General features: G+C 30.3%; 63 protein-coding genes, 5 tRNA genes and 1 other RNA gene (2 of these 69 cut by a window edge). 35 read left to right on the top strand and 34 right to left on the bottom strand.

Translation table 11 applies throughout. From position 1 onward, the window contains the following. From rapZ to AS157_RS02460, 10 genes are all read left to right on the top strand, one after another. Positions 1–14: the end of an RNase adapter RapZ gene (gene rapZ / locus AS157_RS02505; RefSeq protein WP_077289807.1), read on the top strand. It extends 826 nt beyond the left edge of the window; the window shows 14 of its 840 coding nt (coding positions 827–840); the start codon falls outside the window, past its left edge; the stop codon is at positions 12–14. Continuing rightward, complete coding sequence (locus tag AS157_RS02500) at positions 14–940, top strand: gluconeogenesis factor YvcK family protein (protein WP_077289808.1); 927 nt, start codon at positions 14–16, stop codon at positions 938–940. Before rapZ ends, AS157_RS02500 begins: the two co-directional genes overlap by 1 nt. Positions 941–944: 4 nt before the next feature. After that, positions 945–1,859 carry a DNA-binding protein WhiA gene (gene whiA / locus AS157_RS02495; RefSeq protein ID WP_077289809.1) on the top strand — a complete coding sequence of 305 codons (915 nt, stop codon included), beginning with the start codon at positions 945–947 and terminating at the stop codon, positions 1,857–1,859. A gap of 5 nt (positions 1,860–1,864) precedes the next feature. Continuing rightward, entirely contained in the window at positions 1,865–2,320 is a 456-nt protein-coding gene (gene nrdR / locus AS157_RS02490) for a transcriptional regulator NrdR (RefSeq protein WP_075666384.1), read from the top strand. 16 nt (positions 2,321–2,336) lie between these two features. Further along, entirely contained in the window at positions 2,337–2,807 is a 471-nt protein-coding gene (gene greA / locus AS157_RS02485) for a transcription elongation factor GreA (RefSeq protein ID WP_075666385.1), read from the top strand. A 12-nt stretch (positions 2,808–2,819) separates the two neighbouring features. Continuing rightward, complete coding sequence (gene lysS / locus AS157_RS02480) at positions 2,820–4,328, top strand: lysine--tRNA ligase (RefSeq protein WP_077289810.1); 1,509 nt, start codon at positions 2,820–2,822, stop codon at positions 4,326–4,328. Beyond that, the gene (locus tag AS157_RS02475) at positions 4,325–5,935 is read left to right on the top strand and encodes a peptidyl-prolyl cis-trans isomerase (RefSeq protein WP_077289811.1); all 1,611 of its coding nucleotides are present in this window, start codon (positions 4,325–4,327) and stop codon (positions 5,933–5,935) included. Before lysS ends, AS157_RS02475 begins: the two co-directional genes overlap by 4 nt. A gap of 100 nt (positions 5,936–6,035) precedes the next feature. Beyond that, a complete protein-coding gene (locus AS157_RS02470) occupies positions 6,036–6,275 on the top strand; it encodes a S4 domain-containing protein (RefSeq protein WP_077289812.1) in 240 nt (79 codons plus the stop codon). Continuing rightward, complete coding sequence (locus tag AS157_RS02465) at positions 6,272–7,180, top strand: GAF domain-containing protein (protein WP_077289813.1); 909 nt, start codon at positions 6,272–6,274, stop codon at positions 7,178–7,180. Before AS157_RS02470 ends, AS157_RS02465 begins: the two co-directional genes overlap by 4 nt. 15 nt (positions 7,181–7,195) lie before the next feature. Continuing rightward, positions 7,196–8,932, top strand: coding sequence for an ABC transporter ATP-binding protein (locus AS157_RS02460; RefSeq protein ID WP_077289814.1), 1,737 nt, complete (start codon positions 7,196–7,198; stop codon positions 8,930–8,932). 6 nt (positions 8,933–8,938) lie between these two features. On the opposite strand, the gene ffs is transcribed toward AS157_RS02460, so the two are convergent. After that, an RNA gene (gene ffs, locus AS157_RS02455) (signal recognition particle sRNA large type) lies at positions 8,939–9,201 on the bottom strand. A gap of 246 nt (positions 9,202–9,447) precedes the next feature. Here ffs and AS157_RS02450 point away from each other — a divergent pair. From AS157_RS02450 to AS157_RS02425, 6 genes are all read left to right on the top strand, one after another. After that, positions 9,448–9,933 (top strand): hypothetical protein, encoded by a 486-nt coding sequence (locus tag AS157_RS02450; protein ID WP_352039418.1) that lies wholly within the window; start codon positions 9,448–9,450, stop codon positions 9,931–9,933. A 19-nt stretch (positions 9,934–9,952) separates the two neighbouring features. Next, positions 9,953–10,963: an ABC transporter ATP-binding protein gene (locus AS157_RS02445; protein WP_077289815.1), complete on the top strand. Its 1,011-nt coding sequence runs from the start codon at positions 9,953–9,955 to the stop codon at positions 10,961–10,963. Beyond that, entirely contained in the window at positions 10,956–11,963 is a 1,008-nt protein-coding gene (locus AS157_RS02440) for an ABC transporter ATP-binding protein (protein ID WP_214494956.1), read from the top strand. The genes AS157_RS02445 and AS157_RS02440 overlap by 8 nt, the downstream gene beginning before the upstream one ends. A gap of 4 nt (positions 11,964–11,967) precedes the next feature. Continuing rightward, positions 11,968–13,707: an ABC transporter substrate-binding protein gene (locus AS157_RS02435; protein ID WP_077289816.1), complete on the top strand. Its 1,740-nt coding sequence runs from the start codon at positions 11,968–11,970 to the stop codon at positions 13,705–13,707. Positions 13,708–13,780: 73 nt separating this feature from the next. Beyond that, positions 13,781–14,746: an ABC transporter permease gene (locus AS157_RS02430; protein ID WP_214494955.1), complete on the top strand. Its 966-nt coding sequence runs from the start codon at positions 13,781–13,783 to the stop codon at positions 14,744–14,746. Between the two features lie 13 nt (positions 14,747–14,759). After that, positions 14,760–16,385 carry an ABC transporter permease gene (locus AS157_RS02425; protein WP_077289817.1) on the top strand — a complete coding sequence of 542 codons (1,626 nt, stop codon included), beginning with the start codon at positions 14,760–14,762 and terminating at the stop codon, positions 16,383–16,385. A 219-nt stretch (positions 16,386–16,604) separates the two neighbouring features. On the opposite strand, the gene AS157_RS02420 is transcribed toward AS157_RS02425, so the two are convergent. The 16 genes from AS157_RS02420 to AS157_RS02345 all read right to left on the bottom strand — a co-directional run bounded on the left by AS157_RS02420 (position 16,605) and on the right by AS157_RS02345 (position 30,569). Next, positions 16,605–16,695, bottom strand: a tRNA-Ser gene (locus tag AS157_RS02420). Positions 16,696–16,703: 8 nt separating this feature from the next. Further along, positions 16,704–17,174, bottom strand: coding sequence for a haloacid dehalogenase (locus AS157_RS02415; protein WP_077289818.1), 471 nt, complete (start codon positions 17,172–17,174; stop codon positions 16,704–16,706). A gap of 12 nt (positions 17,175–17,186) precedes the next feature. Continuing rightward, positions 17,187–17,690 (bottom strand): hypothetical protein, encoded by a 504-nt coding sequence (locus tag AS157_RS02410; RefSeq protein WP_077289819.1) that lies wholly within the window; start codon positions 17,688–17,690, stop codon positions 17,187–17,189. Then, positions 17,687–18,280, bottom strand: a complete 594-nt coding sequence (locus AS157_RS02405; RefSeq protein WP_231450381.1) for a hypothetical protein — start codon at positions 18,278–18,280, stop codon at positions 17,687–17,689. The genes AS157_RS02410 and AS157_RS02405 overlap by 4 nt, the downstream gene beginning before the upstream one ends. Next, on the bottom strand, positions 18,277–19,419 hold the full coding sequence (locus tag AS157_RS02400) for a tetratricopeptide repeat protein (protein WP_077289820.1): 1,143 nt from the start codon (positions 19,417–19,419) through the stop codon (positions 18,277–18,279). Before AS157_RS02400 ends, AS157_RS02405 begins: the two co-directional genes overlap by 4 nt. A 1-nt stretch (position 19,420) precedes the next feature. Then, complete coding sequence (rho, locus tag AS157_RS02395; RefSeq protein ID WP_075666399.1) at positions 19,421–20,692, bottom strand: transcription termination factor Rho; 1,272 nt, start codon at positions 20,690–20,692, stop codon at positions 19,421–19,423. Positions 20,693–20,703: 11 nt separating this feature from the next. Further along, complete coding sequence (upp, locus tag AS157_RS02390) at positions 20,704–21,330, bottom strand: uracil phosphoribosyltransferase (protein ID WP_214494954.1); 627 nt, start codon at positions 21,328–21,330, stop codon at positions 20,704–20,706. Continuing rightward, positions 21,320–22,396, bottom strand: coding sequence for a peptide chain release factor 1 (gene prfA, locus AS157_RS02385; RefSeq protein ID WP_077289821.1), 1,077 nt, complete (start codon positions 22,394–22,396; stop codon positions 21,320–21,322). The genes upp and prfA overlap by 11 nt, the downstream gene beginning before the upstream one ends. Continuing rightward, positions 22,378–23,445, bottom strand: a complete 1,068-nt coding sequence (locus tag AS157_RS02380; RefSeq protein ID WP_077287875.1) for a type IV pilus twitching motility protein PilT — start codon at positions 23,443–23,445, stop codon at positions 22,378–22,380. The genes prfA and AS157_RS02380 overlap by 19 nt, the downstream gene beginning before the upstream one ends. 1 nt (position 23,446) lies before the next feature. Continuing rightward, positions 23,447–24,862: a DNA polymerase III subunit gamma/tau gene (gene dnaX / locus AS157_RS02375; RefSeq protein ID WP_077289822.1), complete on the bottom strand. Its 1,416-nt coding sequence runs from the start codon at positions 24,860–24,862 to the stop codon at positions 23,447–23,449. Positions 24,863–24,864: 2 nt separating this feature from the next. Further along, positions 24,865–25,770, bottom strand: a complete 906-nt coding sequence (gene miaA / locus AS157_RS02370) for a tRNA (adenosine(37)-N6)-dimethylallyltransferase MiaA (protein ID WP_077287879.1) — start codon at positions 25,768–25,770, stop codon at positions 24,865–24,867. 3 nt (positions 25,771–25,773) lie between these two features. Then, on the bottom strand, positions 25,774–26,397 hold the full coding sequence (locus AS157_RS02365) for a hypothetical protein (RefSeq protein WP_077289824.1): 624 nt from the start codon (positions 26,395–26,397) through the stop codon (positions 25,774–25,776). Next, a complete protein-coding gene (locus AS157_RS02360; protein WP_214494953.1) occupies positions 26,394–27,125 on the bottom strand; it encodes a hypothetical protein in 732 nt (243 codons plus the stop codon). The genes AS157_RS02365 and AS157_RS02360 overlap by 4 nt, the downstream gene beginning before the upstream one ends. Further along, positions 27,103–27,897, bottom strand: coding sequence for a patatin-like phospholipase family protein (locus AS157_RS02355; RefSeq protein WP_077287885.1), 795 nt, complete (start codon positions 27,895–27,897; stop codon positions 27,103–27,105). Before AS157_RS02355 ends, AS157_RS02360 begins: the two co-directional genes overlap by 23 nt. Next, a complete protein-coding gene (locus tag AS157_RS02350; protein WP_077289826.1) occupies positions 27,894–28,745 on the bottom strand; it encodes a deoxyribonuclease IV in 852 nt (283 codons plus the stop codon). The genes AS157_RS02355 and AS157_RS02350 overlap by 4 nt, the downstream gene beginning before the upstream one ends. Before the next feature lie 102 nt (positions 28,746–28,847). Beyond that, a complete protein-coding gene (locus tag AS157_RS02345) occupies positions 28,848–30,569 on the bottom strand; it encodes an NAD+ synthase (RefSeq protein WP_077289827.1) in 1,722 nt (573 codons plus the stop codon). A gap of 92 nt (positions 30,570–30,661) precedes the next feature. Here AS157_RS02345 and AS157_RS02340 point away from each other — a divergent pair, with 92 nt between their 5' ends. The 6 genes from AS157_RS02340 to AS157_RS02315 are packed head-to-tail and all read left to right on the top strand — an operon-like array spanning position 30,662 to position 36,474. Continuing rightward, positions 30,662–31,288 (top strand): winged helix-turn-helix transcriptional regulator, encoded by a 627-nt coding sequence (locus tag AS157_RS02340; protein WP_077289828.1) that lies wholly within the window; start codon positions 30,662–30,664, stop codon positions 31,286–31,288. Continuing rightward, complete coding sequence (locus AS157_RS02335; protein ID WP_077287891.1) at positions 31,276–31,878, top strand: Na(+)/H(+) antiporter subunit B; 603 nt, start codon at positions 31,276–31,278, stop codon at positions 31,876–31,878. The genes AS157_RS02340 and AS157_RS02335 overlap by 13 nt, the downstream gene beginning before the upstream one ends. 9 nt (positions 31,879–31,887) lie before the next feature. Next, positions 31,888–33,186, top strand: a complete 1,299-nt coding sequence (locus AS157_RS02330) for a DUF8509 domain-containing protein (protein WP_214494952.1) — start codon at positions 31,888–31,890, stop codon at positions 33,184–33,186. Then, complete coding sequence (lgt, locus tag AS157_RS02325; RefSeq protein WP_077289830.1) at positions 33,183–34,052, top strand: prolipoprotein diacylglyceryl transferase; 870 nt, start codon at positions 33,183–33,185, stop codon at positions 34,050–34,052. The genes AS157_RS02330 and lgt overlap by 4 nt, the downstream gene beginning before the upstream one ends. Then, a complete protein-coding gene (locus tag AS157_RS02320) occupies positions 34,049–35,257 on the top strand; it encodes a 2,3-bisphosphoglycerate-independent phosphoglycerate mutase (protein ID WP_077289831.1) in 1,209 nt (402 codons plus the stop codon). The genes lgt and AS157_RS02320 overlap by 4 nt, the downstream gene beginning before the upstream one ends. A 2-nt stretch (positions 35,258–35,259) precedes the next feature. Next, positions 35,260–36,474 carry a ComEC/Rec2 family competence protein gene (locus tag AS157_RS02315; RefSeq protein WP_077289832.1) on the top strand — a complete coding sequence of 405 codons (1,215 nt, stop codon included), beginning with the start codon at positions 35,260–35,262 and terminating at the stop codon, positions 36,472–36,474. On the opposite strand, the gene AS157_RS02310 is transcribed toward AS157_RS02315, so the two are convergent. The 7 genes from AS157_RS02310 to AS157_RS02280 form a co-directional block, all read right to left on the bottom strand. Next, positions 36,387–36,839: a Fur family transcriptional regulator gene (locus AS157_RS02310; RefSeq protein WP_077289833.1), complete on the bottom strand. Its 453-nt coding sequence runs from the start codon at positions 36,837–36,839 to the stop codon at positions 36,387–36,389. The genes AS157_RS02315 and AS157_RS02310 overlap by 88 nt on opposite strands. A gap of 13 nt (positions 36,840–36,852) precedes the next feature. Next, positions 36,853–37,887 carry a transcription termination factor NusA gene (gene nusA, locus AS157_RS02305; protein WP_077289834.1) on the bottom strand — a complete coding sequence of 345 codons (1,035 nt, stop codon included), beginning with the start codon at positions 37,885–37,887 and terminating at the stop codon, positions 36,853–36,855. Positions 37,888–37,899: 12 nt separating this feature from the next. Beyond that, on the bottom strand, positions 37,900–38,343 hold the full coding sequence (gene rimP, locus AS157_RS02300) for a ribosome maturation factor RimP (protein WP_075666418.1): 444 nt from the start codon (positions 38,341–38,343) through the stop codon (positions 37,900–37,902). 56 nt (positions 38,344–38,399) lie between these two features. Continuing rightward, positions 38,400–38,490 (bottom strand) — tRNA-Ser (locus AS157_RS02295). A gap of 144 nt (positions 38,491–38,634) precedes the next feature. Beyond that, positions 38,635–38,710: transfer RNA gene (locus tag AS157_RS02290), tRNA-Phe, on the bottom strand. Between the two features lie 16 nt (positions 38,711–38,726). After that, a tRNA-Val gene (locus AS157_RS02285) sits at positions 38,727–38,801 on the bottom strand. A gap of 6 nt (positions 38,802–38,807) precedes the next feature. Beyond that, a tRNA-Glu gene (locus AS157_RS02280) sits at positions 38,808–38,883 on the bottom strand. Positions 38,884–39,067: 184 nt separating this feature from the next. Here AS157_RS02280 and flhA point away from each other — a divergent pair. From flhA to AS157_RS02220, 13 genes are read left to right on the top strand one after another with little or no spacing between them, the layout of a single operon-like run. Continuing rightward, positions 39,068–41,116: a flagellar biosynthesis protein FlhA gene (flhA, locus tag AS157_RS02275; protein WP_077289835.1), complete on the top strand. Its 2,049-nt coding sequence runs from the start codon at positions 39,068–39,070 to the stop codon at positions 41,114–41,116. Next, positions 41,113–42,234 (top strand): flagellar biosynthesis GTPase FlhF, encoded by a 1,122-nt coding sequence (flhF, locus tag AS157_RS02270; RefSeq protein ID WP_077289836.1) that lies wholly within the window; start codon positions 41,113–41,115, stop codon positions 42,232–42,234. Before flhA ends, flhF begins: the two co-directional genes overlap by 4 nt. Further along, complete coding sequence (locus AS157_RS02265; RefSeq protein ID WP_077289837.1) at positions 42,218–43,054, top strand: P-loop NTPase; 837 nt, start codon at positions 42,218–42,220, stop codon at positions 43,052–43,054. The genes flhF and AS157_RS02265 overlap by 17 nt, the downstream gene beginning before the upstream one ends. Beyond that, entirely contained in the window at positions 43,051–43,596 is a 546-nt protein-coding gene (locus tag AS157_RS02260; RefSeq protein WP_077289838.1) for a PilZ domain-containing protein, read from the top strand. Before AS157_RS02265 ends, AS157_RS02260 begins: the two co-directional genes overlap by 4 nt. Positions 43,597–43,598: 2 nt before the next feature. Then, positions 43,599–44,261, top strand: coding sequence for a flagellar brake protein (locus AS157_RS02255; RefSeq protein WP_077289839.1), 663 nt, complete (start codon positions 43,599–43,601; stop codon positions 44,259–44,261). A 12-nt stretch (positions 44,262–44,273) separates the two neighbouring features. Continuing rightward, positions 44,274–44,891, top strand: a complete 618-nt coding sequence (gene cheC, locus AS157_RS02250) for a CheY-P phosphatase CheC (RefSeq protein ID WP_075666424.1) — start codon at positions 44,274–44,276, stop codon at positions 44,889–44,891. Next, positions 44,891–45,373 carry a chemoreceptor glutamine deamidase/glutamate methylesterase CheD gene (gene cheD / locus AS157_RS02245; protein WP_077289840.1) on the top strand — a complete coding sequence of 161 codons (483 nt, stop codon included), beginning with the start codon at positions 44,891–44,893 and terminating at the stop codon, positions 45,371–45,373. Before cheC ends, cheD begins: the two co-directional genes overlap by 1 nt. Then, positions 45,370–46,047 (top strand): sigma-70 family RNA polymerase sigma factor, encoded by a 678-nt coding sequence (locus AS157_RS02240; RefSeq protein ID WP_077289841.1) that lies wholly within the window; start codon positions 45,370–45,372, stop codon positions 46,045–46,047. The genes cheD and AS157_RS02240 overlap by 4 nt, the downstream gene beginning before the upstream one ends. Before the next feature lie 3 nt (positions 46,048–46,050). Continuing rightward, complete coding sequence (locus AS157_RS02235; RefSeq protein ID WP_077289842.1) at positions 46,051–46,353, top strand: hypothetical protein; 303 nt, start codon at positions 46,051–46,053, stop codon at positions 46,351–46,353. Continuing rightward, the gene (locus AS157_RS02230) at positions 46,350–46,787 is read left to right on the top strand and encodes a hypothetical protein (protein ID WP_075666428.1); all 438 of its coding nucleotides are present in this window, start codon (positions 46,350–46,352) and stop codon (positions 46,785–46,787) included. The genes AS157_RS02235 and AS157_RS02230 overlap by 4 nt, the downstream gene beginning before the upstream one ends. Further along, complete coding sequence (locus tag AS157_RS02225; RefSeq protein ID WP_077289843.1) at positions 46,775–47,452, top strand: hypothetical protein; 678 nt, start codon at positions 46,775–46,777, stop codon at positions 47,450–47,452. Before AS157_RS02230 ends, AS157_RS02225 begins: the two co-directional genes overlap by 13 nt. Continuing rightward, the gene (locus tag AS157_RS09445) at positions 47,449–47,604 is read left to right on the top strand and encodes a hypothetical protein (RefSeq protein ID WP_231450384.1); all 156 of its coding nucleotides are present in this window, start codon (positions 47,449–47,451) and stop codon (positions 47,602–47,604) included. Before AS157_RS02225 ends, AS157_RS09445 begins: the two co-directional genes overlap by 4 nt. A gap of 17 nt (positions 47,605–47,621) precedes the next feature. Then, positions 47,622–48,365 (top strand): hypothetical protein, encoded by a 744-nt coding sequence (locus AS157_RS02220; protein ID WP_231450385.1) that lies wholly within the window; start codon positions 47,622–47,624, stop codon positions 48,363–48,365. On the opposite strand, the gene AS157_RS02215 is transcribed toward AS157_RS02220, so the two are convergent. The 10 genes in view from AS157_RS02215 to AS157_RS02170 are tightly spaced (at most 10 nt apart) and all read right to left on the bottom strand, a layout consistent with a single transcriptional unit that may run on beyond the window. Further along, positions 48,354–49,502, bottom strand: coding sequence for a TolB-like translocation protein (locus AS157_RS02215; RefSeq protein ID WP_077289844.1), 1,149 nt, complete (start codon positions 49,500–49,502; stop codon positions 48,354–48,356). The two genes, AS157_RS02220 and AS157_RS02215, sit on opposite strands and share 12 nt — an antisense overlap. Next, positions 49,499–52,081, bottom strand: a complete 2,583-nt coding sequence (locus AS157_RS02210) for a CBS domain-containing protein (protein ID WP_077289845.1) — start codon at positions 52,079–52,081, stop codon at positions 49,499–49,501. Before AS157_RS02210 ends, AS157_RS02215 begins: the two co-directional genes overlap by 4 nt. Then, positions 52,078–53,253, bottom strand: a complete 1,176-nt coding sequence (locus AS157_RS02205; RefSeq protein ID WP_077289846.1) for a metallophosphoesterase — start codon at positions 53,251–53,253, stop codon at positions 52,078–52,080. The genes AS157_RS02210 and AS157_RS02205 overlap by 4 nt, the downstream gene beginning before the upstream one ends. Before the next feature lie 10 nt (positions 53,254–53,263). Continuing rightward, entirely contained in the window at positions 53,264–54,100 is an 837-nt protein-coding gene (locus AS157_RS02200; RefSeq protein WP_077289847.1) for an MBL fold metallo-hydrolase, read from the bottom strand. Further along, complete coding sequence (gene rplI / locus AS157_RS02195; protein WP_077289848.1) at positions 54,097–54,552, bottom strand: 50S ribosomal protein L9; 456 nt, start codon at positions 54,550–54,552, stop codon at positions 54,097–54,099. The genes AS157_RS02200 and rplI overlap by 4 nt, the downstream gene beginning before the upstream one ends. A gap of 6 nt (positions 54,553–54,558) precedes the next feature. After that, the gene (gene prmC / locus AS157_RS02190) at positions 54,559–55,344 is read right to left on the bottom strand and encodes a peptide chain release factor N(5)-glutamine methyltransferase (RefSeq protein ID WP_077289849.1); all 786 of its coding nucleotides are present in this window, start codon (positions 55,342–55,344) and stop codon (positions 54,559–54,561) included. Next, complete coding sequence (locus AS157_RS02185) at positions 55,341–55,646, bottom strand: metal-sulfur cluster assembly factor (RefSeq protein ID WP_075666435.1); 306 nt, start codon at positions 55,644–55,646, stop codon at positions 55,341–55,343. The genes prmC and AS157_RS02185 overlap by 4 nt, the downstream gene beginning before the upstream one ends. 5 nt (positions 55,647–55,651) lie before the next feature. Then, positions 55,652–56,941 carry a phosphoglucosamine mutase gene (glmM, locus tag AS157_RS02180; protein WP_250880015.1) on the bottom strand — a complete coding sequence of 430 codons (1,290 nt, stop codon included), beginning with the start codon at positions 56,939–56,941 and terminating at the stop codon, positions 55,652–55,654. Next, on the bottom strand, positions 56,941–57,465 hold the full coding sequence (gene pyrR, locus AS157_RS02175; protein WP_077289851.1) for a bifunctional pyr operon transcriptional regulator/uracil phosphoribosyltransferase PyrR: 525 nt from the start codon (positions 57,463–57,465) through the stop codon (positions 56,941–56,943). Before pyrR ends, glmM begins: the two co-directional genes overlap by 1 nt. Continuing rightward, on the bottom strand, positions 57,466–57,671 hold the end of the coding sequence (locus AS157_RS02170) for a hypothetical protein (RefSeq protein ID WP_077289852.1). The gene runs 571 nt beyond the window's last position; the window shows 206 of its 777 coding nt (coding positions 572–777); its start codon lies beyond the right edge, outside the window; the stop codon is at positions 57,466–57,468.

Below are 57,671 nucleotides of genomic sequence, written 5' to 3'. Positions count from 1 at the left end.
GGGACGTGAAGTAATGAATTTTGTAGTAGTTGGAGGCGGAACAGGAGTTTCAACTTTGTTAAGAGGTCTGAAATACTTTAAGAGTATTGATTTAAAAGCGATTATTACCGTTACAGATGAAGGAGGAAGTTCTGGAGTTTTAAGAAGAGAATACAATATTATACCTCCGGGAGATATTAGAAACAATTTAGTTGCACTTGCAAAAGATGAGGAGATACTGGGAAAGTTATTTTCGTATAGATTTTCAAATGGTTTTTTGTCGGGACATACAGTTGGAAACATAATTTTAACCGCACTTACAAAAATGTTAGGTAGTTTTACAAAAGCTGTAGAGTATATTTCAGAGGTATTAGCTATAAATGGTAAGGTAATTCCAGTATCTGAAGATTTAGTAAGACTTGTTGCATTTTACGAAGATGGAACTGTTGCTCATGGTGAAAGTGAAATAATGAAAGTTGTGAAAAAGAAAATTATCAAAATATCTTTAGATAAAGAAACTTATATTAACAAAGAAGCAGATTGTGCAATAAAAAATGCCGATGTTATTATACTTGGTCCAGGAAGCATTTATACAAGTATTATACCTAATTTACTAGTAAATGGATTTTACGAGAGTTTAAACAAATCAAAGGCAAAAGTTGTATATGTTTCCAATTTAATGACTCAACCATCAGAGTCATATAATTTTACTCTTAGTGACCATGTGACAACAATTGAAAGATATTTAAAAAGAAAAGTTGATTATATTATTGTATCTTATTCTAATATTTGTGAAAGTGTTTTGAGACGGTATTTAGAAAATGGTTCAGTTCCAGTTGAAGTAGATATGAATGATGAAAGAATTATAATAGATGATTTAATTGAAATGAAAGATAATGATGGAAGAATAAGGCATAATCCTTTGAAACTTGCAAGTTTAATTATTGATTTGATCAGGTGATAAAATGCTTTATACTTTTTCAGAAGATGTTAAAGGGGAGCTTTGTCATTTAAAAATAAATAGCGCGGAAGAAGCAATGTCAGAACTTTCAGGATTCTTAAAATCAAAAGGAGTACTTATTAAAACACACGTAGATTTGTTTGTAAAATTAGAGGTTGGCTTTATCCCTGCTGCACGTAGAATAATGAATTTGATGAATCAAGTGGAAATTGATAAAAAAAAGTTAACTTTGATAAAAAATAAATTGAAGAAAAAGAGAGTACAAATTTTTATACCTTTTTCTATAATGGAAAAGCTTGAGATAGATGTTCTGGAAATACCAAGTTATATTTTTGAAGATTTGAGTTATTTTTCCGCATTTTTAAGAGGACTTTTTATTGCAAGTGGTTCGGTTACTGATCCCGTGAAAAGTTATCATTTTGAAATAATTTCACACAATGAAAGTTTATTAAATATTATAAAAAATTTTCTTGTAAAAAATTTGGGTGTTGAAGGAAAGATTTCGAAGTTTAATAATAATTTTAGGTATTATGTAAAAAAATCACGCGAAATTGTTGAATTGCTTAATTTTTTAGGAGCACAAAGAAATGCAGATAAGATGGAAAAGATAGTTAATTCAAGGGAAATAAAAAGTGATTTTAATCGTTCTTTGAATTTTTTAAGTGCGAATGCAAAAAGGGTAGGAGAGAGTAATGCAAAACAAATAAAAATCATAAGAAATTTAATTGAAAAGTATGGGTATGAAGTTTTATCAGAAGAATTAAAAAAATTAGCAATCTTACGACTGGAAAATGAAGATTTAAGCTTATCGGATTTGGGAAAACTTTTTGATCCACCGTTGAGTAAAAGCATGGTTTACAATAGAGTAAGAAAGATTTTTAAAATTTATGAGAATTTGGAAGGTAAAAAAGTGGAGTGATATTTATGAAATGTCCATATTGTGGATATGAAGATACAAAAGTATTGGATTCTCGTGTGGATTCATCTGGTTTAACGGTAAGAAGAAGGAGAGAATGTATAAAGTGCAAGGGAAGGTTTACAACGTATGAAAGATATGAAGTTGGTCCTGTATTTGTCGTTAAAAGAGATGGGAAGAGGGAAAAGTTTGATAGGAATAAGATTTTGAATGGGATAATGAAAGCATGTGAAAAGACAAATGTTACGTTAGATGAAATGGAAAAATTAGTGGATGATGTGGTAAATGAAATACAAAAGTCTGGAAATTTGGAGGTATCAACATTAAAAATAGGAAGATTGGTCATGGAAAAGCTGAAAAAATTAAATGGGGTAGCTTATGTAAGATTTGCATCGGTTTATAAAGATTTTAGAGAAGTTGAACAATTTTTAGAAGTTGTGGAGGAATTGAAAAAAGAAAAATAGTATTGGAGGTGTGTTAATGAAAAAAGAGGTTATTTATTTAACCAAAGAAGGATACGAAAAATTAAAAGCCGAGCTCGATCAATTAAAGCAAAAGCTTATGTTTGAAATTGCTGAAAGGATTAAAGAGGCAAGAGAGTTGGGTGATTTGTCTGAGAATTCGGAATATCAAGAAGCGAAAAACGAACAAGGTAGAATTGCCGCAAGAATTAACGAACTTGAAAATATGCTTTCAAAGGCAGAGGTTATTGAAGGATTAGATACTAACGTAATCAACATTGGAAATTGGGTTATTATTAAAAATATTGAAACTGGTGAAGAAAAGACTATACAAATTGTAACTCCACATGAAGCAGATGTTTTCAGCAATAAAATAAGTATTGAATCTCCTGTGGGAAGAATTCTGGTTGGAAAAAAGGTAGGCGAAATAGTTAAAATCAAATCACCAAAAGGTGTTTTTAAATATCAGATTTTGGGAATAAAAGTTTAGGAGGGATTGAAGTTGTTAAAGGAATTTAGAGAACAAAGAATAAAGGAAATAAATCAATTAAGAACTGAAGGGGTCAATCCATATCCAAATAAGTTTGACAAAACACATACTAGTGAAATGATAAAAAGAGAATTCGAAGATTTAAAACCAGGAGAGGTAAAAGAAAATGCATTTGTATCTACTGCTGGAAGGATAATGTCTTTAAGAAAACATGGAAAAAGTGCGTTTTTCCATATTAAAGATTTTTATGGAAGAATACAAGCATATATTAGAAAAGACATTGTCGGAGACGAATTATATAACTTCTTTACAGAGTATATTTCAATTGGTGATATTGTAGGTGTTAAAGGAAGTGTGTTTAAGAGTAAAACAGGTGAAATTACAATTCTTGTAAAGGAAATAGAGCTTTTGAATAAACCTTTAAGGCCTATGCCTGAAAAGTGGCATGGTATTAAGGATAAAGAGTTATTGTATAGACAAAGATATGTTGATATGATTGCAAATGATGAAACGTTGAATAGATTTAGGATTAGGTTTGAAGTAATAAAATTAATTAGAGAATTTTTGAATTCAAAAGGATTTATTGAAGTTGAAACACCAATTTTGGAATATGTGACTGGTGGTGCATCAGCAAGACCTTTTGTGACACATTTGAATGTTTTTGATATTGATATGTATATGAGAATTGCAACGGAATTGTATTTAAAAAGATTTATTGTAGGTGGATTTGAAAGGATATATGAAATTGGTAAAAATTTCCGTAATGAGGGTTTATCGTATAAACATCATCCTGAGTTTACTTCAATTGAAGTTTATCAGGCTTATGCAGATTATGAAGATATGATGGATCTTACAGAGGAATTATTTGTTTTCATAGTTGAAAGGATATTTGGAACCACAAAGATAAGATATCAAGATATTGAGCTTGATTTTTCCAGACCTTGGAGAAGGGTGAAGATGAGAGATTTTATTAGAGAACATTTAAACGTAGATATATTAGAAGATTCTACAGATAAAATGATTGAAGTTTTAAAAGCACATGAAGTAGAAGTGGAAATAAAAGACAGGGGACATATAATAGAGAAACTTTGGGATCTTGTCGAAGATAAGGTTGTTCAACCTACATTTTTATTGGAACATCCAGTTGAAATTTCACCACTTGCAAAAAAACATAGAGAAGATCCACGTGTTACAGAAAGATTTGAGTTAATAATCTTTGGAAGGGAAATGGCAAATGCATTTAGTGAGTTGAACGATCCAGTTGATCAATATGAAAGATTTTTAAAGCAAGTTGAGTTAAGAGAAGCAGGAGACGAAGAAGCTCAAATGATGGATAAAGATTTTGTAAGGGCACTTGAGTATGGAATGCCACCTACTGGTGGATTGGGAATAGGAATAGACAGACTTGTAATGTTGTTGACTAATTCACCTACAATTAGAGATGTTATAGCTTTCCCACTTGTTAGACCAAAATCTTTTGAAGAAGAAGAGCTAGATATAGAAGGGGGTTCGCAAGAATGAGAAAATGGTTTGAAAAGGCACACGGTGTAATTATTTGGACTATTGCTATTGCTTTTGTGGCTGGTATAGTAATTTGGTCTTTAACCTCTTATTTCTCTGCAAGGAAAAGTAAAATTGAATATTCTTTGAGTGATTCAGTAGCATTTTTAACAAAAGATGGAACAGCTTTAAATTCGGATTATTGGATTTTTCCATGGGATTTAGAAAAGTCATATAGTCAAGCATTATCTTATTACCAATTGACTGATGTTGATCCAGTTTTTGAAGAACCAATGTTAAAAACATCACTTTTGAATGACTTAATAGATACAAAAGTGGTACTTTATTATGCGGAAGTTAACAATATTAGACCAAGTAAAAGCGAAATTAAAGATGAACTTGAAAAACAAGTAAGTAAGATAAAGGAAAATGAAAACCTTTTAAAATATGTTGAACAAAATTTTGGTGGTTTGGAAAATTACAAAAAATCTATAGAACCTGATGTTATTAAGTATTTAACTATTTCAAAAGTTAAAAGTGAAATTGCCAAAATTGATGAAAAACAAATGGAAGAATACTATGAAAGTCACAAAGAGGAATTAATGAATAAGTATGATTCTGCAAATGTTGATTTTGTAAGCTTTTCAACCCAAGCTAGTGCAAATAATTTTATTACAAAAGCACTTATAGATGGTTTTGAAAAGGCTGCAACAGATCTGAATGTTTCTATTCAAAAGTATCCAAACCTTAAGAGGGGAATTTTGGACAAAAAATTTGAAGAAACGATTTTTTCTACACCAAATACTGTAGTAGGCCCAGTTCCTTTGGGGAGTAATTTTTTTGTATTTTATGTAAATGATTTAACTAATGTAGATACATTTGAAAAATTTTCGCTTTCGAAAGGTTATCAAGATGTTTTAAATCAGCTTCAGGGTGAAAAGTTTAGGAATGAGATTGAAAAGTTCAAAAAGGATAATAACGTTGGGTTTGTTATAAATAACGAAGTTTATAGGGTATGGAACGAAGTTTTAACAAAATCAGGAACTGATTTATTGAATGTGTATAAGACTTTAAATGATATGATATTTGATTTTAATTCAAACATGGTAAAAGAAGATGTTCCTGTTGAGATAAAAGCTGCATTTGTGACTTTGGTTGATAAGATGACAAAAGATGCGTCATTTACTAATAATGAAATTATTAATGATGCTAAAAAAGAGTCAGAGATTGTTTTGAATAGTATTTACAAAGATTATCCTGAATCATTTATTGCAACAAAAAAGATGAAAGAACAATATCCAGATAGAAAAGATGTATTGTTTAATTATTATACAAAGTTGTATTCTAAGATTAAACCGTATATAGAATATGGAATGCTTCAAAATGTTATGAATGATTTTATTGATTTATACGGTGGTTTAACAACTTTATCTGAAGCAACGGATATTTCATTAAATCAGAAAGCAGAAGTTCTTTATAATTTGTATGAAATAAATAAGATGCTTAAGGATGCAACAACTGCTAAGCAGTATCTTGAAAAATTAAAAGAAGCAACACCTACATATATGGATTTTGATGCGGCATTTAACGAACTTAACTTTATGAAAAACGCAACAAGCACTAATTAAGTGAAAAGAAATAAAAATCAAGTTCAAGCCCATTAATGGGCTTGAACTTTTTTTAGCACAACGAACTATTTGTGGTATAATTTTTCAAGGGGGTGATATTTTGCGGTTAGATAAATTTTTAAAGGAAGCACGTATAATTAAAAGACGAACAATAGCACAGCAGCTTGCAAAAAATGGAAAGATTATTAGAAATAATATAGCATTAAAACCTGCCTCTGAGATAAGAAGTGGTGATGAACTTGAGCTTTTTTTAAGGGGTAGGTTTTTAAAAATTAAAGTCTTAAGTGAGAAAGAATATGAAGTAATTGAAGAAAAAAAGATATGGGAGGATGAAATATGAGAAATATTGTAGAAAATCACGTAGAAGAAATGCTTGAGTTTTTAAGGTATGATAAGTCTCAATGGGAAAATATATGGGAAAAATTAAAATCCAAATTTTCAATTCTAAGAGAAATTGAAAAGAGTTTAGGTACTCCAAATTTTGATAAATTAGAAAGAAGAAATTTTGATAAATTTTTGTATGATTATAGAGAACTGGTGGGGAAGGATTCAATTGCAAAAAGAATCAGGCAACACTCAGAAGAATTAGATTTAAAAAGAGAAGATTTTATAACATTTCTGGGAGTTTTTCCAAAAAGTGTGGATTGGATTGTTGTAGAAGAAAATGAAAAAAAAGTTATATTTGAAAATTTGTATTCATTATGGGAAAAAGGAGAACTTAATAAAGTTTCCGAAGCTGTGTTTCAATCTATTGTACATTTTAGAAAAGGAGAGGTAATGGGAAATTTTTACAATAAAGAGAAAATTTTCGAAGAAATAAATGAATTTTTGGCAAAAAAAGAAAGAGATAAGAGTTTTATGAAGTGCATTTGCAAAATTTTATATGAAAAAGTTCCATATTATGATTGGGTGGGATTTTATATGATAAATGATGAGGGTGTTTTAGAGTTAGGCGATTTTGTAGGTGAACCTACAGAACATGTAAAAATAAAAATTGGAGAGGGAATATGTGGTCAGGCAGCCGATTTGAAAAAAACATTTATAGTTCAGAATGTTTTAAAAGAGACAAATTATTTGTCATGTAGTCCAAAGGTAAAAAGCGAAATTGTAGTTCCTATATTTAAAGATAAAGAGGTTATTGGTGAAATAGATATAGATAGTCATTATGTTTCACCGTTTGATGAAAGGGATAAAAAATTTTTAGAGGGAATATGTAGTATGGTTTCAGATTATCTTGATAAATAATGGAGGAGAAAATATATGAAGCAGCTTTTAAGGCTCCTAAAATATGCAAAGCCATACATGGCTTTATTTATAATAGCTATTTTGGTTGTTATTTCTCTTACCTTTGTTACTTTATTACCTCCACAAATTGTAAGAAGTGCTGTAAACAACTACATTACAAATGATAGATTACCTACACCAGAAAGGTTTTCTGGTATTTTTAAAATGGCAGTGTATTTTATTATTTCTACATCTTTAATATTTGTTTTTGAATATATTTCAATTTTGATTACCACTTACCTTGGCGGAAAAATAGTTTATGACATAAGACGAGATTTGTTTCGTCATGTTTTAAAACTTCCTATGTCTTTTTTTGACAAACATCCAAGTGGTCAGATTACAACACGAATAGCAAATGATACTCAAAATGTTATGGAATTTTTTACATCTGTGGTTACAAGTGTATTTAATGATTTATTTTTGCTAACTGGAGTAATTATAATGATGTTAAGTGTAAGTAAGAATTTATTTTTAAATATTTCTTTCGTTTTTCCTGTTTTGATAGTTGCAATGCTTTTATTTAGATATTTTGATTTAAAGGCGTATAGAACTGTTAGAACAAGTATATCCAAAGTTAATGCTTATTTGGCAGAACATATTGCGGGGATGCCAGTTGTCAAATTATTTAATGCTGAAGATTTTGAAAGAAAAGAATTTGATAAGGTTAATAAGGATTTGTACAATGCTAGGATAAAACAGATGTATGTTTTTGCTATTTTTAGACCTACCGTTAGTACTTTATATAGGTTGGCAATTGCTGCGATAATTTGGATGGGAGCAAAGTATATTATTTTAAGAACTTTAAATTTTGGTGATTTATACGCGTTTATTGCTTATTTAGAATTGTTTATGAAACCACTTGAAGATTTATCCGAAAAGTACGATATTATTCAAAATACGGTAGCAAGTGCTGAAAAGATATTTACGTTGATGGATGAAGAGGAAGAACATTTTGGCGCTGAGAATGGTAAAAGGGAAATTGAAAAAGGTGTAGTTGAATTTAAAAATGTTTGGTTTAGATACAATGAAGAAAGGTGGATATTAAAAGATATAAATTTAAAATTTGAACCTGGAAAATTAATAGCTGTAGTTGGAGAAACTGGTGCGGGAAAAACTTCAATAATGAACCTAGTTAATGGGATGTATAGACTGCAAAAAGGGAAAATATTAATTGATAATTTAGAACTTGAAAAGTATAATATTCATTATTTACGCAAGAATATTTCTGCGGTTCCACAGGATGTAGTATTGTTTTCGGGGAGTTTACTTGATAATGTGAGACTTTTTCATAAAGAAATATCTGAGGAAGAAGTTATTGAAGCTTTAAAAAAGGTGTATGTCTGGGATTTAATAGAAAGATTACCCAAGGGATTAAAAACAGAAATAATTGAAAGAGGAAAAGGAATTTCTGCGGGTGAAAGACAACTAATTGCACTAGCACGTTCTGTATTGTTTGATGCTAAAATATTTATACTCGATGAAGCAACAAGCAATATTGATGTGCAAACTGAAGAAAGGATACAAAAAGCTGTTAGAAAATTATCGAAAGAAAAAACAGTCGTTATGATCGCGCATAGACTTGCAACAGTTGTAAATGCAGATGTCATATTCGTAATACATGATGGTAAGGTAGTGGAAAAAGGAACTCATAAAGAATTGATGAAAAAGAAGGGAATGTACTATAAACTTTATGAAGTGCAATTCAAAAAATAAAAGGTGCCGTGCACCCCTGCTTCGATTCTCTGAGACCTGAGCGTATCTTCACATCAGACTCAGGTCGAGTACCCCCACGGCACACACTTGCCTGCTTAGGGCTGCTTCCTTCCGGACCTGACCCGGTTCACAGGTAGTTGTTGCGTGGGACTCGGCCTTCAACGTCTTAGTGAAAACCGTTTTCAGACCTCAGATACCTCAACAGGGGAATTAAGCCCCGCTAGGTGGATTTCGGGTTCAGGGGACCACCAACCCCCCGCTTAGCACGGCACCACATGATATTTTAACACTATTATTTATAATTGTCAAAGATTCATCTTTAAGAATATTGATGAAAGTTGAAAAAAAATAATAATGTGGTATTCTAGATATTTGTAAAAAAAGTGATAAATGGAGGGGAAAATATTAGGAGAAATTGGAATGTAATTTTTATAGTGCTTTTGATAGCTGTTTTTGCATTCTTTTTTAATTTTAATTCAGCAAAAAAGATATATATAAAAGGTGATAAATATTATGTGTCAAAATTTCTAGATTTTTTAAATAAAAATGGTTTAAGATATACTTTGGTAGATGAGGAAAATGCAAGCTTTATTATTGATTTAGATAACCTGGAAGTGGTTAATAACGATGGATTAAAATTTAACATAAGGTATAGTGATGAATTAATCAATAAAGTTTTGAAAAAGCTGTTTGAAGATGATTGTAAATATTTAATTTTGAATAACAACTTTTACCGTGAAAATGCGTATTTTTACAAACACTTTACATTTGAAACAACTTGTGGTATAACTGTAATGGTATTACCAGTGGAGTATGGGGGTTTGGAAATATTTGTATTCCGAACTATTTTGAACATTATAAACAGAAATTATGTTTCATTTGAAAATGGATATCTTGTTACAAGTATGAATTTATATAAAGTTAGTAGAGAAAGGAAGCTAATTGGTATATATGATCCGATTTTGGATACTATGGAAATAATAGCCGATGAAAAAAACTAGTTAAGAGAGGTGAAAACTTTTGGAACCTATATTATCCGTTAGAAACCTAAGTACATGGTTTTATATGGAAGAGGGTGTTGTTAAAGCTGTTAACGATGTTTCGTTTGATTTACATGAGGATGAGGTTGTTGGAATTGTTGGAGAAACAGGTTCGGGAAAGAGTGTTACAGTAAAATCTATTATGAGGCTTATCCATAAGCCGGGGAAAATTGTTGGTGGTGAAATTATTTATAGAGGTAGGGGGAAAGAAGAAGATATTTTAAAGTTGTCTGCGGAAGAGATGTCCAAGATTAGAGGAAAAGAGATTAGTATGGTTTTCCAAGATCCACTTACCTCGTTAAATCCTCTTTATACAATAGGTGATCAATTAACAGAAACGATAATTAGGCACCAAAATGTTGACAGAAAGACTGCATGGGAAATCGGAATTGAAATGCTTAAAAAAGTTCAAATTCCCGAAGCAGAGAAGAGAATGGTTGCATATCCATTTGAATTTAGTGGTGGTATGAGGCAACGTGCAATTATTGCTATTGCACTTTCGTGTAATCCAAAAGTTTTAATTGCAGATGAGCCAACAACTGCTTTAGATGTTACAATTCAAGCACAGATTCTTGATTTGATGAAAGATTTGCAAAAGGAATTTAAAACAGGACTGCTGTTTATAACGCACGATTTGGGAGTTATTGCTTCTATGGCTGATAGAATAATTGTTATGTATGGAAGTAGGCAAATGGAAATAGCTTCTGCAGAAGATATTTTCTACAAACCAACACATCCATATACGCATATGTTGTTGCGTGCTATTCCAAGGCTTGATATGAAACAGGATAGATTAGAAGCAATTCCGGGGCAACCTCCGAGAATGATAGATGTACCTAATGTTTGTCCGTTTGCACCAAGGTGTCCAAGGCGTTTGGATAAATGTTCTAAAGAACTTCCAGAACTCACAGAAATTGAACCAGGACACTTTGTGAGGTGTTTCAATCCTGTTCTAGATAGGAAAGAATCGGAGGCGATGAGGAATGAATGAAGCAATAAAAAATGACCCCATAATAAAAGTGGAGAATTTGAAAAAATATTTTCCCATTTCAAAAGGTTTCTTGGTAAAGAAACACGTGGGAGATGTGAAAGCGGTTGATGATGTTTCGTTCGAAGTGAAAAAGAGGGAAACATTTGCGTTAGTGGGAGAATCAGGTTGTGGTAAAACAACCACCGCAAGGACAATGCTTAGATTGATTGATCCAACGGGTGGAAAAATAAAGGTGTTTGGAAAAGATATTTCAAATCTTAGTAGAAAAGAGTTGCTTCCATTTAGAAGAAAAATGCAAATAGTTTTTCAAAACCCAATAGGTTCACTAAATCCAAGAATGACAATAGGGCAAATTTTGACGGAACCCTTATTATTTCACAAGATAGTATCTGATAAAAAAGAAGCCTATGATAGAGCTGTGGAAATCTTAAGAATGGTGGGATTAAAGCCATATCATATGGATAGATATCCTCACCAGTTTAGTGGAGGGCAAAAACAAAGAATAGCTATTGCAAGGGCTTTATCAGTTGATCCGGAAATTATATTTTTAGATGAGCCAACTTCTGCATTAGATGTTTCAGTTCAAGCACAGATAATTAATTTGTTTTTGAAATTCCAGGAAGAGCTTAATCTTACTTATGTTTTTATTTCTCATGATTTATCGCTTGTAAGATTTATAAGCGATAAGGTTGCCGTTATGTATTTGGGGAAAATTGTTGAAATGGGTGATGTTGATGAAGTATTCGAAAATCCAATTCACCCATATACAAAGGCTTTATTATCTGCATCTCCGATACCTGATCCAAAAGTTGAGAAAAATAGAAAAAGGATAATTTTAAGTGGAAATGTCCCAAGTCCGATTGCAAGACCGAGTGGATGTTTCTTCCATCCAAGATGTCCATATAAAACGGAAAAATGTGAAAAAGAATATCCAAATATGTATAAAATTTCTGAAAATCACCAGGTGTCATGTTACCTGGTAGAAAACGAGGGGGTGTGAGTTTATGAAGAAGCTCGCAGTATTTTTGGTGGTATTGGCAGTGGTGTTTTCATTTGCTGCTCAACTTCCTTATATAGGTGCTGATGCAAACGGTAAGCCAGGTGGACAGTTTGTCTTGGGGACACTAAGTGGGCCAAAGACTGTTAATGATGTTACCGCAAAAGAAACAAGTTCTACAGATGTTATTGAGATGTTTATGAGTTATGGTGGAACACTTATTGAAAGACATGGTGTAGATATGAAATTTTATCCTGCAATTGCCGAGAGTTGGGAAGGACCAAGGTTGACAGCAGATGGTGGTATGGAAGTTATTTGGCATATTAGAAAAGGAGTAAAATTTAGCGATGGTCAACCACTTACAGCTGATGATATTGTCTTTACATTAAACGAAATTTATACAAATCCTGATATTCCAAGTTCAATGCAAGATGTTTTGAAAAGTACAAATGGTTATTTGCCAAAAGCAGAAAAAATTGATGATTATACTGTAAGAATGTACTACCCTGAACCATTTAGACTTGCATTTAGATACTTAGGTGGAATGTATATTTTCCCAAAACACATTGCAGAAGAATATGTAAAAAATGGAAACTTCCAAGAATTTTGGACAGTTGATGCAATTAACAAAGGAGAAGTTGTAGGGCTTGGTCCATATATTCCCGTGGAATATGTTCCCGATCAATACATAAAGTTTGTAAAAAATCCATATTACTGGAAAAAGGATGCTAATGGAAATCCTCTTCCATACTTTGATGAGGTAATTTATAAGATAATTTCCAACCAAGATGCAATGAGACTTGCGTTTGAAAATGGTGAAATAGATGTTTATGGACCCAGAGGAACAGAATTTGCAGAATTAAAGGAAAAAGAAAAAGAGCTTAATATAGTAGTAACAACAGCAGGACCAGCATTTGGAACATTGTTTATCACATTTAATTGGAATACACCAGATCCGATCAAGAGAAAATGGTTTAGAAACGAGTACTTCAGAAAAGCAGTAGCATATGCAATAGATAAGGAATCTATAATTGATACTCTTTACAACGGACTTGCTATTCCACAATGGTCACCTGTATCCATGAGTTCTCCATATTACAACGAAGATGTTGTAACAAAATACGAATTTGATCTTGATCTTGCAAGGGCTATGCTTGAAATGGGTGGATTTACATGGGATGAAAATGGTCAACTTATCGACGAGGACGGAAATCCTGTTAAATTCTTGCTTACAACTAATGCAGGAAATAGAGTTAGAGAAGGAGCGGCAAATATAATTCAAGATGCATTGAAAAAATTAGGTATGGATGTTACATTTACACCAATTGATTTCAATACATTGGTACAAAAATTATTAAATACAGGTGATTGGGAGTCAATAATTATAGGATTAACAGGTAATGACGAACCGCAAGGTGGTGCAAATGTATGGAAAGTAGATGCAGGATTGCATTTCTGGAATTACTCACCAGATACTGCAGAATATGTAGATAAAAATGATTATTATTTACCAGATTGGGAACTTGAAATTGATAAGATTTTCAAAGAAAATGTGGCGATTTTGGATGAAAATATTGTAAAGGATTACTTTGCAAGGTTCCAACAATTAGTATCCGAGCATTTACCATTGATTTATACTGTAAACCAATTAAGGATGTACGCATATAGAGCAAACTTGAGAAATGTTAAGATAGGACCACTTGGTGGAACAACTTGGAATATTTATGAAGAGTGGAAAGAACAATAATATTTTATAGCAGCAGGCGCGTCTTGGGCCTGCGCCTGCTTTCTTATTAAAATTCAAAGAGAGGTGACTGAGATTGCTAAGGTATATAGCACGTAGATTGATTATATTGATTCCAGAACTTTTTATAATTTCTTTGTTGGTTTTTTTGATAATGCAAGCAGCACCTGGGGATTTTTTAGATCAATACAGGCTTGATCCGTCTGTGTCTAAAGAATTTATTAAATCTCTCGAGGAACAGTATGGTCTTAATAAGCCTATTTTGACTCAATATTTTTTGTGGTTGAAAGGATTATTTAAAGGAGATTTTGGATATTCATTTTATTATAGAAGACCTGTTATGGATTTGATTGGAGAAAGGGTTTTAGCCACGTTGATATTGTCGTTATATTCTTTTGTTATTTCGTGGATTGTGGGTATTATATTGGGAATTGTTTCAGCTTTAAAGAAATATTCTTTTTGGGATAAGTTTTTGACAATAATAGCATTTACTGGAATTGCGATACCTGGTTTCTTTTTAGCGCTTTTGTTGCTTTATACGGCGGCAAAGACTGGGTGGTTCCCAGTAGCAGGTATGTACGATGTTAATCATGGGAAGATGACTGTTTGGGAAGGTTTTAAAGATATTTTCTGGCATATGCAACTTCCAGCGTTTACCTTAACATTTGGTGGTTTCGCAGGATTAATGAGGTATATGAGGGGTAGTTTACTTGATGTTTTAAACGAGGATTATGTTGAATTTGCAAGGGCGAAAGGTATGCCTGAACGCGTGGTTATCTTTAAACACGCAGTTAGAAATGCAATAAATCCTTTGATAACGATGTTTGGTTTTAGTTTATCTGGACTCCTTGGAGGAGCCGTAATTACTGAAACGATTTTTTCGTGGCCAGGACTTGGAAGATTAGTTTATCAAGCATTGCAACAACAAGATATGTACGTTGTTATGGCAAGTACAGTAATAAGTGTTATTATGTTGATCATAGGTAATTTGGTTGGTGATATTTTATTAGCAGCAGTTGATCCAAGAATTAGGTTGGAATAGGAGGTAGTAGTTAATGGCGAAAAAAGAAGAAATAAAGAAGAAAAATAATAATGAAAATATAGATTTTGAGGAAGTGTATCTTACAAGAGGTCAATTAATGTGGCGAGCTTTTAAAAAGAACAAGCTTGCGATGGTGGGATTATGGACATTAATTGTTTTATATGTTATGATGTTTGCAGCTGATTTCTTGTCACCGTATAATCCTTTTGAGCAAAGTCTGAAACATTCATATGCACCTCCAACAGATGTTTCTTCTGTGTATAAAGTAGGGGATTTTGAAAAAAAAGTAGGTTTATATGTTTTACCGTATATGAGTTATGTTGATAAATTGGATTATACGAGAAAGACTAGAGAATTAATTTTTCCAAGTAGGATAACATTTGAGTATAAAGGTGAGTTAATCACATTGGTGTTAAATAATGCAAAATATTTGCCAAGAGATAATTTTGAAGGTAAAGTTATAAAGGTTAATGATCTAGAATTTACTTTAAAAAGAGAAGAGTATGCGTTTGTAAATGGCGAATGGAAAAAGGTTGCATCCTCAAGTGAAAAAACAGATTATTTTGTAAAAGGTATTAACGATGATGTGTTATTAAAAGGTGAAGCGTTTTTAAAGAACGATAGTTCAACAGCAAAGAGTGTTTTATATGGAAAATATGGGTTTAAATTAGGTGTTTTAAATGAAAAAGAAATTGACAAGGTAGGATTAAAGTACACGATTAATTATATTAAATACGAGGATGAAAATGGAAAAAAACATATATTATTTGGAAAAAATTTAAAAATAAAAGATTATGATTATAAATATTATCCCGTAAAGTGGTTTGTAAAAAGTTGGGGACCGAAGAGAAAAGACTATGGAAGAGTTGGTTATGTCTTTTGGATAATACCGCTGAAATATCATTTATATGGTGTAGATAATTATGATAATAATGAATTTGTAAGATTATATATAATGGGTTCTGATGAATTTGGAAGAGATGTTTGGTCAAGGTTAATTTTCGCATCGAGAATATCACTTTCAATAGGTTTTATAGGACTAGCTATTACGTTGACATTATCCTTATTCTTTGGCGGAATTGCAGGTTATTATGGCGGGGTTGCCGATGAGTTATTGATGAGATTTACAGAAATTATAATGGCAATTCCAGGATTTTATTTATTGATCTTGCTAAGGTCATTGTTGCCAATGGATATACCATCTTCTCAAGTTTACATTTTGCTTGTATTTATTTTGTCGTTTATTGGATGGGCGGGACGTGCAAGGATTATTAGAGGAATGGTATTATCGATAAAGAGAAATGAATTTGTTGAAGCAGCCTATGCACTTGGGTATCCCGATTCAAAGATTTTGTGGAAACATGTTATCCCCAATACAATGACGTATATGATAGTAACTTCGACTCTTGCAATTCCAGGTTATATCTTGGGTGAAGCAGGATTGTCATTCCTTGGACTTGGAATTAGGGAACCGTCTGCATCGTGGGGATTGATGATGGCAAGAGCACAAGATATATACGTATTACAAAATGCCCCATGGCTTTTGATACCAGGTATATTTATATTTGTGACTGTTTTAGCCTTCAATTTTGTTGGTGATGGATTAAGGGATGCGTTTGATCCAAGAGCATTAGGATAAAAAGTTTTTCTTAGTTTTTTAATAAGAAACACCCCCGAAGTGATAAAGTAAACCAACTAGGGGGTGTTTCTTTTTGGAAAAAGAAATAGTGAAAGCTCGATAAAAATGGTGTTTATAAATATTATCGCATTTAAAAGCAAATAACGTGGTATTAGAGGTAAAATCACCTCGAGAAAGTAATAGTAATATAATAAAAGCAGGGAATTTCCCTGCTTTTTATGGCGGAGGCGGTGGGACTCGAACCCACACGGGGGTGTAACCCCCACCGGTTTTCAAGACCGGCCCCTTAGCCAATTCGGAACACGCCTCCACTAAACATTATAACATATGTTTGGAAAAATTCAAGAGTATTTTTTCGAATTTTCTGAGAATTTTTGTTACAAAAAATTCGTGGTCTATATTTATTGGATTTACTTTTATTAAATATGCTTTTATAAAAAGGCCAAATAACATATCGGTAAATATTTGATCACCAATCATTGCAAATTTAAAATTATTTTTCTTTCCATAATTGCTTACTATATACTTTTTAAATTTAAATGGCAAAGGTTTTTTTGCAAGCCATATGGTTTCTATATCGTAATTTAGTGGTCTAGGTTTTCCGTTGGATAAGATTAAGATTTTGGCATTTTTCTTTTTCAAAAATTCAAATATTTCAATAATTTCGTTGGGAATCTCTTTTTCTTTCCAAGTGTTTATTGTGTTATCAAAATCAAATATAAAAAAATTAAATCCTTTATCAAGAAGTTTGTTAAAATCTATGTTGGTAACCTTTTTTAAAATTTCCATTTTAAACCTCCATTAGAAATGTTCTGAAAGACCCAAACCTACAAAAAGCTTTTGTTTAGCGTAGTCAAAAATTATAAATAGATCATCTTTCCACTTTTTTCTTGGATCAGGTGGTGGAACAATATATTTGAATGAAATGTAAAGTGAATTTTCAAGAAAATAGCTATTAGAATTAAAAGGATATGTTAATGATAAGGATATAAGATATCTATTTTGGTTAAATGAAGCTTTTATTCCTCCTTCAATTAAAGGAAAATCAATACTTTTTGTATTATAAATAAATAAAGTAGGTGAAATTGAAAAGTTATTAATGTTTAAAAATAGGGCATCAAGATAAATTTTGTGTACAAAATTTTCTAGAGGATTAAAAATCCAGGTTATGTTAAAAAAATCCTCAGAATATCCGAGCAACATTTGATAGGAATCACCAAAACTCCAGCCAAGCCCGAAATCTATTGAAGTTGATAAAATAAATATTGATGAGAGTATAAAAAGAAAAGTTAAAATTTTTTTCATTTATAATCCCCCTTTAAAATTTCAAATTTTTCAAATTTTAGTGATATACTTTCAGTGCTTTTATCAGTAGTGAAAAGTATTTCTTTTAATTTGTTGTTGTTGAATTTGACTAATATTTTTGTTGGTTCAAGCCCTAAGCGTTTTAAAAAAGTATAACCTGCAGGTATCAAAGACAAGTTATCTCCTTTTTCAAATATAGTAAAAAGTGATGAAGACAAGAAACTTGAAGTAGTCATGATAATTTCGTATACAAGGTTTATGTTGAAGTCAGAAATATTGGAAATTGTATAATTTTTGTATTTATAGTATGTTGCTGAATTTAATGTGTTTGCTTCAATATTTATATCTTTTAAGAACTCAGGAGACTTTATAAGGATATCAAAATGTTCGAGATTGAGTATTGTCGCTTCAAATGATATGTTATTCTTAAAATTTGTTCCATTTTTGTCTATTACATCAAAATTTACAGAAAGATCCACAAAAAAATCTCTAAAGCCCGATGTATTTTCAACAAATTCAAAAATTCCAGAAAAAGATATTGAAATCAAAAAGAAAGTTATTAAAATAGTAATTTTTTTTATATAAATCACCTCATTTCTTCGTGGGATAACATAAGGTCTTTTAATGATTTTGAAATAATCTTTAAATCAAATTCGTCAAATTCCTCTTTATCATCAAGTAATTTTAAACTTTCATCCGATGAAAGTGTAGAAAATTCTTCAAGTCTTTCAATAGGAATTTCATCAGTGGTATTTTCAAATTTCATATTATTTAACTGCTCGATAAGAGAATTTTCAACTATATCTTTGTCTTCATTTGAGTTTGAGACGATTTCTTCGATTTCATCTATTTCTTCGAGTATCTCATTTATCTCTTCTTCAGAGGATTTTTCTTTTTCTTCTTCTTCTTTTACAACTTGTATATAGTCTTTTAATGTCTCATTATTTATTTCAACTTTTTCTTCTTTTTCTTCTTTGATGTTGTTAGATTTTTCAACTTTGTTAACGGTGTTTTTTGATTCTAAGGCGTTTTCAACTAATTTTTCTGGTTCTTTATCTAATTCTTGTTTGGGTGTATCATCGAAGAATTCAGATAAGAATGAAAGATCTTTATTAATCAAATCTTCAAAATTAATTGTAGCCTTTGTATTTTCCGGGAAAAGTTCTTCGGTATTTTCGACAATTATACTTGGAGTCTTCATAGGTTCAGGTTTTATTTCTTCTACAGGTACAGGATAAGTTTTTTTGGCTTTCCATACCCTAATTTCCATGAACAAAAGTATTGTGAAAGATAAAGAGAAGGTTATTAAGAAAAGAATAAGTTTGAAATTACTTTTATTATTTGTAGTATTTGTGGAAACTGGTACTTCTGTTGGATGGTATTTTTTTATCCAGTTACTCCACTCGGAAGTTTCAGTAGATTCTTTTTGTATCGAGTTTAATAATTTACCTATAATAGGGTTATCTTTATAGTTTGAAAGATATGCCTTTGCTTTATCATAGTTTCCAATCATAAATGCACTGATTCCCGTCTTAAATTTCAAAGAATTATCGTATCCTTCTATTGAAGGATCAAGGATAAGAGCTTTTTCAAAGTACTCTAGTGCTTTTTTGTAGTTATCTTGCTGATAGGCATTTAACCCCGCTTGATAATATTCAATTGCTTCTTTTTGAAAACCAAAAATAGCCAATACAAAAAATAAAATGAAAATTGCAGAGATTTTTTTCATTTTAACTCCCCTTTTGAGAATCTATTAAAGCAAGGAAGTCATCATTTGATTTTGTTTCTTTTAGTTTATTGAGTATTAGCTTTAACCCTTCTTCTTCATTCATAGAAGAGAGCATTTTTCTTAAAAGCCATATTTTTTTTATTTGTTCCATTGAGAGCAACAATTCTTCTTTTCTAGTACCAGATAATGTAATGTTTATTGCTGGAAAAATCCGTTTGTTTGCAAGTTGTCTTGAGAGTACAAGTTCCATATTTCCTGTTCCTTTGAATTCTTCAAATATTACTTCATCCATTTTAGACCCAGTTTCTATTAAAGAAGTTGCAATTATTGTCAAACTTCCTCCTTCTTTTATATTCCTGGCAGCACCAAAGAAGTGTTTAGGTTTGTATAGTGCAGCAGGGTCAACACCTCCACTTAATAATTTCCCACTTGGTGGAACGTTAATATTATAAACTCTTGCAAGTCTTGTTAGACTGTCAAGTAATATTACAACATCGTGACCATATTCAACAAGTCTTTTAGCCATTTCAAGTGTTAATTCTGCTTTTTTGATTTGTTTATCAGGTGGCATGTCAAAAGGTGCAGCAATAACTTTTGCGTTTACCGATTCCTTAATATCTGTTACTTCTTCAGGGCGTTCATCAATAAGCAGAACTATTCTAATGGTATCCGGATAATTTCTAGCAATTCCATTTGCGATTTCTTTTAAAATAGTTGTTTTACCAGCTTTAGGTGGTGCTACAATCATTCCCCTTTGACCTTTTCCAATAGGTGAAAAGAGATCAATTATTCTCGTTGAAAGTGTATCTTTATCCGTTTCCAGGATGTATTGGGTATCCGGGTAAGAAGGTGTTAGGTTTTCAAAATTTACTCTTTCATTTGCAAGTTCTGGATCTTTATAATTGATTGCTTCAATTTTAATCATGGCGAAAAATCTTTCATTTTCTTTTGGAGGACGAATAACTCCAGAAATTATATCTCCTGTGTTTAAATTGAATTTTCTTATTTGTGAATTAGAAATATATATATCTTTTGAACTTGGAAGCATACTTTCCATACTCCTTAAAAATCCAAAACCATCGGGGTGTACTTCCAGTACTCCTTCTCCGAAAAAGTAACCTTCAGATTGGGCTCTTGCTTCCAAAATGGCAAATATCAAATCTTGTTTGCGCATTGAGGTATATCTTGCAATATCGTATTCTTTTGCTAACTTATATAATTCTTTAATTGTCATCTTTTCCAAATCTTTTATGTTGAAGGTTTCAACATTCAATTATATCCCTCCTATTTTGTTCTAAAGAGTCTATCTCCTGCGTCGCCAAGTCCTGGGAGTATATAACCTTTAGAATTTAACTTTTGGTCTAAAGAAGCAGTATATATAATGACATCTGGATGTTCCTTATTTATTTTTTCAGTACCTTCTGGTGATGCAATTAATGTGACAAGTATAATGTTTTTGGCGCCGTTTTTCTTTAATATGTCTAATGCTTTTACAGAAGATACACCTGTTGCAAGCATTGGATCAAGTACAAAGACGATAGAATTTTCAGTTATTTTTGGAAATTTGGCGTAATATTCCACGGCCTCTAAGGTTTTTGGATCCCTATATATCCCAATGTGGCCTACTGAAGCATTTGGTAGTAGTTGTAGTATACCATCAGACATACCCAAGCCTGCCCTTAAAATAGGTATTATTATCACATCTTTATCATTAATAAAATATCCTTTAGTTTTTTCAAGTGGTGTTTCTATTTCTGTTTCAAATATTTCTATATGTCTAGTAGCTTCATATGCTATTAGAAGTGTGATTTCTTTTAGAAGTTCTCTAAATTCTTTTGGGCCAGTATCTTTCCTTCTCATGAGAGTTAGTTTATGTTTAATTAATGGATGTTCTACTACGTTAATTTTCATTTTGATTTCCTCCTTTTATTATATTTTCAATTTGTTCTAACATATCTACTCTCATTAGACGTGTTATAAAATCATCTAAATCTCCATCTAGCACTCCTTGTAAATTATAGGATGTAAAATTTATCCTATGGTCAGTTACCCTATTTTGCGGGAAATTATACGTTCTAATTTTTTCACTTCTTTCTCCCGAACCGATTTGTGATTTTCTATTTGAACTTATCTTTCTTGATTGTTCTTCTAGTTTTAATTTATAAAGTCTTGCCCTTAGAATGTTCATTGCTTGTTCTTTATTTTGGAGTTGAGAACGTTCTGATTGGCAAGTTACCACGATGCCGGTAGGTATATGTGTAATTCTTACAGCGGATTCAGTTTTGTTTACATATTGTCCTCCTGCACCTGATGCTCTATAGGTGTCAATTCTTAAGTCGGTGGGATTTATCTCTATTTCTACATTTGAGACTTCTGGAAGAACGGCAACTGTAGCAGTAGAAGTATGTATCCTTCCGCCTGATTCCGTGGAAGGGACCCTTTGAACTCTATGTACACCACTTTCGTATTTTAATAAATTTCCAACATTTTTTCCTTTTATTTTAACAATGACTTCTTTATATCCACCTAAATCTGTTTGGTTTTCATCAATTATTTCCGCTTTAAATCCCTTTTTTTCAACGTACCTTAGATACATTCTAAGTAAATCAGCCGCAAAAAGTGCAGCTTCATCTCCACCAGTTCCAGCTCTAATTTCTAAAAATACATTTTTACCTGTGTATTCATTTTTTGGAAGTACTAATGTTATTAATTCTTGCATTATTTTTTCTTGGTCTTTGCCCAATTTTGCAATCTCAAGATCATACCCTTCAGGCATTTCTTCTTTCCATAGTTCTTTTTCTTCTTCAAACTCTATATATTTTTTTGAAAGTTCGACAATTTCTTTCATTTTAGAATATTTTTCCGAATACTCTTTGATTTCTTCCGGTGAAAGTTGTGAACTTAGTTTTTCTTCAAGATTTTTGAGTGTTTTCGTACTCCATTCATTAATTTGTTTTACTATCTCAATGTTCTCCATCCTAGCTTTTTAGACACCTCCTCAACATTACGAGCATTTTCAAAAACAGTTTCTTTTGTAATTAATCCTTTTAAGAAAGCTTGAATAAGTGCATCATCAAATAAAATATTACCTTGTTTTTGGCTTGTTTGCATTATACCTTCGATTTGATGGAGTTTGTTTTCCCTGATAAGATTTTTGATGGCTGGTGTTGCAATCATTATTTCATCAATAGCAACTACACCAAAGTCTTTTTTTGGAACGAGCCTTTGAAATACAGTTGCTATTAGTGTATTTGCAAGTTGAAGCGCAATTTGTTTTTGTTGATGTGCGGGAAAAACGTCTATTATTCTTTCTGGAGCTGCAGCAGCTGAATTTGTGTGTATAGTTGCAAAGACAAGATGCCCTGTTTCTGCAGCGGTGAGTGCTAGTGAAATGGTTTCTAAATCTCTCATTTCTCCAACTAGTATTACATCAGGATCCTGTCGCAGTGCGTATTTTAAACCATTTGTAAAACTTTCTGTGTCTGTTCCCACTTCCCTTTGATGTATTAATGATCTTTTTGATTCGAAAACATATTCTACAGGATCTTCTATTGTGATTATGTGATAAGCATATCTTGTGTTTATATGTTCTACCATAGCAGCTAGTGTTGTTGATTTTCCACTTCCTGTTGGTCCAGCGACAAGAACAAGTCCGTGGTCCTTTTCAGAAAAATCCTTTAGGATTTCTGGTAATCCAAGTTCGTCAATTGTCCTTATTTTTTTTGTAATGAGTCTCAATGCAAGAGTTGGATTTTTTCTTTCAAAATAAAAGTTTGCTCTAATTCTTAAATCATGCATTGAAAAAGAAAAATCTATTTCTTTTTTATTTATTTTTATTCCCAAGTCTAAAAAAATGTTATCAACTGTGTTTTTGATTTCTTCTGCTGTTGGAATGGGAAATGTTTTTAAGGAAATTAATTTTCCATCTACCCTTGCCATGATGGGTAGTCCAGAAGTTATGTGTACATCAGATGCCCTTAATTCTTTTGCTTTTAGAATTACTTCATCTAAGTTTAACCCCATCATATTAATCCCCCTCTATTTTGTAGTTTTTTCCAAATAAAAATGATAGTTTTTTTAGAGTTTCGTCCTCAGTAGAATTTGACAGAATTACCTCAATTTCCTTAGTTATACCAAATTTTCTTTGAATATATTGTTCAAGAAAACTTTTTTTGTCTTTAATTAGTTCAAAATGTAGTTTTTTGCTGTAAGGAAATATCAGTTTGATTTTGTCTGATCCTTCTTGGATTTTTGCAAATGAAAGCCCAATATACAACGAAAGATCACCGTTTATCTTAAGGTCTTCTAGAACTTCATCAAATTTGGGTATGTCTTTTTCCATAATTTCAGTTTTTTCTGATTCGATATTTTCTTCTATTTTTTTATTTTCTTTTTTGATATTTTCTATTACTTTGTTTGTAGTTTTGTTGTTGTTGTTTTCTTTAAAATTTATAAGATTTAAAAATCCGAGTTTTACAAGAATAATCTTTTCTTCAGAATATTTTATATCTTTTAAGATATCGGATAAAGGTTTTAGAAGATTAATAAATTCAGTGTTGTTATTTTCTTCAATTAACAATAGTATTTTTTCAATTGTTTGAAATAAGAATGTTTCAAAATCTTTTCCGCTATAGTATACTTCATCTATTATTTTTAAAATATTAATAATATTACCTTCTTTGATGTTTTTTAATAAATTATCTATAAGTTCTTCTGAAACTAAACCTAATGTATTTCTTACATCATTTATGTCAATATTATTTTTCGACGATTTAGCTACTTGTTCTAAGATTGTGAGTGCATCTCTGAGTCCACCGTTTGCGCGTTTTGCTATCTCTATAAGGGCATCTTTTGTGGCATTGAATTTTTCTTTTTGGCATACAAATTCCAATCTATCTACTATATCTTTTAATGGTATATTTTTGAAATCTATAACTTGACATCTCGAAATAATTGTTTGTGGTATTTTTTCAGGATTTGTTGTTGCAAGTATGAAAACAACATTTAATGGAGGTTCTTCCAGGGTCTTTAGAAGGGCGTTAAATGCTTCCCTTGTGAGCATGTGTGCCTCATCTATGATATATACTTTATATTTTCCTTGAGCAGTGTGATATCCTACTGTTTCTCTTATTTTTCTAATTTCATCTATTCCTCTATTTGAAGCCGCATCAATTTCAAGAACATCCATAAAATTTCCTTTATCTATTGAAATGCAAGAGTTACATACATTACAAGGTTCTGCATCTTTTCTATTTTCACAATTTAAAGATTTTGATAAAATTCTTGCGATGGTTGTTTTACCAGTGCCTCGTGGGCCTGCAAATATATATGCATGTGAAACATTGTTATTTTTTATGGAATTAATAAATAGTGTTTTAACGTGGTCTTGGCCAACTATTTCCGAAAATTTTTTTGGTCTGTATTTTCTGTAAAGAGTTTCCATATTTACACCTCGTTTATGAATTTTTCTATTTTTTCTAGCGCTTCTTTTCTCGAAAGCTCGGATAGATTTATCCACAAGGCATTTTTATATCGTCTCAACCATATTATTTGTCTTCTGGCAAAATGTCTAGTGTTTCTTTTAATCAAATGTATAGCGGTTTTAATATCGTATTTTTTTTCAAAGAAATTTATTAGTTCTTTGTACCCAATTGTTTGAAAGGCATTAATATCTTTGGAGTATTTTTCGGTTAACATTTTTACTTCGTCGATTAATCCATTTTTTATCATTAAATCAACTCTATAGTTTATTCTTTCATATAATTCATCTCTGTTTCTCGTTAATATTAGTATTTTGTAATCACTTGAAATTTTATCTTGTTTGTGCAAATCCGAGATTTTCTTTCCTGTTTTGAAAAAAACCTCAAGTGCTCTAATGGTACGTTTCAAATCACAAGGATGAATTTTTGCTGCATATTCAGGATCGTATTTTAGAAGCATTGTCCTCAAAATACCGGGTTCATTTTTTTCAAGTTCATTTAATTTTTTTCTTATATTTTCATCTCTTGGTGCTCCTTCAAAGAATCCCTTTACTAGTGCGTCGATATATAATCCTGTACCACCTACAAATAATGGCAGAATACCTTTTTCTTCTAATTTATTTTTGATTTCCAGAGCTTCCTGTCTAAAATAAAATGCATTATAATATTCATCTGGATAGATATGGTCTATTAAATGGTGTTTTACTTTTTGCTGTTCTTCTTTAGAAGGTTTTGCTGTTCCGATATCCATTAATTTGTAAATTTGTCTAGAATCAAGGGAAATAATGTGGGCACCTAATCTTGTGGAAATTTCGATTAACAAATCTGTTTTTCCAACAGCGGTTGGACCTGTAATTATGCTATATTTCATATCTCACTCCACCAATATCTCAATTTTAACATCTTCACCTTTCATGTTATTTGTTTCTGTAAATATCACAACTTTTTTTGCTAAAAGTTTTATTTTCTTTTTACTGTCTTTTAAATCAACACTTTTTTCCAGAGTAATTTCGCCTTTAGTTCTATTATAGTAGAACTTAAAAGCTTTTGCAACAATACTACCTTTACTGATGAATATTTTATCGTTTTTTCCTGTTCCACGGAAATCTTTTTCTTTTAGATTAAATTCAAGGTTTTCACATTTTATTGAAATAGTTTCCGTACTTTTAGAATCGTGGATTGTTAATGAAGCATCTTTAAGTGTTCCGACTTGTGTTTCAACATTGTAATTCAAATTTGTTCCTTCGATTATTCCATTTTCAAATTCTATCTTTACGTTATTTTCCGAGACTAATGTGTTCCACTTGTTGTTTATTTTTTTTATAACCATCTTTTGAGTTAAGAGTTTGAGATTATCTTCGTCAATTCTTAATAAAATACTTCCTTCGTATTTTATTAAGTTGTCAGTTGGTTCAATATAATCGGAAGAAACGTGTATAGTTTTTGTAAAAAAGATGAGTGAAACTATTAAAAAAAAGGATATTGCAATTTTTTTCATGAAAAGTACCTCCTTAAATATTCCTGTGACAGTTTAAAAACCTCTGTGGAAATTTCAAATGGATTTAACGAATTAGTCTGATATATAATTTTGTGAGGTGCCTTTTCTAATCGATTATTTGTAATTTTATTTGTTCTTGATATTGTTGAAAACATCATATAGTCAACAGCATTTTTTAAATTAGTTTGAAAGTTTGAGCTTATATAAAACAAAAAATCGGCTTCTGGTATTCCATATACCCAACTCCCAGAAATATAATTTTCAAAAGGTTTAAATTCTATTGGGAAAGTTAATGTTTTTATCATTGCCTCCCGAATGGAGCCTTTTAATATTTCATCGTTAAAAGTATTCAAATTGAAGGCATGTATCTTCATCTTGCCTGGAATTTCCTCATCAGGAAAGTATTTTTTTACAAAGTTTATTAACGTTTTTTGAGATTTGAATCCATCTATTCCTTTAGAAGCTTTATAAAGTGTTCTTAGTTGTTCAACAATTCCAAAAAGTGATAGACCATATAAAAAATGGAATGTTTTTTTTATTTCAGGGAATAGTTTCTTGGTCTTAAGGTATGATATGTTATATGAACCTGTTTTAAGATATAAATACACAGGTATACAGGAAAAACCTGTACAATGTATTTCATTAAACAAGTCATATTTTTCAGATACGTTAAAGAATGCCGGAATAGATAGATATAATATTGAATCACCACCAAAAGCGAGGGTCAAATTCTTTTCTCCTTTCATATATGAATTTTAAAGAATGTTCGTATATCTCTTTGTAGAGGTTGAATTGATACCAGAAATAAGGAATCCTATAATATATTACCACATTTGCTTTTTCTAAATCAACATACTCAAGTTCTATCTCTTTCCATGTATCTATGTAGTACATAAGTTCCATTTGATCTTTCGGAAAATCATTCGGTTTTCTTTCAAAAGTGCTTGCAACTACAAAATCTGCCCCCATTTCTATTGCTTCACTTACTGGAGTAGGAGATAAAACACCACCATCTGTATTTTGTGTTCCAGCTATCCATAGTGGTGAAAAAACACCTGGTACGGAAGAACTAGCCATTACGGCATCTACTAAGAATCCTTCTGTAATAAGCAGAGATTTTCCTTCTAATGTATCAAACGTTATTATTCCAATTTTATATTTTAGATCACTAAATTTTTTTCTTTCAAAAAGATATCTAAAAAATTTGTAATATTGATCAATAGGTACTAATGCTCTTTGGAAGATTGACCAAATACTTGATTTTTCGAGTTTTTCGGTATATGTTTTGAAATCTGGCAAAAACTTTTCTATACCTTCGGAAAATTTTTCGTACACAATTTGACTATTACCGTATAGACCATATAATGCTGCGACAATTGCACCAGCAGAAGCTCCCGTTATTATATCAGGTTTTACATTATATTCCTCCAAAAATTTAAGTGTCGCAATATGTGAAAATCCCTTTACACCACCTGCGGCAAGAGAGAGTCCTATATTCATTGTTTCACTCCTATTATTTTAAATACTTCTTTAATATCATTTTTATGTATTTCATTATCTCCAGGAGTTTCCAAAATCCATGGTATGTTTTGAATTATTTTGTTTTCTAGAAAGATTTTGAGTCCTTCTTTACCGATTTTTCCCTTTCCAATATTTTCATGTCTATCTTTGTTAGAGCCAAGTTCATTTTTTGAGTCGTTTAAATGTATAAACTTTAATTTTTCAATGGAAAATAACTTATCTATTTTTTTTAAGAACTTTTCCAATTCTTCCTTGTTTGCTATGTTATATCCTGCGTCCCACGCATGGCATGTATCTATTGTTATTCCAACTCTTTCAGGATGTTTAACTTTTTCGATTATATTATTTAACTCCTCCAAAGTTGAACCAATATTTCCCCCTTTTTTAGTTACATTTTCCAATAGTATGAAAGTTTCACTTTCCTCATCCATTGCAATATTAAGAGCTTCTACTATTTTAATTATTCCGCTTTCTATACCACTTTTTAAATGGCTTCCTGGGTGTATGTTTAGGTATTTTACCCCCAGAGTCTTACATATATGCATTTCAAGGATTAGAAGTTCTAGCGATTTTTTCCAAGTTTCTTCGTTTGGGCTTGCAATGTTAATGAGATAACCACTATGACATAGCATAGATTCTATTTCGATATTGTACATTTTTATGCGTTCTTTAAAGATTTTTATATCCTCTTCATTTGGTAATTTGGCTCGCCATTGGCGTGGATTATGTGGGAATATTTGAAAAGCATTTGCACCAATTTCATAAGTTTCTTTTGGAACCCTCTTAAATCCACCACCTATTGGCATATGTGCACCTATCATGATCATTTTTGTCCATCTCCTTTAATTATAACTAGTTTCTTGTTATCGATTTAGATTAGAGCAGGTGAAATGTTTATTATTTTATTACGAAAAATTAGAACAATATTTCTACCATTCTTTGTATTGATTTGTAATTGGCATACGTCTGTCTTTTCCAAAGGATCTCTCCGTTACCTTAACGCCAATTACACCTTGCCTTCTTTTATATTCGTTTTTATCTACTAATTTTGCAACGTATTTTACTGTGTTTAAGTCGTATTTTTCCGATATTTCCTCAACTGATAGTTCTTTTTCAATATATAATTTTAGTATTTCGTCTAATATTTCATAAGGTGGTAATGTATCTTGATCCTTTTGATCGGGTCTTAATTCTGCACTTGGTGGTTTTACGAAGACATTATGTGGAATTATTTCTTTTCCCTTGTATTCATTATACCATTTTGCAATTTTATATACTTCTGTTTTGTATACGTCTTTAATTGGCGAAAAACCTCCAACCATATCACCGTAAAGTGTAGAATATCCTGTTGCTATTTCACTTTTGTTTCCTGTTGCAAGCACTATGTATCCAAATTTGTTTGATAAGGCCATTAAAAGTGTTCCACGAATTCTTGCTTGTATATTTTCTTCTGTTATGTCTTCGGGATGATCTTTAAAGATGTCTTTTAACTCACTCATGAAAGAATAGTATATATCTGTTATCTTTAATGTATGATATTTAATACCCAGATTTTCCGCTAAAGCAATGGCATCTTTTATGCTGTGTTCGCTACTATACATTGATGGCATTAAAATACCTACAACATTTTCTTTTCCCAAGGCTTCCGTTGCAATTGCCGCAACAAGTGATGAATCCATTCCACCACTAAGTCCAATTACTACTTTTTTAAATCCATTTTTCTTGATATAGTCCTTTAGACCTAATGTGATTGCCTTGAATATTTCATTTTCTTTATTGAGATTATAGGTAATTTTTGAAAGTTTTAGTTTTTTTCTTTTGGGTTGTATATTTGAGATTTTAATTATTTTGACATCTTTTTTTTCGAGTTCTATATATCTTCTTCTAGGATCTTGTAGATTTGTTCTTAAGTTTTCTTCTATAGGAATGTCAATCGTTATAATTTCTTCATCAAAAGGTTTGCATTCATATAATATATCTCCTTTAGATGTTGTTACTATACTGCCTCCATCGAAAACTACTTCATCCTGTCCACCTATCAAGTTACAGTACACTATCGGGCAATGGTAATCATATGATTTGGTTGAAAGATACTGTTTTCGTAAAGTGCGCTTTCCATAGTAATAAGGAGAAGCAGATGCATTTAAGATTAGTTGAGCACCGTTTAATACTTGATAGTGTAACGGACCAATAGGACTCCAGATATCTTCACATATGTTTAGACCAACTTTGATGCTGTTGTATTCTATAATAACAGTTTCTTTACCTGGCTTAAAATACCTGTGTTCGTCAAAGACACTGTAATTTGGTAGTAATTGTTTATGATATTTTCCCAAAAATTTCCCATGATGAATTATAGACATAGAATTGTAAGCATCTTCTTCCACGTCTATATATCCGAGTAAAATTACAACATTTTTATCTTTAGAGTATGAAATAACTTTTTCCAAATATTTAATATTTTTCTTTAAAAAAGAAGTTCTTAAGATTAAGTCTTCTGGTGGATAACCTGTAAGAAATAATTCAGGAAATATTACAAAATCTGCTTTGTTTTTTTCTGCGATATCTACTGCTTTATATATTTTTTTTAAGTTTTCATCAAAATTTCCTAAATGAGAATTTAACTGTGCAATAGTTACCCTTATGTACACTTTAATCCCTCCTGTTTTTCTTTATTTAATTATACATTATTTTGAGATAAATAAAACTATTTATGTGATATAATTTTTTTGGAGGGGATAAAATGGTAAAAATAGACGCATTAAAATTTTTTCAACCTACACCTGAATATAGAAAGTTGTTGATTCTGGAGTCAATAAATAAAGATAGTGAAATCTCACAAAAGAACCTTTCAAGTTTAGTCGGTATTGTTCCATCGTTAGTTAATAAGTACTTAAATAAGTTAAGGGAAAGTGGATTAATTAAAGTGGAAAATTTGGGGAAAAAATTGAGATATTTTTTAACCGAAGAAGGGATTTCTGAGCTTTATTATTTAAAGTTGGCATTTTTCAATGATATAGTTTCACTTTCCATGAAAATTGAATCACATCTTGAAAGTATATTTTTAAAATTAAAATCCAAAAATTTTATTGGTATTTATGGCGCAGGTTTAGTAGGAAGAACTTTAGCACAACTTCTACTGAATAGAGGTTTTAATGTGGTAGTATTTTTCGATGATGATACACAGAAAATTAGGAATAGATATTTTGGTATACCTGTTATAAGCATTGAAGATAAGGCAGAAATTGATGCTATAATTGTAGCGTCAATAAAGAATTCCAAGATTATGGTTAGTAAAGCAAAAAAGTATCAACATAGTGATATTTATGTTTTCAATACAGAGGAGTTTAAAATAAAATGGCATGGTTAAAAATTGCATCATTATTTTTCTTATTTATAATACTTTTTATGTTTTTATTTAATTACAGTAATTATAGTGTTGATTTCAGTAAGTTAGGGTATGTAGATAATTTTGTTGCAGAAATTTACTTGAAAAATAGGTTGTATGATACAGTATTTGAGGTGTTGGTGTTTTCTTTAGCAGCGTTAGGTATTTTTTTGTTTAACTATTCGGAGGAGAAAAAGAATCTTTTTTTACACGAGAACCATATTAGAATTTTTTTAAGATTTTTGAGCTATTTTGTAATTTTGTTGTCTTTTTATCTTGCATATTTTGGGCATAAAAGTCCTGGAGGAGGTTTTTCGGCAGGAGTCGCAGGTGGAACAGGTTTGCTTTTGTATGCGCTAAGTACTACGATTAATGAATTTGAGTATCTATTCAGCAAGTACAAAGTAAAGATTGTTGAAAAATGGATTTTACTTTTAATATATGTATCTTCAATAGTTTCGTTAATTGGAAAAAACAATATTGTATTGTTAAATATCTTAATTTATTTTAAGGTTATGTTTGGTACGTGGATAATACTGTATAGTTTTATAAAACACAGAGGTATAATATAGGAGGCGATTATGTATTTTGAAAATCTTTTAAAAGGGGTTTCAAAGGATTTGGCAAAAGAAGTTGTTAGTGCAAAGATAGCATTGGAGAAAAATTTTAATGATTCAACTATTAAAAGGAAATTTATTGAAGTTGTATGGAAATTGTATGAGTATCTTTGTAGGAATATAACAGAAGACTATGAAATTGAAAAAAGATTGTTTTTAAGATTTGGATTACTAGAACCCAAATATTTAAGTACAAGTGATGTTCAGAAAATTAGAAAAATACCATTTGTTGAAGAAGTAGAAAATGTGTTTTATGTTGACGAATGGTTACTAGCTGTGAAAAATGGTAAAATTAATCCAAGTAGTTATCTTGAAACTATAGAACAGCCCAGGGTTTTAACGAGTAATGTTTCTTCTTTTACGAAAGCATTTGAAGAAAAAATTACGGAAAGAAAAAAGTATGAAAAAGAAGTTCTAGAGATTGTAAAGAATATATCTTTCGAAGATAAACCATATAACAAAGCGATTTTATCGTTGATAGACCAAGCAATTGAAAGGTTAAAAAAATTAAAACAGTTGAATAGAGAGGTTGAGATACTTTATAATCAAATAGAGGATTTAGAAAAAAAACAATTATCTGATGAAAAAATTGAAAACAAAAAAGAGTTTACAGAATACATGGTTATAAAACAAATGTTGAATAAATCTGTCGGAAGGCTTGGAAACAGGTTTTTGGTATTATCTTCTATATTTTTGACAAATGCTTTTATGTTAACGAAAGAGGTTTTGAAAAATAAGATTGAAGAAGTTGAAAAAATAGATTATAAAATTTTTCAAAGGAGTATTAAGGGAGTAAATATAAGGTTTTTGCCGTACTTTATAATTGTTCCAGGGTATGGAGATTATGGATTTTGTTGGGAACCTTTTGAGGGATTGAATTTTTTAAGTGGAAGAGGAAGGGTTGTTATTCCTATGTTTCCAAAAAATTTAGATATAGCTATTTTACGTGCTTTGGGAGATTACAGATGGAAAGTTTCTAAAGAGCTTTCATTTGGACATTGGATGGAGGAAGGATTAACAGGTGAATTTTATAACTATATGTTGGACAATAAGATAAAAGAAAGACCTGATGAGTATTTCTTGAAAAATTATATACTTTGGATTTTGAAAGAATCAAAGGGTGTGCAAAAATTGGAAAAAGAAGTGAGGGAAATTTTTTGGAGATATTTGGAATTCCCAGAGGATATAAAAATAAAATTATCAAATTTGAGTTATGTTTACAAAAATCTTTATGAAAAAGACAAGAGGAGGAAGAGACGTTGAAGAAGTTTTTAATTTTTATTGTAAGTGTTTTAGTTGTAATATTTCTCTTTTGGTTTTTGAGTAATGTTTTTTCGGGGGAAATTTTACTTAAGAGGTATATATTTAAAATAGGAATGTTTGAACTACGTTGGTATAGTTTTTTGATAGTTTTAGGTATTGTTATTTCTTATTATTTGGTTAAAAGAAGGCTTGGGGTTTTTGAAATTGAGCCTGAACATTTTGATGAAGCAGTATTTTGGGGAATAATTTTTTCAATAATTGGTGCAAGGGTTTATTACGTAATTTTTATGTGGGATGAATTTTATTCAAAATATCCAGATGAAATTGTAAAAATTTGGCATGGAGGGCTTGCAATACATGGAGCAATAATTGGTGCTATTTTGTCAACGTATATTTATACAAAGGTGAAAAAAAATTGCTCTTTTAGTTTTTTGCAGGGAACTGATCTTTTGACAAGTGTTTTGCCTTTAGGACAAGCCCTTGGGCGTTGGGGAAACTTTTTTAATTATGAAGCTTATGGAGGACCTACAAACTTACCGTGGAAGATGTATGTTCCGCCTTCAAATAGGATGCCGGGTTTTGAAAAATTTTCATATTTTCATCCCACATTTTTATATGAAAGTATTATCGATTTCTTAATATTTTTGTTCCTATACAATTATGATTTAAAGAAGAAAAACCACGGAGAAACTACGGCATTATATTTTATTTTGTATTCAATTAATAGGTTTTGGATTGAATCATTAAGAACGGATAGTCTGTATTTCGGGAAAATAAGGATTGCTCAACTTGTGAGCTTATTACTGATAGTTTTTGGTATTTTTATGTTTATTTATATTAGAAAACATTCGGAGGTGGTAAAATGATTGATAGACAAAGCGTTATTGGTGATTTAATTACGCCTAACAACTCTAAAATTATATTATTAGTTATGGATGGTATTGGAGATATTCCAGGAGATAAAGGTTTAACACCATTGCAAGAAGCTAACACTCCAAATTTAGATTCTTTGGCCCAAAAAAGTGATCTAGGTCAAACCATCCCTGTTTTACCTGGTATAACCCCTGGAAGTGGGCCTGGACATCTTGGAATTTTTGGTTATGATCCTTTGAAATATCAGATTGGAAGGGGAATTTTAGAAGCACTTGGTATTGATGTAGAAGTAGGAGAAAAAGATTTGGTTGCAAGGGGAAATTTTGCAACTTTAGATGGTGATATAATTGTTGATAGAAGAGCGGGAAGGCCTTCATCGGAGGAGAGCGCAAAAATAGTGGAGATTTTAAACGAAAACATCAAGCAAATAGAAGATGTAGAAGTTAGATTTTATCCTGGAAAAGAGCATAGATTTGTAGTAAAGTTAACAGGAGAAGGATTACATGATAAATTAGAGGATGCCGATCCACAAAAAGAAGGGAAACCTATAAAATATACAAAAGCATTAGATGAAGATTCAAAAAAGTCAGAGAAAATTATTAATATGTTGATTGATAAAATAAAAGAAGTATTAAAGGATCAACCAAAAATGAATTTTGCACTTTTAAGGGGATTTTCAAAGTATCCAAATCTTCCACAATTTGGAGAAGTGTATAAATTAAAACCAGCTGCTGTTGCGGTTTATCCAATGTATAAAGGACTTGCAAAGTTAGTAGGTATGGAAATTTTGAAAACAGGTCAAACAATTGAAGACGAATTTAATACTGTTAAAGAAAATTGGGAGAAATACGATTTCTTTTACGTTCATATTAAAAAGACGGATTCATATGGAGAAGACGGTAACTTTGATTCAAAGGTTAAAGTAATTGAAGAAGTAGATAAAAACCTCCCAATATTATTGGATTTAAATCCAGATGTATTAGTTGTAATAGGTGATCACTCTACTCCTTGCGCAATGAAAGGTCATTCATTTCACCCTGTACCATTGATGGTTTATTCCAAATTTACAAGAAAAGGATTATCGAAATTGTATAATGAATTTGAATGTGCACGTGGAACTTTGGGAACTATTTACGCTGTTGATGTTATGCCACTTGCATTAGGATATGCTGGAAGGTTAGAAAAGTACGGTGCGTAAAGATGTTTTTAATTTTATTTTTTGTAGGATTAATAGGGGCGTTGCTTGCCCCTATTTTTTCTGTGCCAAAACTTTTTTTATTTATTCCATTTTTGTTTTGGAAAAATAAAAAAATATTTTTTATACTCTTTGTGTTTTTAATAATTAATTTTTATGGCGGATTAAAAGTTTTTGGAACGTTTGAATATGTTGGACGGGTTATTCAAACTAATGATAATTATTCCCTTGTTTTTGGGAAAATTTTTTTTGAAAATAAATGGATAAGTTTAAGAATGTTAGTAGGGATTAACGAAGAATTACCACTGGGGGATATTGTTTATTATTATGGAGATATGGAGGCGGATAATTTTTCATATCCAAAAGTAAAATTAGATAAAAATAGGGTGATTTCATCACCCTATTTTTCGATTTTTAGGAATATTTACATGATTTCAGAGAATTTTAGAAAAAAAATTCTAAAGTTTAGCGAGATCTATTATGGATTGTTTGGTGGAAAGGTAAAAAGAGATTATATAAAAAATAGTGGTATGTATCATTTTTTTAGCATATCTGGTATGCATATATCGATAATTTATACATTTTTTCTTTTCCTTTTTTCAAAGTTTGAGTTGAAAGAATACCTTTCTTTGGCTTTTAGTTTTCTGTTTCTTATTGCAACAGGTATTAATTTACCAGCGCTAAGGGCATTTTTACTTATATTCTTTTCTACCATTTTTGAAGGAAAAACGTTTAATAAAATTGATATACTTTGTGTTATTGGATTATTGTTTTTGTTTATTGAGCCTGCTTTGGCATTTTCTCTTTCTTTTTATATGAGTTTTTTTAGTACATTTGGAATATTATTTGTTGAGAACAAATATTTAAAAATGGTATCTGCTTTCTTAGGTAGTGCACCATTTTTGGCGCTGTTTACAAATATTAATCTTTTTTCAATTATAGGGACTTTCATTTTAGTGATCCCATTTCAGATATTGCTTTTTGTTTTATTAATTGCTTTTGTTTTTGAATTATTTTCTTTAAGCATGATAACAGAATTTCTTTTAAAATTATTTCTTTCTTTTACAAATATTATTGAATCAACATTAAAGATTTTTGCAAACCTTCCTAAAGTACCCGGTGGTATCTATACTTATTTATTATTTGAACTTTTTTTCTTTGTTTTTTTACTACATTTTGGGCATATCCCATATATTTTGAAATCGAAATCTTCAAATTGAAATCCTTGTTCAAGAAGTTCTTTCTTTATTATATTAAGGTGTTTTTCTTCGATTTCGTATATTTTGCCACAGACATTACAAATAAAATGATGATGCATTTTTTCTTTTTTTGCAAGTTCATATCGATAAATACCATCACCAAAATCGATTTTTCTCAAAAGCCCAAAGTTAACTAAAAGTTCGATGGTTCTATAAACTGTGGCTTTACTTACTGTATGTTTGTTGGAAAATAAAATTCTATACACATCTTCTGCACCAAGGTGTTTTGATTCATTATCCATAAAGACTTTTAAAACCAATTCTCTTTGTGGTGTCATTCTGTATTTTTTGTTTTTTAGTTCTTTTTTTAGTGTTTCTATATACATGGTTAGCCTCCTTTTATACATTCATAAGTGGTTTAATGTCTATTTTCCAACCTGTTAATTTAGCTGCAAGTCTAGCGTTTTGGCCACCTTTTCCTATTGCAAGTGAAAGTTGATTTGGTGGTACTATAACTCTTGAAGCTTTATTTTCAAGATCAAGTATTTCAACTTCAACAACATTTGCCGGTTGTAAAGCACTTGCAATTAATTCTTTTGGATCTTCTGCCCATTTTATTATATCCAACTTCTCACCTTTTAATTCTTTGAGAATAGCAGCTATTCTGATTCCTTCTTCACCAATACATGCACCTACAGGGTCAACTTTTGGATTATTTGATTTTACTGCAACTTTAGTTCTTATTCCAGGTTCTCTGACTAATTTTACAATTTCAACAACTTTTGATTCAATTTCGGGTACTTCTAATTCGAGTAGGCCTTTAACAAATTCTTCATTTGTTCTTGTGACAAGTATTTTAGGTCCTTTTTTGTCTTTTTTTACATCTTTAACGTATACTTTAATAAGTGATGAAGGTTCAATGTTTTCACCTGGAATCCATTCCTTTTTTGGAAGTCTTGTTTCCAGTTTTCCTATTCTAATATCTGCCCAATCTTTGGTTACTCTAATTACTTCTGCGGTTGTAATTTTGTTTGCAAGTTCTGAATACTTTTCAAATTGTTTTTCTTTTTCAATTTCTCTTATTTTTTGAATTAACACTTGTTTGGCCGTTTGTGCAGCAATTCTTCCAAATTTCTTTACATTAATTCTTTTTTTTATGATGTCACCAATTTGTGCGTTTGATTTAATCTTTAATGCTTCTTCTAACGAAATTTGGGTTGTTTCTTTTTCTACATTGTCTACTACTTCTAAAAGTTGAAATGCTTCAATTTCACCAGTTTGTCTGTTGATGATTATTTCAACATTTTTTTCACCACCAAAGTTTTTTTTGTATGCACTCATCAATGCTTTTTCAATTATTGGAATGATTTCATCAACTTTTATTCCTTTTTCTTCCTCAAGTTGCTCTAGAGCTTGTAAAAAATCCAAATTCATATCTTTCCCCTCCTAAAAATCTATTTCTAAATTTGCATTTTTAATTTCTTCAAATTTTATTTCAATTTTTTTTCCGTTTACATCTATTGTTATAATATTGTTTTTAATGTTTTTTATGTAGCCGATATATGAATTTGTTTGAGTTTTTATTTTGACCTTGTGATTTATAAATCTTTCAAAATCATTAATATTTCTAAGTGGTCTGTCTAGTCCTGGGGATGAAACAGTTAAATAATATTTACTTGGAATTATGTCTATTTTGTCTAATTCATATTCAAGAGCCCTTGAAACTTTTTCACAATCTTTAGTACTTACATAATCATACGGATTATCAATTATCACTTCTAAAAACCATCTACCAGATTTATTGTAGTATTTTACATCGAACAACTCTAATTGTAATTCTTTGCAAATTTTTTCAGATATCTTTTTTACTTGAGAGACTATATCTCTCATTTTTTCACCTCACCTATACAAATATTAAACCGGGACTTGTTATGTCCCGGTTTTTCTGGCGGAGAGGGTGGGATTTGAACCCACGGACGCCTTATGGGCGTCACACGCTCTCCAGGCGTGCGCCTTCGACCCCTCGGCCACCTCTCCAAAACAACCAATTAAGATTCTACCATAAATTTGAGATTTTGCAATACCTTATTTCAACTTCAAATATATGAATAGAAATAAGCATACGTTGCTTTTAGGACTTTTGGATCGAAGCAAAAACGTAACTTTGAGTAAATAAACAACTGGTGGCGAGGGACGGAATCGAACCGTCGACACGTGGATTTTCAGTCCACTGCTCTACCAACTGAGCTACCTCGCCACCATTATAATCCATATGGTGGGTGCGGCAGGACTTGAACCTACGACCTCCTGCTTGTAAGGCAGGCGCTCTCCCACTGAGCTACGCACCCATTTCCTGGCGCCCCCAACGGGATTCGAACCCGTGCCTCTGGCTTGAAAGGCCAGTGTCCTAGACCGCTAGACGATGGGGGCATTTCTTATTTGTTTTTCAAAATCGACCGTAATCAATAATATCAAAAATTATTTTCTTTGTCAACTGTTATTTTTGTAACTTTTATCTGACAGGTGAAAAAATATGGTGTTAACTAAAATTCGTGTGTTATATATATTAAAAATATGGTAAAATATATAAAGAAAGCTTTTTAGAGGTGATTTAATGAATAAAGGTGCTGATGTAATTGTTGCAATAATGGTTGCGGCTATTGTTTTATTGATGGTTTTACCGATACCTGGTTTTTTACTGGATTTTTTCCAACTTTTGAATATTTCCCTTTCGTTGGTTATTTTATTTTCTACAATGTATATAAGAAAAGCTCTAGAACTTTCATCTTTTCCTACAATTCTTTTGGTTGTCACATTATTTAGGCTCGGACTCAATGTTGCGTCAACAAGACTTATACTACTGCAAGGTCCAAAATTTTCAGGTAAAGTTATTCGAGCATTTGGAGATTTTGTTGTAGGTGGAAATTACGTTGTAGGACTTGTAGTATTTCTAATTTTAGTTATCATCCAATTTATTGTCATTACAAGAGGTTCGGAAAGAATTGCAGAAGTAGCAGCAAGGTTTACTTTAGATGCAATGCCTGGTAAACAAATGAGTGTTGATGCTGACTTAAACGCGGGATTGATAACAGAAGAAGAAGCAAGAAAAAGGAGAGAAGAGATAAGGAGAGAAGCAGATTTTTATGGTGCTATGGATGGAGCCTCTAAATTTGTTAGAGGGGATGCAATTGCAAGTATTATTATTGTTCTTGTAAACATAATTGGTGGATTAATTATAGGTATTCTTACTCATAAAATGACGATTAATGAAGCTGCACAAACATTTACACTTTTTACAGTTGGTGATGGACTTGTAACACAAATCCCAGCATTAATGGTTTCAACTGCAACTGGTATTTTAGTTTCTCGGGCTGCTTCTGAAGATAACTTAGGAAATGAACTTATTAATGAACTTGGAAGTGAAAAGAAAGTAATAATTTTAACAGGAACAATATTAATGTTTTTGGGAATATTTACTCCTATACCGCTTACTGCTGTACTTATTGGTTTACTATTTTTAATTACTGGAATATTAATTAAAGGTAATCAAGAACCAGAACTTCAAACTACAGAGTATAGTGGTGAAATGTACACGGAAAAAAGTTTAGGACCTGTACTTTCTACTCCGCAAGAAGTTTCGGAAATACTTCAAACTGATACAGTAGAAATAGAAATAGGATATGGGTTAATTCCACTTGCAGATACTTCTCAAGGTGGAGATTTACTTGAAAGGGTTACGATGGTAAGAAAACAGCTGGCATATGAATTAGGACTTGTTGTTTCTCCAATACGGGTACGTGATAGTGTTTTATTAAATTCAAATGAATACGCCATATTTATTAGAGGAGCGGAAGTGGCAAAGTATGAGCTATTACCCAATAGATTACTTGCAATTAATCCAGGTACTGTGGTAGAAAAAATACCTGGAATTGAAACCAAAGAACCTGCTTTTGGGTTACAAGCATTTTGGATTGATGAGAGCAAAAAGGAAGAAGCAAGTAGATTGGGATATACCGTTGTTGATCCACCGACGGTTTTTGCAACTCATTTAACAGAAGTTTTAAAGCGGCATGCTCATGAACTGTTGGGAAGCAAAGAGTTTGATTTATTAATTGAAGGTTTGAGAAACAAGTTTGACAAATTAGTTGATGATCTGTTCAATTTGCTAAAACCTGCTGAGATAAAGAAAATATTGCAGAGATTATTAAAAGAAGGAATATCGATAAGGAATTTGCCGTTAATTTTCGAGACATTACTTGAGTATGGAGAATACACCAAAGATATAGTATATCTAACGGAAAAAGTACGGAAATCGTTAAGAAGACAGATAATTACACCTTTAATTGCACAAGATAACATATTACATGCCGTTGCACTTGATAATAACTTGGAAAAGAATCTAATAAACTTGGTAAAAGAAATAGACGGTGAAAGATATCTTGATCTAAATCCAGAAATTATGAGAGAACTAATTGAAAGCATTTCTAGAAATCTAGAAACTCTTATGAAAAAAGGTTATAACCCTATTCTCATAACATCTTCATCGTTAAGACCTTTAATTGCTGATTTAATTATTAAGTTCATTCCAGGGATATTTGTGATTTCGTATGAAGAAATACCAGAAAATGTAACTATGCAAATTGAAGGAGTGATAAAACTATGATTGTAAAAAAATATTTAGTTAAAGATATCAAAGAAGCTTTAGAAAAAATCAAAATAGAATTGGGAAAAGATGCTGTAATCCTTGGAACAAGGAAAATAAAAAAAGGGGGGTTTTTGGGTATTGGAGCAAAAACTTATCTTGAAGTTACAGCTGCCGTTGAAGAAAATGAACTGAAGCAAAATCAAGAAAGTAAAAACCAACAAATTTATCAACTTCAAGAAATCCTCTCTAAAAATTCCCAAAAAAAAGGTTCCGATGATTTAGATGAAATAAAGAAAATGATGTATGAGTTAAAATCTATGGTCTCAAGACAAAGATCTGATAATGAACCTGAATGGATTATAAACTTGAGAAAAGCGTTGAATTTTCATGATGTTAACCAGGAAATCATTGAAAAGGTAATAGAATATATTAGGATAAAATATGGAAGTATAGATTTCAATGATGAAAATACAAGATTTGTATTATCGGAAATATTTCTTCCTTTTATAAAAACGGAAAACCCAGATATATTTGGCAAAGTTATGTTTGTAGGACCAACAGGTGTTGGAAAAACAACAACACTTGCAAAACTTGCGGCAAAAATGTCTATAAATGAAAACAAAAAGGTAGGAATTCTCACGTTAGATACTTATAGAATTGCTGCCACAGAACAGCTTAAAACTTATGCTACTTTAATGGACATACCTATGAGAGTTGCATACACACCTAAAGAGGCAAGAATAGAACTTGAAGCAATGTCTGATTTTGATGTTGTCTTTATAGATACTGCAGGGCGAAGTCAAAAAAACGAATTGCAAATGAATGAAATAAAGGCCATGTCTGAGATCATATCACCAGATTATAAATTTTTAGTCGTAGGAATGCAATATAGAAGTAGTGATCTTGAACTTATAGCTAAAAAATTTTCCGAAATTTCACCAACTCATATAATATTAACAAAGATGGATGAGACGTCTTCTTTAGGACATTTTCTGAACACAAGTCATTTTATAAACAAACCTATAATTTATATTACAAATGGACAACGTGTACCAGATGACATAATCGAAGCAAGTAACAAAGAACTCTCCATTTTATTGTCTAGAGAGGTGCTAAATTATGTTAAATCAAGCTAGAAATCTGTTAAATCTTGGAAATGTTGTCCTTGTTGGTAGTGGAAAGGGCGGAGTAGGTAAAACACTAATAACTGTTAATTTGTCTATTATACTTAAAACTTTGGGATTTAAAGTATTAATTTTTGACTTAGATGTAGGATTTACAAATTCAGATGTTTTACTAAATGTTCATCCAAAATTTTCATTAAGTGACCTTATAATGAAAAAATGCGAAAAAAAAGATGTAATTTATCCAACAGAGTATGGTGCTGATCTTGTAAATGTTGGAAATGACCTTGAAACTATCTTCTTATTTAACGAAAATAATGTAAAAGAATTTTATATAAATTTTGCTCAAATTGCACAGAATTATGATTTTATTTTAATTGATCTACCACCAGGTTATAACGACAATTTTGCTCCATTTTTTAATTGTGCAAACAGTACGTTAGTTATTACAACAACTCAACCGACATCATTAGTTAATGCGTATACGTTTGTAAAAATATTAATTCACAAAGGCGTTCCATCAAACAACATACATCTTGTGGGAAATCTTATTGAACAATACAGAGATTCGCTTCAAAATCTGAATAGATTTTCTGCAGTACTTGAGAAGTTTACAGGGGAAAAAATAGGTTCATTAACACTAATAAAGAAACATCCAACTGTGGAAAAAAGTGTATACGATAGAAAACCATTTGTAATAGATAGTCCCAAAATACAACCCACCTTTGCTTTATACAGAATTGCTTCGATATTGACAAAAAAAGAAATCCCTCAAAAAGAAACAATATTAGAAAAATTATTAGCATTCTTTAAGGGAGTGAAACAAAGTTGACAATAATAGAATATATAAATAAAAATTTAAGTGGTATATATTTGATTGCTAAAGATAGTGAAAAACGAGAATATCAAGTAAGATTAATAGCTATCAAAAAGAATGGAATAATAGAAATAGAAAGTATTGAATTGTTTACTATAGGTAAGAGATTGTTGTTAAACATTCCAGTTAAGGAAGCACTATTAGCACTAGTAGGTGAAATAATAAATAGTGAAGAAAAAAGATATTTTTTAAAAACAGATGAAAAAATAGGTGTGATTCAAAGAAGAAAAGAAAAAAGATTTCCCTTTTTCAAACGTGGGAAGTGTAATGATGAAAAACTTGTGATTGTAGATGTCTCAAAATCTGGACTTCAATTTTTTTCAGAAAATGATTTGGAATTGGAGAAAGAAGTTGAAATACTAATTGATGAATATAAAATTAAAATTACTCCCATATGGAAAATTTTCGAAGAAGAAATATACAGAATAGGAGGGAAGGTCTCAAAAGAATCTATTAATAACTGGCAAACAATAATCAAAAATAACGAAAGGGTGTAGATATGTCATACGTAACAAAGACTCCTTCTACTAAGGCTTTAAGAATAGGACTACCTGGTATAATAGAAATTACAATGGTTAAAGAATTGGAAGGAACATATAAAACTTCAATTTCTGATATTGATTTTAGTAAAAATTTAATTTTTTTTTCTATCCCTACTTACAAGGGACGTTTTATACCAATTCCTAAAGGAACAAGAATGAATGTAAAAGTATTTGATAGAAGTTCTATGTATTCTTTTTCTACTGTATCATTAGGTGTTCTGAAAAAAGATAATTTGTATTTTATCCCTGCACCAATTCCAGAATATGTAAACAAAACTGAAAGAAGAAGATTCAAGAGAATTCCATTATTTTTGTATGGAACATTTAAAATGTCACCTGAGCAAGATGCAGAATCTATTCAATTTATGACAAAAGACTTTAGCGCTGGAGGAATAAAATTAATAACAAATGTAATTTTAAAATTAAATGATATAATATATATAAACTTAAAATTAGATGAAAATCTTAAACTTGAAAACCAAAAATCTAAAATAGTGAGAATAGATCAAAAAACAGAAGATGGATTTCAGTATGGTGCAGAATTTATAGATGTGCCTGTTAACCTTGAGAACAAACTTGTAAGGTTTGTTTTTCAAAGAGAATTGAAAACGAAGAAATAGGAGGGAAGAAAAATGCTTGAAAAATTAAGTGAAAAACAATTGGATCTTTTAAACGAAATAGGTAATATTGGCACAGGTAATGCAGCTACTGCACTTTCTATGATGGTTGGAAGAAAGGTTGAAATTTCTGTACCTGCTACAAGAGTATTACCTATTTCCAATATTCCATTTATTTTTGAAAAACCTGAGGAAATTGTTTGTGCTGTGAAAATGAGAATGAAAGAAGATGTTGAAGGTGAGATTTTATTAATTCTTAATTCTACAACTGTAAAAGAAATCGCAAGACTTTTAACAGGCATGGAAATAGAGGACATTACAACATTAAATGAATTTTCAATATCCATGTTAAAAGAAATAGGAAATATAATGTGCGGTTCCTATGTAACCGCATTGTCTGGTTTTACTAATTTTTTCATCAATCCTGAACCACCTGAAATAGCGGTGGATATGATTAGTGCTATACTATCGGAAGTATCCATTTCTGTTACACAAACAGAAGATTATATACTATTGATAGAAACTACTATTGAAATAGAAGGGATAGATAAAAAACTAACAGGTTATTTATTATTATTACCTAATGAAGAATCGTTAAAAAAGATACTTGAAAAATTGGGGATGTGGAATTAATGTCACAAAAGTCCAAAAAAATAATTGGTATTGGTGAATATGCAGTAGGAGATAAAAATACAATACTTGTTACTCTGGGCTTAGGTTCATGTGTTGGAGTTTGTATAAGGGACAAGTCAAAGCTAGTAGGTGGTATGGTGCATGTAATGTTACCTGATAGTGGGGGAAAAGAAGTTGCAAAACCCGGAAAATATGCTGACACAGGTATAAAGATTGTAGTTGAAGAACTTAAAAAAATTGGTGGGAGAAATTTTGAAGCTAAAATTGCAGGTGGAGCTGCAATGTTTAACAATTCAGCAATGAATGTTGGTCAAAGAAATGTTGAAGCGGTAAAAGGTATGTTAAGAAAATTGGGAATTAAAATTGTTTCCGAAGACACCGGTGGAAATAGGGCAAGAAGTATAGAATATGATGTTGAATCTGGGAAACTAATGATTAGAAAGGTAAAAACAGGAGAAAGTGTGGAGGTAATAGAAATTTGATAGATAAAGATAAAATAGTTTTAGAATACCTGCCGTATGTAAGAAGAATAGCTTACGATTTAAAAAAAAATTTACCCCATAACGTTGAAGTAGATGATTTAATACAAGAAGGTCTTATAGGCTTGCTTCAAGCAGTGGAAAGGTTTGATCCAAAAAAAGGGTCAAAATTAAGATCATATTTATTAACAAGGGTAAAAGGTGCTATGTACGACTATCTTAGAAAAATTGACTGGATGCCCAAAAATTTAAGACATGAAGTTAAAATTGTTGAAAATGCAATTTCAAAAACTGAGAATTCTGGAAGTAAAATTGATTTTGAAGAACTTTCAAAACTTACTAATCTCCCATTGGAAAATGTGAGAAGAGCATATAACGAAATGGTAAGGAAGCAATTTTTAATGCTTGATGATTATTTGATTGAAGATATTGAAATAAAAGAAACTATTTCTTCTGATGACAATCCTGAAGAAAATGCATTAAAGGAGATTATAAAGGAGGAATTAATAAAGGCGATAAGTAAATTGAGCGAAAAAGAACAATTGGTATTAAGCTTAAGGTACGAACGAGAACTTTCACTCAAGGAAATAGGGAAAGTCCTTGATTTGACTGAATCAAGAGTTTCTCAGATACTCAGTTCAACGATTTTGAAGCTAAAGAAGATGTTGGGGGGATAAATAATGGAACCTATTGAGCTTCATCCAATTTATTTAAGAAGTAGCTTAGAAAAGTCAAATCAATTTAGTCATCTACAAAACTATTCCAACTTAGCTTCTGAAATATCTGCTCAACAACTAAATGAGAGGATAAAGAGAGAACGTTCATCCCCAAAAAGTATAGAAAAATCATCTGGAAAACAAATTAAAGATTCAATGGAAAGTAAAAGTGACAATAAAAGAAACTTTTATAATAAAAAAGGAAGTAAAAAGAAAAATCAAATCGTTGTGGAAAATAGTTCGCATATATTGGATGTGAGAATTTGATAGGATATTTTTCTGTAAAAAAAATTAATGAAAAATATTTAGGGGGAATTCTTGTAGTTGATGAAAGAGGTATACCAGTTGAATTTAAATATACCGAGCCTATAACCCCCACACCTTTACAGAAAATTATCTATGGTTCTTCTTTAGAAGAATATCTGAGTGTAGAAATTATTGGAAAAAATCTTGTGGAGAAGCTTGAAAACAAACCAGAGCTTATTCTTGTTAATGATCCTTCTCTTACATTTAAGGAAAATATTGTGTTGCTTCTTGAAACAAAATCATCCTTTAATGTAGAGTTGAATAATAGATATTTCAAAGTTACACCTTTTAATGAAACAATTAAGGATAAGTTATTGCAAATTTCTGAAAAAATAGATATTACCGAACCTTTTTCAAGACTTGAAAAGGCGTTGAATTACATATGCGAATCATAAAAAATATAGTAGAAACCTTAAAACAAGAATTGGGATTTATTAAAATTTATAAAGTAGAGAATAATATTAAAGTGCTGGTAAAATCGGAGAAATCTAGTTTACAAACAAATACTTTTGATGAAACATTGAAAATAAAAATAAATAACAAGGAATTTAATATAGCACCCAATGTTGTATCACTTTTTGATTTAAATGAGACTACAATGGTAAAAAACACTCTTATTGAAGCTAGTGAGGTAAACATTAAAAGCTTATTTCCAAAAGCAATTGAAATTAAAGAAAACCCAGTTTTCTTAAATTTAGGTGATAAAAAAGTTAAGAACCAAAGACTTAAAATCACGACAAGAGTAAAAAAAGTAGAAAGAATAGTTCCGAAGGTACACTCAAAAATTTTACCTTCCTTATTAAAATTGACAATTTATCCATCAAAAGTTGTTGAAAAAGATAAGATCTTAAATATACTAAAAAAATATATTCAAACTTATAAAACAAGTGAAATAAGGTTTATAGGTTTTTTTAAAAATGTTCCTTTAGGGAAAGCAGAAAAAATTTTTATTTCAGATGAGAAAATTAGTGTGCTTATAAACGGTAAAAGAAAAGATTTTTTTGCAGATATTGTAATCTTTAAAATAAATGATATGTATAAAATGGAGGTAATCAAATGATATACGATCCAGAAATATATACAAGACTAATCGAACTTAAAGGAAAGAGAAAAGTAATATTTGGAATTTTAAAATCTATTGAAAAAATTAGTGAAAGCAAATATAAAATACTAATTAGAAATCTTGAAAATAAAAGTTTAAAAAAAAATTAAAAAATACAGATCGTGATTTGTTTTCACAATACACATATCAACTTATCCACGGAAAAGGAAGTCTTTTCAAGAGAATTAAACTTTTTGAAGAATTAGGAATTAAAAGTAATGAAATTGCAGAAATTCTGTTTTGGGCAAATCCTTATAAGTTCCCATTTCCAATGTTAAATGAAGAATACACAAAAGATTTTGTCGAAAAAAGGAAAAAAATATTATCTAAGTTAAAACTTAAAGATTTTTTAGAATTATATGCATATGAAACAGTTAAAGAACAAACCTTTTTAAAAGATATAGTATTTGAAATAAATGAAATAACGTTTTTTGATTTAAAAAGAATTAATTGGATAAAAGATTTAGTACGTGAACTTGATCCAATATCTAAAGAAAAAATTAAAGAACTTTCAAAAATACATCCTTATTTACTAAGGGCTCTTTTTGTTAAACCAGAGTGTCCTGTAATACTAGATGGGAATAATATTGCGCATTGGACTTTTCCGGCGAATATAAATAATATTATTGATGTTTTTGATAAGCTTTCAACAACTAAAAAATTTTATTTTCCGTTTTACATAGTTTTCGATAGAAATGCCAAATATATGTTTAAAAATAATGAAATTTTAAAATTTCAAAATGTATATTTTTATTCTCCAGCAGATGAAATGATTCTGACACTTGCAAAAAACCTAAAAGCCAAGATTATTTCAAAAGACAAATTTAGAGATTGGGATAAGAATATAAAAAAACATATTTTAAAAATCTAATTTTTTTACAAATATATCAGGTTCTTCATTATCTTTATATACAGAGAAAAACAATAATCCATCTGCGACTGTCGGATAGAAAACGTCGTAATTTATATCTTTAGTTAAACACGTAATACTAGATGTTTTTAAGTCTTTCATCCAAATTCTGTAAGTTCCATCACGATTGGAGGTAAAAATTAACTTTTCTTTATAAATAACTGGATCATGTTCGTTGTAAAATGTATCCTCTACTTTTTCATTTTTTCCATTTACATATTTATATATTCCAAAATTAGCTCCATTAAGAGAAGTATAATAAATTTCTGTTCCACTTGCAAATGGTGTAAAAACCATATCTCCATATGTTTTTAGCTCTTTGTATTTTGCTTTTTTTAAATCATATATCATCATTAAATTTCCCTTTTCTAAGTCCTGAATATATATAATTTTGTCATTACCGTACCATACAGGTGTATAAGAAGACAACTTACCAGATGAGATTTTCTTGATTTTTTTTGAATAATCAGAAGAAAACGGCATTATATATATATTCCAATTTCCATGTAACGAACCTTGAAAAATTATTTGTTTTAAATCATTTGAAAACTTAGGATAGTATTCGCTACTTCCCCAAATGGGTAGTATATTCATCTGTTCATTTAAAATGTCAATATACGCAATATTTCTATTTCCTCCTAGCCTATCAGTTATAAATAAAAACTTTCCATCTTTAAAATCTCCGTACTCATCTACTCCTGGATGAAATGTTAAATGAAGATAATTATTAAATTTCCTTGTTCTTAGTTTGTGAAAAGAAATTTTTTCTAAAGGATAATAGATAATTTCCTTTAAAAATGTATTATAGCTTTTATAACCTTTGAATGAGAAACGACTACTTATTTTATAATTTCCGTCTTCGTAAGTAGCTATATAAATATCATTTGTTGCATCATATGTTAAATATAAATTTACAAGATAATCTGCAGAAGCATAATTATCCAAAAAAAGTACTTTGTAATCTTTATAATTATTTAAAAGATTACTTGCGTCCAATAAAATTTGATAAGTTTCTGTGCTATAATGGGTGATTACTCCAACTGTATAGGAAAAAAGATTTGTAGTTATTATCAAAATTAATAACAATAATTTTTTCATTCAATTGTCCCTCCCAGTAGTTCCTTTAATTTCTCCATTTCATTAATACTTGGATTATCTAATTTATAACAAAAAATACTGTTCATAATTTTACCAATTTCTGGACTAGATTTAATATTAAATTTGTCTTTTAAAATGTTTCCTTTGATGTTGAGTTTAGTACTAAAAACCCTTTCAAGATATTTTTTAAAATATTCCCTTGAATTATTATCATCCAAATAAGCCATAATATGTGCTGCTGTTTCAAAAATTGGCTTTCCAATAACTTTATAGATATCAGAAAATTTAATCCTTGTTTTTATCATTTCAATAACAGGTATTAACCTTCTTTCAGTTTTTTTTAGCTCGTCGACGAATTTTTTTGGAATTCCATATCTTTCCTCAACATTTTTTAAAGATTCCATATCGTAAAACTCAAGTAGTATTCTTAAAAATGCGTAGAAGATATTTCTTTTTGTGTAAATATTTTTTAATAAATTAAAAGATACAAGCATATTTTTTAATTTTTTTTCCATAGTTGTTGTAAAATATGTTTTTGGAAAAATATGCATTAAAATTTTTAATTCAGCTAGCCTTTTTATACCTTTTACTGGATCTTTTTCTTTAATAATTTTTTCCAGTTCTTGCCTTATGCGTTGGCCTGTTACTTTTTCTAAATAGTTTCCTTCTAACGTCTCTTTCAAAATTTCTAATGTTTCATCTTCAATTTTAAAATCAAATCTTTGTTCAAATCTTACTGCTCTTATTATCCTAGTTGGATCTTCAATAAAACTTAATTTGTGTAAAACTCTGATAATTTTATTTTCTAAATCTTTTCTGGAACCAAAAAAGTCATATAATGTACCAAACTCGCCGGAATTTAATTTTATTGCCATGGCATTTATCGTGAAATCTCTTCTATATAAATCTTTTTTTATAGTACTTACATCTACTTTTGGTAATTCTGCAGGTTTATCATAATATTCTGTTCGCGCAGTTGCAATATCTATTCTGAACCCATCTTTAAAAAATAACGAAGCAGTCAAAAATTTTTCATGTTCTACCATCTTTACACCTAATTGTTTACTAGCATAACGTGCAAATTCTATACCATTTCCTTCAACCACTAAATCTATATCAAAATTTTTTATTCCTAGGAATAGATCCCTTACAAAACCGCCAACAACATACACAGGTGTTTTATTATCATCTCCATATGTTCCTAGAAGTCTCAAGAGATTTAAAACTTTATTTGGAATATTTTTGATCATAATGGGTTTAGCATCTTCAAAAAAGTCTATATTTACTTTTTTATTTTTTGCTTTTTCTATATCTGCATTCAATAAATCTGTTCTAGTAATTATTCCTACTAAAATATTATTTTTATTTAAAACTGGAATTCTTCCAATATCATTTTCTAACATTATCTTTTTTACCTTTAATATGGACTCATCTTCATACACGGTAATCAATTTTGTGTTCATTATTGATTTTACTGGTCTATTTGAAAGCCCATGTCTTATTGCTTTATCAACTGCCTTCCTAGTTACTATTCCAACTAATTTATTTCCTTCAATTATTGGAAATCCACCATGTCCTGTTAAATTCATTAATTCGTTAACCTTGCCAATAGTTTCATGGCTAAGTACAGTTCTCACTGGTGAAGTCATTATGTCTTTTGCTTTTCTGGAACTTTCAATTGCTTGAGAAAGCACATGTTTTAATTTATAAATAACTTCATCAATAGAAACATTTTGTAAAGTTGCAGAACCAGCTTTAAAATGTCCTCCACCACCAAAAATTTCCATTAATTTCTTTATATTTACTTCTTCACTTTTAGTTCTACCAACAATGAATATTTTTTTCCCCATTCTGACAACGGATATTAAGGTATCATAATTTTCAAATTCCCAAAGTTTCGTAGTTATTATATTTAAACCGCCAATGAACTTTTCTATTTCAGCACTGGCTATTGCTATTTCATTATTATCTAATTTAATTATTTCAATATTTTCACCTAACATGTGCATTAAATTTTTTTGTTCTGTATTAATTTCCAAACTGGTAAATTCTTGTATATATTCTAACATTGCGCCTTTTTCTAGTAAAAATTTTGCAGCTTCTAAGTCTTCTGGTTTAGTGGTATCATACAAGAAATTTCCCGTATCTTCATATATTGCAATGGCAAATAATGTTGCTTCATTTTCATTTATTTCTATATTTTTTTTCTTAATCTTCAGTACAAAATAAGTAGTTATAGAACCTATCTCGAAAACATCAATATCCAATTTTTTCTCATGAATTTTAATTGCAGGGTGGTGATCATAAACTTTTATTTTTGAGGATAATTTAAGTTTTTCTTTAATTTTATTCCCAACTCTATCTAAAGTCCCTGTATCTACCACCACTAATTTTTCAATATCTTCGTCAATTGATTTTTCATTAATATACTCAAAGTCAAATAAGCGTAAAAATTCTTCCAAATTTTGTTGGAATCTTCCACTAACAACTAACTTAAAATCTGGATTTAATTTTTTAAATGCATATGCTGCGGCAAATCCATCAAAATCCGGTGATTTGTGTGGTGTAACAACTTTCAAAATATCACTTCCCGACTCTTTAGCATATTTACAGTGGAAGTAATTATCTCAATATCTTTTCCCACATTCAAAACAGCGTAAAATAGTTCATTTTTTTTATGAAATACTCTACCTTTTATTTTTTCCACAACAGGTTTCCAAGAACCGCAATTAATGTAAAATTTAGGAGAATTTGACGTAGTAAAAACCTTGAAATTATGTTTGTGAATGTGTCCCATTACTATTCCATTAACCTTTCCAATATCATTTTGAAAGTCATATCCCACCATATATTTACCTAAATCCAATTTTTCACTTAGAATTTTTTTTGCTTTTTTAGATAAATAATCTGTCTTTTTTAAGGTTCTAAAATGCATCACTATACGGATAATAAACTCTCCAAATTTTATTCCTCCAAAATCATTTAAAAACACCTTTGAAAATTTACTCCAAAATGGATAGTTTACTTTCATCCATTTTTTTGCCTCTGATGTTTTCATCATATTCAAAAATTCATCGATCCAAAATCTTAGTAAATCTATTCCCAAATCGTATTTTTTAGAGATAACGTTAAACCAATCGAATAAATCAAGCGTTGGTCTTACATTGTCATAATCTTTTACTATTTGTTTTGGAAGATCAATTTTTGAATCAAAATTTTTCATCATATACTTTACTATGTATTCACCAAGTGGTGGAACCAGCTCCCCAGTATTAGAATTTATTGAAAATCTATTTACTGGATCAAATTGATTACCATGAATAACAAGTAGTTTCAACCTTTCATCGTAATAATAAGGTTTGATGTATAAATTGGGAATTTTTTCCAATAATCTTTCGGATAATTTTTTGTTTTTCAATAAATAGTAATCATGATTACCAACAATATAATATATCTTTCCATTTTTTCCTATTTTTCTTAATGCAGAAAAAACAGAAGGATGATTTTTTTCATATTCATCGATTATATTCTCTGGAATTGATTTTATAGCTTTTTCATAATTAGATAAATTTATTTCTAAAGTTAATTTACTTTCAACAAATTCGAAAACATCTCCTACAATAAAAAGGGAAATGTTAGAATTATCTGAAAAATCTTTTAACAGTTTTTCAAAATAATAATCTTGCTCAAAATCGTCTTTTTCCTTTCCATCACCAACGTGCAAATCACTTAAAAACAAATATTTTTCCATATATACACCTTCATAATCTAAATATTTTTTCGGGTTTTACAATATAAATTTCCATATTTAAATTATTTACATACTCTTCCAAATACTTTTCCGGTCTTCTACCGTATCTTCCTGAAATATGGTATAAAATCAATTTTTTTACATTGGTGTCTTTTACAAGTTCTAAAACATCTTCTAAAACAGCATGATTTTTATACTTTCTATCTTCTTTTTTGAGAAAAGTACATTCGTGAAATAATATCTCCGTATCTTTTATATCTTCTTTTTTCAGAAGATATGTGTCTCCAGAAACTGTTAGTATTTTCTTTTCAAAATTTTCTGAGATATAGTCTCCACCATATTTTTTTGCAAGTTCTGCTAATTTAGATTGTCTCAAGCCCAGAAATTCTCTTTTTAATTTTTTTCTTACTTCAAAGATATGATATCCAAAACTTTTTTCACTATATGTATGTGTTACTCTAAATGGTACTATATATTTTTTAGGGCTCTTTTCCCTTAAAATTATTTTTTCACCTTCTTCTAAAGGAAATATACCCAATTTAAATTTTAAGTCAGAATTCATCTTTTTAATAAATTCTAAATATTCTTTTATTCCTTTGTTTCCCTTTGGATAATAAATATTTAATGCCTTTTCTCTATCTCCCATTGCATTATTTCTTGTGTTAATCAAGGACCATAATCCGGATATATGATCCACATGACCATGTGTCAAAAAAATGTGTTTTATAGCATAGATTTTATTATTTAGGAGCGTAGAAACAGACTCTCCTGAATCAAAAAGTATCCGTTCAGGAGAATAATAAATCCAAGTTGTATATAAAGCTTTCGAATAAGCGATTATATTCAATTTTTACCCTCCTGAACAACTTCAACTTTAATTTTTCCAGAAACTCCTTCTGGAAATTTTATTAAAATATCGTAAATTCCAACATTTTTTATAGGTTTGTCTAATATTATATGCTTTTTATCTATTTTTATACCCGAAAATTTTAAAATAGCATCCGCAATATCTGAACTAGTTAAAGCGCCAAATAACTTACCACTTTCTCCTGCTTTTACCAGAATTTTATAGAAATACTTTTGTAAATTTTTTAAAATTTCTTCATTTTCTTTCTTTTTCTTTGCTTTTTCCTCTTCTGCTTTTTTTCTTTCGTCTTCTAATCTTTTTAAAACTTTTGGAGTTGCTTCAAGGGCTAATCCCTTTGGTATAAGAAAATTTCTTGCATATCCATCTGAGACATTTTTAATTTCTCCCTTTTTCCCAATTTTTGGAACATCTCTTAACAAGACTACTTTCATAAAATTTCACCTCCGAAAATCTTTCATTACTATTCTGTCGTTCCCCGAATAATCTTTTATAACAGTCCAATCTTTTTTCCTGAAAAATTCTCCTTGATCATGACCTATTTCCATTACTACAATTTTATCAGAAAAATCATACAAATCTAAGAATTTTCTGTAAAAATCTAGTCCATCTTCACCTGAAAACAAAGCTTCTTTTGGTTCATAGTGGATTTCCGAAGAAAGAATTGCGTCTTTTCTTACATAAGGTGGATTAGATACAATAAGTTCAATTTCACTAAATTTTTTGTTGAAAGGCTCAAGATATTTTCCCTTTTGTATTTTTAACCTTTTTTCAAGGTTGTACCTTTTTAAGTTTATAGTTGCTACTTTTATTGCTTTATCAGATATGTCAGTTGCATAACCAATACAATTTGTGTTTAAAAGAATTGAAATAATTAACGCACCACTTCCAACACCAACTTCTGCAATCTTTTTTATTTTATTTTTTTCTATTATATCGATTGCAATCTCTACTAAAAGTTCAGTTTCAGGTCTTGGAATTAAAACTCCTTCTTCAATATAAAATTTGTATTTGAAAAATTCCTTTTCTTTAACTATATAAGCTAAAGGATAACCTTTTAATCTCAAATTTATCCATTTTTCAAATTCAGTTCCATCAAATTCATAATCTGGATGTGCGATAAGATATTCTTTTGATTTTTTGGTAAAATATTTCAATAGAATATAGGCTTCCAATTCTGGAAGCCTTTTTTTTCTAAAGATATCAATTACGTCTAAAACTTTCATATACCAAGTTGTGACCTGACGTTTGGATCTACCCTTTCAGGTGTCCAAGGTGGGTCAAAGGTCAATTCCACTTTTACATCATTTACCCCATCTAATTCTCTTAATTTTGCTTCTGCATCTTGCAAAATCATACCAGCGAGTGGACACATTGGTGTTGTCATAGTCATCAATACAAATATATTATTTTTATCATCCACTTTAACTTCATATACTAATCCCAAAGAAACAACGTCTAAACCTATTTCGAAATCAATAACCTCTTTAAGCTTATTCCAAACCATTTCTTCAGTTATATTTGCCATGCTTTTCACTCCTTATCCAATTTTTCAATTAAGTTTGAAAAGTTATTTGCTACATGGTTAATTTCATCAAATTCAGGACCTTCAACTAAAATCCTAATAACTGGTTCTGTACCAGATGGTCTAATAATAACTCTACAATTCTTTGTTTCTTTCATAAGATCAAAAACACTCTTATTTTTATAAACTTCTTTATTTTTTACTTCTACGTTTATCATAACTTGTGGATAATCAGGCACCAATTTTGATAACTCAGATAAAGTACTTTGTTGCCATACAAGATAAGATAAAACTTCCAATGTTGTTATTAATCCGTCACCAGTTGTGTTTCTATCTTTATAAATTATATGCCCACTTCTTTCTCCGCCTAAAACGTAATTATTTTTTAACATTTCTTCTAAGACATATCTATCTCCCACTTTGGTTCTTACAGTATTAATTTTATTGTTTTTTAAAAACTCTTCAACTCCCATATTTGAAAGGATTGTTAACACAACTGTGTCATTTGCCAATCTTTGTTCTCTTTTCAATTTGAGTGCTGTAACGCCTAAAATTTTATCGCCGTGAAATTCATTTCCATTTTCATCTACAAATATACATCTATCTCCATCACCATCATACAAAACCGAAATTTTACCACCTGTGATATATTTTTTTACCTCTTCAGGATGTGTAGAACCACATTCTCTGTTTATGTTAAACCCATCTGGTTGATCATTAATTACCTCTACTTTTGCTCCGAAAAATTCTAAAATTTTAGGATTTAAATCATATGTGGCACCATTTGCTACATCAACTATTAATTTTATTCCTTGTAAATCTAAACCTTTGTATGTCTTTTTTATGTATTCAAAATACTCCTCATGTGCAAAACTGTAGTTTATTACTCTTCCAATATTTTTATAATTACAATATTTTATATTTTTCATTTCAAATTCTATTCTTTCTTCAATTTCATCTGGAAGCTTATAACCTTTCATTAAAACTTTTAAACCATTGTACTTTGGTGGATTATGTGAAGCGGATATCATAACACCAGCGGCATTTTCTATTCTAGTAATAAGTGCAAGAGCAGGAGTTGGTAGAATTCCGCATTTATACGCATCTACACCAGCAGATGTAATTCCTGCAACCAAAGCTTCTTCTAACATATCACCAGATGCCCTTGTATCTTTTGCGATAAATATTTTTTTATCTACCATATTTCCCAATACATTTCCTAATTTGAATGCAAGTTCTGGAGTCAAGAATTCATTTACAACTCCTCTGATTCCATCGGTCCCAAAAAGTTTCACCATTACGCCTCCTTATTGAAAATATATACTGCATCTTCGTCGTCAATTTCTTTTATTTTTACTTTTACTATTTCCCTATCCTTCGAGCTAGGAATGTTTTTTCCTACATAATCAGGTCTTATTGGAAATTCTCTATGTCCTCTATCCACAAGGACGGATAATTGTATAAGTTTTGGTCTTCCTCTATGTGTTACTGCATCCATAGCTGCTCTTGCTGTTCTACCGGTAAATAACACATCATCTACTAGTATAACTATTTTATCTTTTACATCAAAGTTTATTTCACTTTTATCTGTGTTTGTTTTTTTATCATCATCTCTAAATGGTCCTACATCTAATCCTCCTACATTTACCTCAACATTTTCTATTTTCTTTATATTTTCAGCTATTCTTTTAGCTAAATAATATCCTCTTGTAAATATACCAATTAAAACAATATCCTTTGCGCCTTTATTTTTTTCAAGTATTTCATGCGAAATTCTCATTAGGGACCTTCTAATATCGTCTTTTTCCAAAATTTTTTTCATTTAAAACCCCACCTCAAATAATAGATTGTAACCGTACAGTGTGTTTTCATAATGCATTGGTAGATCAGAAACTGTATCTCTGTCAATTGCATAAAATGCATCAAGTAATACCATAAGTTTTTCTATTCTTAATGCAAAATAACCACTGATTTTATTGAAAAACGATTTGTTAATAGTATATCCTGGATTCCAGAAAGCACCTAATT

Source organism: Thermosipho sp. 1244 (genome assembly GCF_018588215.1).
GTDB classification, from domain to species: domain Bacteria; phylum Thermotogota; class Thermotogae; order Thermotogales; family Fervidobacteriaceae; genus Thermosipho; species Thermosipho affectus.
Note: the sequence above shows the minus strand (reverse complement) of the source record. Positions and strands in the feature narration are given on the sequence as shown.

Coding starts and splice junctions, on each gene's coding strand:
- AS157_RS02500 (WP_077289808.1), top strand. CDS start 14: ATGAATTTTGTAGTAGTTGGAGGCGGAACAGGAGTTTCAACTTTGTTA.
- whiA (WP_077289809.1), top strand. CDS start 945: ATGCTTTATACTTTTTCAGAAGATGTTAAAGGGGAGCTTTGTCATTTA.
- nrdR (WP_075666384.1), top strand. CDS start 1,865: ATGAAATGTCCATATTGTGGATATGAAGATACAAAAGTATTGGATTCT.
- greA (WP_075666385.1), top strand. CDS start 2,337: ATGAAAAAAGAGGTTATTTATTTAACCAAAGAAGGATACGAAAAATTA.
- AS157_RS02475 (WP_077289811.1), top strand. CDS start 4,325: ATGAGAAAATGGTTTGAAAAGGCACACGGTGTAATTATTTGGACTATT.
- AS157_RS02465 (WP_077289813.1), top strand. CDS start 6,272: ATGAGAAATATTGTAGAAAATCACGTAGAAGAAATGCTTGAGTTTTTA.
- AS157_RS02460 (WP_077289814.1), top strand. CDS start 7,196: ATGAAGCAGCTTTTAAGGCTCCTAAAATATGCAAAGCCATACATGGCT.
- AS157_RS02440 (WP_214494956.1), top strand. CDS start 10,956: ATGAATGAAGCAATAAAAAATGACCCCATAATAAAAGTGGAGAATTTG.
- AS157_RS02435 (WP_077289816.1), top strand. CDS start 11,968: ATGAAGAAGCTCGCAGTATTTTTGGTGGTATTGGCAGTGGTGTTTTCA.
- AS157_RS02425 (WP_077289817.1), top strand. CDS start 14,760: ATGGCGAAAAAAGAAGAAATAAAGAAGAAAAATAATAATGAAAATATA.
- AS157_RS02415 (WP_077289818.1), bottom strand. CDS start 17,174: ATGGAAATTTTAAAAAAGGTTACCAACATAGATTTTAACAAACTTCTT.
- AS157_RS02410 (WP_077289819.1), bottom strand. CDS start 17,690: ATGAAAAAAATTTTAACTTTTCTTTTTATACTCTCATCAATATTTATT.
- AS157_RS02400 (WP_077289820.1), bottom strand. CDS start 19,419: ATGAAAAAAATCTCTGCAATTTTCATTTTATTTTTTGTATTGGCTATT.
- upp (WP_214494954.1), bottom strand. CDS start 21,330: ATGAAAATTAACGTAGTAGAACATCCATTAATTAAACATAAACTAACT.
- prfA (WP_077289821.1), bottom strand. CDS start 22,396: ATGGAGAACATTGAGATAGTAAAACAAATTAATGAATGGAGTACGAAA.
- AS157_RS02380 (WP_077287875.1), bottom strand. CDS start 23,445: ATGATGGGGTTAAACTTAGATGAAGTAATTCTAAAAGCAAAAGAATTA.
- dnaX (WP_077289822.1), bottom strand. CDS start 24,862: ATGGAAACTCTTTACAGAAAATACAGACCAAAAAAATTTTCGGAAATA.
- miaA (WP_077287879.1), bottom strand. CDS start 25,770: ATGAAATATAGCATAATTACAGGTCCAACCGCTGTTGGAAAAACAGAT.
- AS157_RS02365 (WP_077289824.1), bottom strand. CDS start 26,397: ATGAAAAAAATTGCAATATCCTTTTTTTTAATAGTTTCACTCATCTTT.
- AS157_RS02355 (WP_077287885.1), bottom strand. CDS start 27,897: ATGAATATAGGACTCTCTCTTGCCGCAGGTGGTGTAAAGGGATTTTCA.
- AS157_RS02350 (WP_077289826.1), bottom strand. CDS start 28,745: ATGATCATGATAGGTGCACATATGCCAATAGGTGGTGGATTTAAGAGG.
- AS157_RS02340 (WP_077289828.1), top strand. CDS start 30,662: ATGGTAAAAATAGACGCATTAAAATTTTTTCAACCTACACCTGAATAT.
- AS157_RS02335 (WP_077287891.1), top strand. CDS start 31,276: ATGGCATGGTTAAAAATTGCATCATTATTTTTCTTATTTATAATACTT.
- AS157_RS02330 (WP_214494952.1), top strand. CDS start 31,888: ATGTATTTTGAAAATCTTTTAAAAGGGGTTTCAAAGGATTTGGCAAAA.
- AS157_RS02320 (WP_077289831.1), top strand. CDS start 34,049: ATGATTGATAGACAAAGCGTTATTGGTGATTTAATTACGCCTAACAAC.
- AS157_RS02315 (WP_077289832.1), top strand. CDS start 35,260: ATGTTTTTAATTTTATTTTTTGTAGGATTAATAGGGGCGTTGCTTGCC.
- AS157_RS02310 (WP_077289833.1), bottom strand. CDS start 36,839: ATGTATATAGAAACACTAAAAAAAGAACTAAAAAACAAAAAATACAGA.
- nusA (WP_077289834.1), bottom strand. CDS start 37,887: ATGAATTTGGATTTTTTACAAGCTCTAGAGCAACTTGAGGAAGAAAAA.
- rimP (WP_075666418.1), bottom strand. CDS start 38,343: ATGAGAGATATAGTCTCTCAAGTAAAAAAGATATCTGAAAAAATTTGC.
- flhA (WP_077289835.1), top strand. CDS start 39,068: ATGAATAAAGGTGCTGATGTAATTGTTGCAATAATGGTTGCGGCTATT.
- flhF (WP_077289836.1), top strand. CDS start 41,113: ATGATTGTAAAAAAATATTTAGTTAAAGATATCAAAGAAGCTTTAGAA.
- AS157_RS02265 (WP_077289837.1), top strand. CDS start 42,218: ATGTTAAATCAAGCTAGAAATCTGTTAAATCTTGGAAATGTTGTCCTT.
- AS157_RS02255 (WP_077289839.1), top strand. CDS start 43,599: ATGTCATACGTAACAAAGACTCCTTCTACTAAGGCTTTAAGAATAGGA.
- cheC (WP_075666424.1), top strand. CDS start 44,274: ATGCTTGAAAAATTAAGTGAAAAACAATTGGATCTTTTAAACGAAATA.
- cheD (WP_077289840.1), top strand. CDS start 44,891: ATGTCACAAAAGTCCAAAAAAATAATTGGTATTGGTGAATATGCAGTA.
- AS157_RS02235 (WP_077289842.1), top strand. CDS start 46,051: ATGGAACCTATTGAGCTTCATCCAATTTATTTAAGAAGTAGCTTAGAA.
- AS157_RS02225 (WP_077289843.1), top strand. CDS start 46,775: ATGCGAATCATAAAAAATATAGTAGAAACCTTAAAACAAGAATTGGGA.
- AS157_RS09445 (WP_231450384.1), top strand. CDS start 47,449: ATGATATACGATCCAGAAATATATACAAGACTAATCGAACTTAAAGGA.
- AS157_RS02215 (WP_077289844.1), bottom strand. CDS start 49,502: ATGAAAAAATTATTGTTATTAATTTTGATAATAACTACAAATCTTTTT.
- AS157_RS02205 (WP_077289846.1), bottom strand. CDS start 53,253: ATGGAAAAATATTTGTTTTTAAGTGATTTGCACGTTGGTGATGGAAAG.
- rplI (WP_077289848.1), bottom strand. CDS start 54,552: ATGAAAGTAGTCTTGTTAAGAGATGTTCCAAAAATTGGGAAAAAGGGA.
- prmC (WP_077289849.1), bottom strand. CDS start 55,344: ATGAAAGTTTTAGACGTAATTGATATCTTTAGAAAAAAAAGGCTTCCA.
- AS157_RS02185 (WP_075666435.1), bottom strand. CDS start 55,646: ATGGCAAATATAACTGAAGAAATGGTTTGGAATAAGCTTAAAGAGGTT.
- glmM (WP_250880015.1), bottom strand. CDS start 56,941: ATGGTGAAACTTTTTGGGACCGATGGAATCAGAGGAGTTGTAAATGAA.
- pyrR (WP_077289851.1), bottom strand. CDS start 57,465: ATGAAAAAAATTTTGGAAAAAGACGATATTAGAAGGTCCCTAATGAGA.